48 protein-coding genes and 2 pseudogenes (2 of these 50 cut by a window edge) are annotated in these 55,516 nt (G+C 65.9%); 26 read left to right on the forward strand and 24 right to left on the reverse strand.

Translation table 11 applies throughout. The features are described 5' to 3' along the window. Positions 1–432, forward strand: the 3' portion of a protein-coding gene (locus ACFW0H_RS07105) for a 2OG-Fe(II) oxygenase (protein WP_422913192.1). Its footprint begins 186 nt before the window's first position; the window shows 432 of its 618 coding nt (coding positions 187–618); its start codon lies off the left edge, out of view; it ends in the stop codon at positions 430–432. A gap of 37 nt (positions 433–469) precedes the next feature. Further along, positions 470–961, forward strand: a complete 492-nt coding sequence (locus ACFW0H_RS07110) for a 2-thiouracil desulfurase family protein (RefSeq protein WP_422913193.1) — start codon at positions 470–472, stop codon at positions 959–961. 3 nt (positions 962–964) lie between these two features. Here the strand turns inward: ACFW0H_RS07110 and ACFW0H_RS07115 are convergent, their stop codons facing one another. Then, entirely contained in the window at positions 965–1,498 is a 534-nt protein-coding gene (locus ACFW0H_RS07115; protein ID WP_422913194.1) for a transporter substrate-binding domain-containing protein, read from the reverse strand. Between the two features lie 127 nt (positions 1,499–1,625). Between ACFW0H_RS07115 and ACFW0H_RS07120 the strand changes: the two genes are divergently transcribed. Beyond that, complete coding sequence (locus ACFW0H_RS07120; RefSeq protein ID WP_422913195.1) at positions 1,626–2,057, forward strand: DUF4399 domain-containing protein; 432 nt, start codon at positions 1,626–1,628, stop codon at positions 2,055–2,057. A gap of 206 nt (positions 2,058–2,263) precedes the next feature. On the opposite strand, the gene serA is transcribed toward ACFW0H_RS07120, so the two are convergent. Continuing rightward, complete coding sequence (serA, locus tag ACFW0H_RS07125; protein WP_422913196.1) at positions 2,264–3,493, reverse strand: phosphoglycerate dehydrogenase; 1,230 nt, start codon at positions 3,491–3,493, stop codon at positions 2,264–2,266. Between the two features lie 187 nt (positions 3,494–3,680). Here serA and ACFW0H_RS07130 point away from each other — a divergent pair, with 187 nt between their 5' ends. The 4 genes from ACFW0H_RS07130 to ACFW0H_RS07145 all read left to right on the forward strand — a co-directional run bounded on the left by ACFW0H_RS07130 (position 3,681) and on the right by ACFW0H_RS07145 (position 7,293). Then, a complete protein-coding gene (locus ACFW0H_RS07130; RefSeq protein ID WP_422913197.1) occupies positions 3,681–5,072 on the forward strand; it encodes an FAD-binding oxidoreductase in 1,392 nt (463 codons plus the stop codon). A 63-nt stretch (positions 5,073–5,135) separates the two neighbouring features. Continuing rightward, complete coding sequence (locus ACFW0H_RS07135) at positions 5,136–5,801, forward strand: fumarylacetoacetate hydrolase family protein (RefSeq protein ID WP_422913198.1); 666 nt, start codon at positions 5,136–5,138, stop codon at positions 5,799–5,801. 86 nt (positions 5,802–5,887) lie between these two features. Further along, positions 5,888–6,820, forward strand: a complete 933-nt coding sequence (locus ACFW0H_RS07140; RefSeq protein WP_422913199.1) for an SdiA-regulated domain-containing protein — start codon at positions 5,888–5,890, stop codon at positions 6,818–6,820. A 125-nt stretch (positions 6,821–6,945) separates the two neighbouring features. Next, entirely contained in the window at positions 6,946–7,293 is a 348-nt protein-coding gene (locus ACFW0H_RS07145; RefSeq protein WP_422913200.1) for a NirD/YgiW/YdeI family stress tolerance protein, read from the forward strand. 145 nt (positions 7,294–7,438) lie between these two features. Here the strand turns inward: ACFW0H_RS07145 and ACFW0H_RS07150 are convergent, their stop codons facing one another. The 7 genes from ACFW0H_RS07150 to ACFW0H_RS07180 form a co-directional block, all read right to left on the reverse strand. Continuing rightward, positions 7,439–8,470 carry a histone deacetylase family protein gene (locus tag ACFW0H_RS07150; protein ID WP_422913201.1) on the reverse strand — a complete coding sequence of 344 codons (1,032 nt, stop codon included), beginning with the start codon at positions 8,468–8,470 and terminating at the stop codon, positions 7,439–7,441. Positions 8,471–8,503: 33 nt separating this feature from the next. Continuing rightward, positions 8,504–9,895 carry an APC family permease gene (locus ACFW0H_RS07155; RefSeq protein WP_422913202.1) on the reverse strand — a complete coding sequence of 464 codons (1,392 nt, stop codon included), beginning with the start codon at positions 9,893–9,895 and terminating at the stop codon, positions 8,504–8,506. A gap of 518 nt (positions 9,896–10,413) precedes the next feature. Continuing rightward, entirely contained in the window at positions 10,414–11,457 is a 1,044-nt protein-coding gene (locus tag ACFW0H_RS07160) for an ABC transporter substrate-binding protein (protein ID WP_422913203.1), read from the reverse strand. A 28-nt stretch (positions 11,458–11,485) separates the two neighbouring features. Next, positions 11,486–12,274: an ABC transporter permease gene (locus tag ACFW0H_RS07165; RefSeq protein ID WP_422913204.1), complete on the reverse strand. Its 789-nt coding sequence runs from the start codon at positions 12,272–12,274 to the stop codon at positions 11,486–11,488. Then, entirely contained in the window at positions 12,271–13,185 is a 915-nt protein-coding gene (locus ACFW0H_RS07170; RefSeq protein ID WP_422913205.1) for an ABC transporter permease, read from the reverse strand. The genes ACFW0H_RS07165 and ACFW0H_RS07170 overlap by 4 nt, the downstream gene beginning before the upstream one ends. Continuing rightward, the gene (locus tag ACFW0H_RS07175; protein ID WP_422913206.1) at positions 13,182–14,231 is read right to left on the reverse strand and encodes an ABC transporter ATP-binding protein; all 1,050 of its coding nucleotides are present in this window, start codon (positions 14,229–14,231) and stop codon (positions 13,182–13,184) included. Before ACFW0H_RS07175 ends, ACFW0H_RS07170 begins: the two co-directional genes overlap by 4 nt. A gap of 304 nt (positions 14,232–14,535) precedes the next feature. Beyond that, entirely contained in the window at positions 14,536–15,552 is a 1,017-nt protein-coding gene (locus tag ACFW0H_RS07180; RefSeq protein WP_422913207.1) for an AraC family transcriptional regulator, read from the reverse strand. Between the two features lie 308 nt (positions 15,553–15,860). On the opposite strand from ACFW0H_RS07180, the pseudogene ACFW0H_RS07185 reads away from it, so the two are divergent. Further along, positions 15,861–16,058: pseudogene (locus tag ACFW0H_RS07185) on the forward strand (SdiA-regulated domain-containing protein); the annotation flags it as partial. Here ACFW0H_RS07185 and ACFW0H_RS07190 read toward each other — a convergent pair. Both ACFW0H_RS07190 and rpiA read right to left on the reverse strand, forming a co-directional pair. Next, entirely contained in the window at positions 16,059–16,391 is a 333-nt protein-coding gene (locus ACFW0H_RS07190; RefSeq protein WP_422913208.1) for a YegP family protein, read from the reverse strand. A 94-nt stretch (positions 16,392–16,485) separates the two neighbouring features. After that, positions 16,486–17,157 (reverse strand): ribose-5-phosphate isomerase RpiA, encoded by a 672-nt coding sequence (gene rpiA, locus ACFW0H_RS07195; protein WP_422913209.1) that lies wholly within the window; start codon positions 17,155–17,157, stop codon positions 16,486–16,488. 133 nt (positions 17,158–17,290) lie between these two features. Between rpiA and ilvA the strand changes: the two genes are divergently transcribed. From ilvA to ACFW0H_RS07210, 3 genes are all read left to right on the forward strand, one after another. Next, positions 17,291–18,805 (forward strand): threonine ammonia-lyase, biosynthetic, encoded by a 1,515-nt coding sequence (ilvA, locus tag ACFW0H_RS07200; RefSeq protein ID WP_422913210.1) that lies wholly within the window; start codon positions 17,291–17,293, stop codon positions 18,803–18,805. Between the two features lie 64 nt (positions 18,806–18,869). Then, positions 18,870–19,328, forward strand: coding sequence for a DUF2269 family protein (locus ACFW0H_RS07205; RefSeq protein ID WP_422913211.1), 459 nt, complete (start codon positions 18,870–18,872; stop codon positions 19,326–19,328). Positions 19,329–19,347: 19 nt separating this feature from the next. After that, positions 19,348–19,815: a DUF2269 family protein gene (locus ACFW0H_RS07210; RefSeq protein ID WP_422913212.1), complete on the forward strand. Its 468-nt coding sequence runs from the start codon at positions 19,348–19,350 to the stop codon at positions 19,813–19,815. 151 nt (positions 19,816–19,966) lie between these two features. Here the strand turns inward: ACFW0H_RS07210 and ACFW0H_RS07215 are convergent, their stop codons facing one another. Continuing rightward, entirely contained in the window at positions 19,967–20,620 is a 654-nt protein-coding gene (locus ACFW0H_RS07215; RefSeq protein ID WP_422913213.1) for a histidinol-phosphatase, read from the reverse strand. 145 nt (positions 20,621–20,765) lie between these two features. On the opposite strand from ACFW0H_RS07215, the gene ACFW0H_RS07220 reads away from it, so the two are divergent. From ACFW0H_RS07220 to ACFW0H_RS07230, 3 genes are all read left to right on the forward strand, one after another. Further along, positions 20,766–21,245, forward strand: coding sequence for an RNA pyrophosphohydrolase (locus tag ACFW0H_RS07220; protein ID WP_280324126.1), 480 nt, complete (start codon positions 20,766–20,768; stop codon positions 21,243–21,245). A 22-nt stretch (positions 21,246–21,267) separates the two neighbouring features. Beyond that, positions 21,268–23,547 (forward strand): phosphoenolpyruvate--protein phosphotransferase, encoded by a 2,280-nt coding sequence (ptsP, locus tag ACFW0H_RS07225; protein WP_422913214.1) that lies wholly within the window; start codon positions 21,268–21,270, stop codon positions 23,545–23,547. 83 nt (positions 23,548–23,630) lie between these two features. Next, the gene (locus ACFW0H_RS07230; protein WP_422913215.1) at positions 23,631–24,665 is read left to right on the forward strand and encodes a diguanylate cyclase; all 1,035 of its coding nucleotides are present in this window, start codon (positions 23,631–23,633) and stop codon (positions 24,663–24,665) included. Positions 24,666–24,846: 181 nt separating this feature from the next. Here ACFW0H_RS07230 and ACFW0H_RS07235 read toward each other — a convergent pair whose 3' ends face one another. The 7 genes from ACFW0H_RS07235 to gshB form a co-directional block, all read right to left on the reverse strand. Beyond that, on the reverse strand, positions 24,847–26,118 hold the full coding sequence (locus ACFW0H_RS07235) for a dihydroorotase (RefSeq protein WP_422913216.1): 1,272 nt from the start codon (positions 26,116–26,118) through the stop codon (positions 24,847–24,849). Beyond that, positions 26,118–27,125 (reverse strand): aspartate carbamoyltransferase catalytic subunit, encoded by a 1,008-nt coding sequence (locus ACFW0H_RS07240; protein WP_422913217.1) that lies wholly within the window; start codon positions 27,123–27,125, stop codon positions 26,118–26,120. The genes ACFW0H_RS07235 and ACFW0H_RS07240 overlap by 1 nt, the downstream gene beginning before the upstream one ends. Before the next feature lie 37 nt (positions 27,126–27,162). Then, a complete protein-coding gene (gene pyrR / locus ACFW0H_RS07245; protein WP_422913218.1) occupies positions 27,163–27,675 on the reverse strand; it encodes a bifunctional pyr operon transcriptional regulator/uracil phosphoribosyltransferase PyrR in 513 nt (170 codons plus the stop codon). A 21-nt stretch (positions 27,676–27,696) separates the two neighbouring features. Beyond that, positions 27,697–28,137, reverse strand: coding sequence for a Holliday junction resolvase RuvX (ruvX, locus tag ACFW0H_RS07250; RefSeq protein WP_422913219.1), 441 nt, complete (start codon positions 28,135–28,137; stop codon positions 27,697–27,699). After that, positions 28,137–28,703 carry a YqgE/AlgH family protein gene (locus ACFW0H_RS07255; RefSeq protein ID WP_422913220.1) on the reverse strand — a complete coding sequence of 189 codons (567 nt, stop codon included), beginning with the start codon at positions 28,701–28,703 and terminating at the stop codon, positions 28,137–28,139. The genes ruvX and ACFW0H_RS07255 overlap by 1 nt, the downstream gene beginning before the upstream one ends. A gap of 102 nt (positions 28,704–28,805) precedes the next feature. After that, positions 28,806–29,699: an energy transducer TonB gene (locus ACFW0H_RS07260; RefSeq protein ID WP_422913221.1), complete on the reverse strand. Its 894-nt coding sequence runs from the start codon at positions 29,697–29,699 to the stop codon at positions 28,806–28,808. 87 nt (positions 29,700–29,786) lie between these two features. Next, positions 29,787–30,758, reverse strand: coding sequence for a glutathione synthase (gene gshB, locus ACFW0H_RS07265; RefSeq protein WP_422913222.1), 972 nt, complete (start codon positions 30,756–30,758; stop codon positions 29,787–29,789). Between the two features lie 267 nt (positions 30,759–31,025). Here gshB and pilG point away from each other — a divergent pair, with 267 nt between their 5' ends. From pilG to ACFW0H_RS07305, 8 genes are all read left to right on the forward strand, one after another. Beyond that, positions 31,026–31,433, forward strand: coding sequence for a twitching motility response regulator PilG (gene pilG, locus ACFW0H_RS07270; RefSeq protein WP_003455569.1), 408 nt, complete (start codon positions 31,026–31,028; stop codon positions 31,431–31,433). Positions 31,434–31,478: 45 nt separating this feature from the next. Beyond that, positions 31,479–31,844 carry a twitching motility response regulator PilH gene (pilH, locus tag ACFW0H_RS07275; RefSeq protein WP_422913223.1) on the forward strand — a complete coding sequence of 122 codons (366 nt, stop codon included), beginning with the start codon at positions 31,479–31,481 and terminating at the stop codon, positions 31,842–31,844. A gap of 55 nt (positions 31,845–31,899) precedes the next feature. Then, positions 31,900–32,436: a chemotaxis protein CheW gene (locus ACFW0H_RS07280; protein ID WP_422913224.1), complete on the forward strand. Its 537-nt coding sequence runs from the start codon at positions 31,900–31,902 to the stop codon at positions 32,434–32,436. A 139-nt stretch (positions 32,437–32,575) separates the two neighbouring features. Further along, positions 32,576–34,624: a methyl-accepting chemotaxis protein gene (locus ACFW0H_RS07285; protein WP_422913225.1), complete on the forward strand. Its 2,049-nt coding sequence runs from the start codon at positions 32,576–32,578 to the stop codon at positions 34,622–34,624. Positions 34,625–34,686: 62 nt separating this feature from the next. Further along, positions 34,687–35,547, forward strand: coding sequence for a protein-glutamate O-methyltransferase (locus ACFW0H_RS07290; RefSeq protein ID WP_422913303.1), 861 nt, complete (start codon positions 34,687–34,689; stop codon positions 35,545–35,547). 9 nt (positions 35,548–35,556) lie between these two features. Then, positions 35,557–43,506, forward strand: coding sequence for an Hpt domain-containing protein (locus ACFW0H_RS07295; RefSeq protein ID WP_422913226.1), 7,950 nt, complete (start codon positions 35,557–35,559; stop codon positions 43,504–43,506). Further along, positions 43,503–44,531, forward strand: coding sequence for a chemotaxis protein CheB (locus ACFW0H_RS07300; protein WP_422913227.1), 1,029 nt, complete (start codon positions 43,503–43,505; stop codon positions 44,529–44,531). The genes ACFW0H_RS07295 and ACFW0H_RS07300 overlap by 4 nt, the downstream gene beginning before the upstream one ends. Further along, on the forward strand, positions 44,528–44,998 hold the full coding sequence (locus tag ACFW0H_RS07305) for a chemotaxis protein CheW (RefSeq protein WP_422913228.1): 471 nt from the start codon (positions 44,528–44,530) through the stop codon (positions 44,996–44,998). The genes ACFW0H_RS07300 and ACFW0H_RS07305 overlap by 4 nt, the downstream gene beginning before the upstream one ends. Before the next feature lie 209 nt (positions 44,999–45,207). Here the strand turns inward: ACFW0H_RS07305 and ACFW0H_RS07310 are convergent, their stop codons facing one another. Next, positions 45,208–45,927 (reverse strand): 16S rRNA (uracil(1498)-N(3))-methyltransferase, encoded by a 720-nt coding sequence (locus ACFW0H_RS07310; protein WP_422913229.1) that lies wholly within the window; start codon positions 45,925–45,927, stop codon positions 45,208–45,210. Positions 45,928–46,010: 83 nt separating this feature from the next. After that, positions 46,011–47,417 carry an adenosylmethionine--8-amino-7-oxononanoate transaminase gene (locus tag ACFW0H_RS07315; RefSeq protein WP_422913230.1) on the reverse strand — a complete coding sequence of 469 codons (1,407 nt, stop codon included), beginning with the start codon at positions 47,415–47,417 and terminating at the stop codon, positions 46,011–46,013. A gap of 161 nt (positions 47,418–47,578) precedes the next feature. On the opposite strand from ACFW0H_RS07315, the pseudogene ACFW0H_RS07320 reads away from it, so the two are divergent. The 4 genes and pseudogenes from ACFW0H_RS07320 to ACFW0H_RS07335 form a co-directional block, all read left to right on the forward strand. Next, positions 47,579–49,048, forward strand: a pseudogene (locus ACFW0H_RS07320) (flavin monoamine oxidase family protein); the annotation flags it as partial. Between the two features lie 239 nt (positions 49,049–49,287). After that, complete coding sequence (locus ACFW0H_RS07325) at positions 49,288–49,842, forward strand: cytochrome b (protein WP_422913231.1); 555 nt, start codon at positions 49,288–49,290, stop codon at positions 49,840–49,842. A 31-nt stretch (positions 49,843–49,873) separates the two neighbouring features. Further along, positions 49,874–50,449: a YceI family protein gene (locus ACFW0H_RS07330; protein ID WP_422913232.1), complete on the forward strand. Its 576-nt coding sequence runs from the start codon at positions 49,874–49,876 to the stop codon at positions 50,447–50,449. 376 nt (positions 50,450–50,825) lie between these two features. Beyond that, positions 50,826–51,398, forward strand: a complete 573-nt coding sequence (locus ACFW0H_RS07335; protein ID WP_422913233.1) for a YceI family protein — start codon at positions 50,826–50,828, stop codon at positions 51,396–51,398. Positions 51,399–51,570: 172 nt separating this feature from the next. Here ACFW0H_RS07335 and ACFW0H_RS07340 read toward each other — a convergent pair whose 3' ends face one another. The 3 genes from ACFW0H_RS07340 to ahcY all read right to left on the reverse strand — a co-directional run. Then, positions 51,571–53,520 (reverse strand): DEAD/DEAH box helicase, encoded by a 1,950-nt coding sequence (locus ACFW0H_RS07340; protein ID WP_422913234.1) that lies wholly within the window; start codon positions 53,518–53,520, stop codon positions 51,571–51,573. Positions 53,521–53,774: 254 nt separating this feature from the next. Further along, positions 53,775–54,620, reverse strand: coding sequence for a methylenetetrahydrofolate reductase [NAD(P)H] (gene metF, locus ACFW0H_RS07345; RefSeq protein ID WP_422913235.1), 846 nt, complete (start codon positions 54,618–54,620; stop codon positions 53,775–53,777). Between the two features lie 96 nt (positions 54,621–54,716). Further along, on the reverse strand, positions 54,717–55,516 hold the 3' portion of the coding sequence (gene ahcY / locus ACFW0H_RS07350) for an adenosylhomocysteinase (RefSeq protein WP_422913236.1). It continues 610 nt past the right edge of the window; 800 of the gene's 1,410 nt are visible here — the last part of the coding sequence; its start codon lies off the right edge, out of view — the gene reads right to left on this strand; it ends in the stop codon at positions 54,717–54,719.

Raw genomic sequence — 55,516 nt, forward strand, 5'->3', positions numbered from 1 at the left:
ATTCTCGAAGGGGTGCGCGGAGACCGCATCCACTGGCTGGAGCGTGGCCAGTCGGCCGCCAGCGATGCTTACCTGGATCTGATGGACGAACTGCGCCAGCGGCTCAACCGCGAACTCTTTCTGGGGCTGGAGGACTTCGAGTGCCACTTCGCCCTGTATCCCCCGGGTGCCTTCTACCAGAAGCACCTGGACCGCTTCCGCGACGACGATCGTCGCGCGGTGTCGGTGGTGGCCTACCTGAATACCGACTGGCAGCCGGAGCAGGGCGGCGCGCTGCGCCTGCACCTGGAGCGGGGCGAACACGATGTGCTGCCCGAGGGCGGTAGCCTGGTGGTGTTCCTGTCCGCCAATCTGCCCCACGAGGTACTGCCGGCGAACCGTGAGCGCCTGTCCCTGACGGGCTGGTTTCGCCGGCGCGGCGGCCCCCTCTAGAGTTTTGCCACGATCCGGCGCCCCTTTGGAGATGACGATGCAGAAGATCCTGGTCAGCCGTTGCCTGCTCGGGCAGCCAGTGCGTTATGACGGCGGCGCCCACGGTCCGTTCGACCTGCTGGCCCGCTGGCAGGCGGAGGGGCGCGTCGTGCCGCTCTGCCCCGAAGTGGCTGGCGGCCTGCCGACGCCGCGGGCGCCGGCGGAGATTCCCGGCGGCCGGGGCGCTGGCGTGCTGGACGGCGAGCTGCCGGTGCTCACCGACGACGGCCAGGACGTAACCGCCGAGTTCGTCGCCGGGGCGCGCATCGCCCTGGAACTGGTAGCCGCCCACGGTATCCGCATTGCCCTGCTGAAGGCGCGCAGCCCCTCCTGCGGTAACCGCGAGAACTACGACGGCAGCTTCAGCGGCACCCGCGTCGCGGGCGAGGGGGTGACCGCCGCGGCCCTGCGCCGCGCCGGCGTGGAAGTGTTCAGCGAGGAAGAGCTGGCCGAGGCGGCGGCACGCCTGGCCGAGCTGGAGGCCGGCTGAGGCTCAGCGCGAGGCCGCGGCCGGCTGGCTGAGGTCCTTGCCCAGCCACTGCTGCGACAGCTCGCCCAGCCGCCCTTCGGACTTCAGCTTGTCGAGGGCGCGGTTAAGGGTGTCGCGGAAAGCCGGGTTGCCCTTCTGGAAGGGGATCGCCATGGGCTGCGTCACGCCGTTGTCGCCTTCGGCCTCGGCCAGCGGGAAAGCGTAGGGCTCGCTGAATTCCAGGGCGCCCTGGCCCTGGGGTGCGGCTCCGAGCTGGTCCAGGGCGATGTCGTAGCGGCCGGCCTGGAGGCCCTCCAGCAGCTTGCCATCTTCTGCTACCACGAAGTCCGCATCGACATTCAGCTCCGCTGCCAGGGCACGGCCCAACTCCACTTCGAAACCGGTCAGTTTGCCGTCCTCGCGGTAGCTGTAGGGCGGATTGTTCTCCTCCAGGGCGATGCGCAGGCTGCCGCGTTCCCAGATGTCGTCGAGCAGTTCGGCCTGGGCCAGGGGGCTCAGCAGGGCGAACAGGGCGGGCAGGCAGTACAGCAGGCGCATGGGGGACTTCCTCGATTTTTCATGGTTTTTCGGCAGGCGCGGGTAGAACGCCTTGCTCGGACAGCAAGTGAACCTAACTGGTTGCATAGGGTCTGGTCTTTGGCTCACAAAAACATGGAGATGTGTCATGAGGAATCTGTATTGCCTGAGCCTGGGCGCCCTGCTGCTTGGCGCCACCACCGCCACCCTGGCGGCCGTTCCGCGTACTTTGGCGCCCGAGGGCGCGCAGGTGTACGTCATCGAGCCGGCTGACGGCGCCACCGTCGGCCAGACCTTCACCGTCAAGTTCGGCCTCAAGGGCATGGGGGTCGCGCCGGCCGGCGTCGATGCGCCTGCCACCGGCCACCACCACCTGCTGATCAACCTGGATGAGCAGCCGGCGATGGACATGCCGCTGCCCATGACCGACAACATCCGTCACTTCGGCAAGGGCCAGACCGAAACCGAGGTCACCCTGCCGCCGGGCAAGCACACCCTGCAGTTGCTGGTGGGCGACAAGAACCACGTACCGCTGGACCCGCCGGTGGTTTCGGACCAGATCACCATCACGGTGAAGTGACCCGAAACCCGCCCGGCTGAGTCCGGGCCATGAAAAAGGGAGGCCAAGGCCTCCCTTTTTTCGTTTCCAACTCAGTCGTCCTCAAGGGCTCGCGAGCTAGAGCGAGACAAGGCGGAAACAGCCGAGGAGCGCGGAGTTTACGTTTGTAAATGAGCACTCCGAGGCTGTTTCCAACGCAGTATCGCCGACGCGCAGCAGCCCTTGACTTAGAACAGGACGCGGCTGCGGATGGTGCCGTGCACCTGCTGCAGCTTCTCGAGGGCGAGGTCCGAGTAGTCGGCGTCGACGTCGATCACCACGTAGCCGACCTTCTCGTCGGTCTGCAGGTACTGGCCGGAGATGTTGATGCCGTTGTCGGCGAACACCTTGTTGATCTCGCTCATCACGCCCGGCACGTTCTGGTGGATGTGCAGCAGGCGGTGCTTGCCCGGGTGCGACGGCAGGGCCACTTCGGGGAAGTTGACCGAAGACACCGAGGTACCGTTGTCGCTGTACTTGACCAGCTTCTCGGCCACTTCCAGACCGATGTTGGCCTGGGCCTCGGCGGTGGAACCACCGATGTGCGGGGTCAGGATCACGCGGTCCAGGCCACGCAGCGGGCTGGCGAACTCCTCGTCGTTGGACTTGGGCTCGACCGGGAACACGTCGATGGCGGCGCCGATCAGGTGCTCGTCCTTGATGGCTTCGGCCAGGGCGTCCAGCTTGACCACGGTGCCGCGCGCGGCGTTGATCAGGATGCCGCCCGGCTTGATGGCGCGGATTTCCTTCTCGCCGATCATCCACTGGGTGGACGGCAGTTCCGGCACGTGCAGGGAGACGATGTCGGACATGCCCAGCAGCTCGTGCAGATTGCCCACCTGGGTGGCGTTGCCCAGCGGCAGCTTGGTCACGGTGTCATAGAAGAACACCTGCATCCCCAAGGCTTCGGCCAGTACCGAGAGCTGGGTGCCGATGGAGCCGTAGCCAACGATACCCAGCTTCTTGCCGCGGATTTCGAAGGAGTTGGCTGCGGACTTGATCCAGCCGCCGCGGTGGCAGGAGGCGTTCTTCTCCGGAATGCCGCGCAGCAGCAGGATGGCTTCGGCCAGCACCAGCTCGGCGACCGAGCGGGTGTTGGAATAGGGGGCGTTGAACACGGCGATACCGCGCTCGCGAGCGGCTGCCAGATTGACCTGGTTGGTGCCGATGCAGAAGCAGCCGACGGCGATGAGCTTCTTGGCGCAGTCGAACACCTCTTCGGTGAGCTGGGTGCGCGAGCGGATGCCGATGAAATGGGCGTCGGCGATCTTTTCCTTCAGTTCGTCACCCGAGAGGGCGCCCTTGAGGTACTCGATGTTGGTGTAACCGGCGGCCTTCAGGGTGTCCACGGCGTTCTGGTGGACGCCTTCGAGGAGAAGGAACTTGATCTTGCTCTTTTCGAGAGAGGTCTTGCTCATCTGCGTACCTATGTATCCCGGTAAAAATGACAGAAGCGGGCCGTGGGGGGACTTGGCTGCTACCCGGAAAATCGGCTGCAGCGCACGATTCGCGGGGTGCGTATGCTAGCATGATCTCCTTTTCCCTTGCTCGGTTGCGACCTGAATCGTTCTCAGGGCGACCATGAATGATTTGAGAGTTCCGCTGATGACCAACGCTGCCCTGATCGAAGAGCTGAAGACCCTTGTCGAGCCCGGCAAGGTCCTGACCGACGCCGCGTCCCTGGACGCCTACGGCAAGGACTGGACCAAGCATTTCGCCCCCGCGCCGAGTGCCATCGTCTTCCCCAAGAGCATCGAGCAGGTGCAGGCCATCGTCCGCTGGGCCAACCAGCACAAGGTGGCGCTGGTGCCGTCCGGCGGCCGTACCGGCCTGTCCGCCGCGGCGGTTGCCGCCAACGGCGAGGTGGTGGTCGCCTTCGACTACATGAACCAGATCCTCGAATTCAACGAATTCGACCGCACCGTGGTCTGCCAGCCGGGCGTGGTCACCGAGCAGCTGCAGAACTTCGCCGAGGACAAGGGCCTGTACTACCCGGTGGACTTCGCTTCCGCAGGTTCCAGCCAGATTGGTGGCAATATCGGCACCAATGCCGGTGGGATCAAGGTGATCCGCTACGGCATGACCCGTAACTGGGTGGCTGGCCTCAAGGTGGTCACCGGCGCCGGGGACGTGCTGGAGCTGAACAAGGACCTGATCAAGAACGCCACCGGCTACGACCTGCGCCAGCTGTTCATCGGCGCCGAAGGCACCCTGGGCTTCGTGGTCGAGGCCACCATGCGCCTGGACCGCGCGCCGAAGAACCTCACCGCCATGGTCCTCGGCTCGCCGGACCTGGATTCCATCATGCCGGTGCTGCATGCCTTCCAGAGCAAGCTGGACCTGACCGCCTTCGAATTCTTCTCCGACAAGGCCATGGCCAAGGTCCTGGCCCGTGGCGACGTGCCGGCGCCGTTCGAGACCGACTGCCCCTTCTATGCGTTGCTGGAGTTCGAAGCCGCCAGCGAAGAGGTCGCTAACGACGCCCTCGCTACCTTCGAGCACTGCGTCGAGCAGGGCTGGGTGCTGGACGGGGTGATGAGCCAGAGCGAGCAGCAGCTGCAGAACCTGTGGAAGCTGCGCGAGTACATCTCCGAGACCATCTCCCACTGGACTCCGTACAAGAACGACATCTCGGTCACCGTCTCCAGGGTGCCGGCCTTCCTGCACGACATCGACGCCATCGTCGAAGCCAACTACCCGGACTTCGAAGTGGTCTGGTTCGGCCATATCGGCGACGGCAACCTGCACCTGAACATCCTCAAGCCGGAGAACCTGTCCAAGGACGAGTTCTTCGCCAAGTGCGCCACCGTGAACAAGTGGGTGTTCGAGACGGTACAGAAGTACAACGGCTCGATTTCCGCCGAACACGGCGTGGGCATGACCAAGCGTGATTACCTCGGCTACAGCCGGTCGGAGCCGGAGATCGCGGTGATGAAGGCGATCAAGGCGGTGTTCGATCCGAACGGGATCATGAACCCCGGCAAAATCTTCAATTGAGCGGACAGGCGGTGGAGCGATCCACCGCCTGTTTTGCATGGATAGCGTTTCAGGAGTCGGTCAATGAGCTACCAGCACCAGTACGTCGATGGCACCCCGATCCACTATGCCCTGGGCAAGGTGGTCTGCGTCGGCCGCAACTACGCCGAACACGCCAGGGAGCTGAACAACCCCGTGCCCACCGAGCCCCTGCTGTTCATCAAGCCGGGTTCCTGCGTGGTGCCCCTGGTCGGTGGCTTCAGCATTCCCCTGGACCGTGGTGCGGTGCACTACGAGGCGGAAATTGCCGTGCTGATCGGCAAGCCGCTGTCGCGCCACCCTGATGAAGAGGAAGTGCGCGACGCCATCTCCGGCTTCGCCCCGGCCCTGGACCTGACCTTGCGCGATGTGCAGGCGAAGCTGAAGGAAAAGGGCCTGCCCTGGGAGATTTCCAAATCCTTCGACGGCGCCTGCGTGCTGGCACCCTTCGTGCCGGGTGATGCCCCGGAGCAGCTGGACGACATCGGCATTCGCCTGACCATCAATGGCGAAGTCCGCCAGGACGGCAACAGCCGCGACATGCTCAATGCCATCCTGCCGCTGATCCAGCACATGGCCGGCCATTTCAGCCTGCAGCCGGGCGACGTCATCCTCACGGGCACTCCGGTGGGCGTCGGTCCGCTGAACCAGGGCGACGAGCTGGTACTGGAACTGGTGGGCCACAGCGCCTTCGAAAGCCGGGTCATCTGATCCGGCCGACCGGCGGGGGAAAGTTTTACGGAACTTTCACTGGCATTTCGCTATCTTCTTCCGACCCCATCGTCGAGTAGTATCCGATGCCGTTTCGCCTCCCTCTGTTCATCCGCCGCCGTCGGTTGCTGCTGGGCCTGGTCGCCGCCATCGCCGGTACCACTGCTCTCACTCGCTACATGCACTGGGACGACCGCGCCCTGGTCTGGCTGAGCGAGCAGCAGCTGACCCAGGAGCAGCGTGCCAACAGCATCTGGTTGCCGGGCTACAAGGCGGTGCTGCAGGGCAAACCGCTGGCGGGCCTGGAGAACGACGAAACCTCGGACCTGGCCTACAACCCGGTCACCGGGACCCTGTTCACCGTCACTGGAAAGTCGCCGACCCTGGTGGAGCTGAGCCGTGAGGGCGAGGTGCTGCGCAAGATACCGCTGAAGGGCTTTTCCAACCCCGAGGGGGTGGCGGTGCTGGAAGGCGGCCATGTCGCGGTGACCGACGAGCGCCGCCGGACCCTGTCGATCTTCGAGCTGGACCCGCAGACCCGCGAGCTCACCGCCGGCAGCACACCGGAGTTCGACCTCGGCTTCCCTGATTCCGGCAACAAGGGCTTCGAAGGCATCGCCTGGGACCCGGCCAAGGGGCGGTTGATCCTTGGCAAGGAGCGTAGCCCGGTGGCGCTGTTCAGCCTTGGCAGCGATGGCAATGACGCCCTGGATGAAGTGCTGCGTCCGTTGCCCAGCTACGGCCTGGGCATGCGCAATCTCTCGGCCCTCAGCGTCGACCCGCGTACCGGCCACCTGCTGGTGCTGTCCGCCCAGTCCAACCTGCTGCTGGAGCTGGACGAGCAGGGCGAGCCGGTCAGCTTCATCAGCCTGCTCGGCGGCATGAACGGCCTGGAGAGCCGCATCCCCCGCGCCGAAGGCGTGGCGATGGATGAGAGCGGGGATATCTACGTGATCAGCGAGCCGAACCTGTTCTACGTGTTCCGCAAGGAACTGGTGGCCAGCGCCGATAACGGCTGAGGTGCGGGCCCGGTAGGGAAAAGCGACGGCCCCCCGTTAAGTTTCGCTTAAGGCGCTTTTAAGCCTCGTTTCAGCCGGCCGTCCTAGCCTGATCCCGTCTTCCACAAGCACACGGGATCACCTCCATGAAAGCCCAATACCTCGCCCTGCTGGCCGTTCCGCTGTTCTCCACCGCCGTCATGGCCAGCAGCTACACCGGCCCTGGCGCTACCACTCAACTCAGCACCGTCGCTGCCGCCCTGGAAGCCGCTGACGATGCTCCGGTCGTGCTCCAGGGCCAGATCGTCAAGCGCATCAAGGGCGATACCTACGAATTCAAGGACGCCACCGGCACCATCAAGGTGGAAATCGATGACGAAGACTGGCCGCCGCAGTCCATCGACGACAAGGCCACCGTCAAGCTGACCGGCGAAGTGGACCGCGACCTGATGGGCCGGGAGGTGGATGTGGAGCTCGTTGAGCGGGTGAACTGAGCCCTATGGCGCAGATCATCGCTCGGGACCTGTAGGGGCGAATTTATTCGCCAAGGGCTGCAACGCAGCCCCCTGCGGGGTTCCCGGGCAGACCTGCGGCCTGCTTGGCGAATGAATTCGCCCCTACAACGATAGGGCCAAGGCCCTAGGCCACACTTTCAAACCCCTGCAGCACATTGATCGCGTTGATGCCGATCTCCTCCACCGCATAACCCCCTTCCATCACGAACAGCGTCTGCAGGCCGAGCTTGCCGATGATCTCGCCCATGCGCAGGTAGTCCGGGCTGTCCAGCTTGAACTGCGAGATGGGGTCTTCCTTGAAGGTGTCCACCCCCAGCGACACCACCAGCGCGTCCGGCGCGTACTCGGCGATCTGCCGGCAGGCATCCAGCAGGGCCAGGCTCCAGACGGACCAGTCGCTGCCCGAAGCCAGCGGGTAGTTGAAGTTGAAGCCGGCCCCGGCGCCCACCCCCTTCTCGTCGGCGAAGCCTAGGAAGTAGGGGTATTCGAAGCGCGGATCGCCGTGGATCGAGGTGAAGAGCACGTCGGCACGGTCGTAGAAGATGTCCTGGGTGCCGTTGCCATGGTGGTAGTCCACGTCGAGCACCGCGATGCGTTTTGCGCCGGCGTCCAGCATGGCCTGCACGGCGATGGCCGCGTTGTTCAGGTAGCAGTAGCCGCCCATGTAGTCGGCGGCGGCGTGGTGGCCCGGCGGGCGGCACAGGGAGAACACGCCACGGGCGCCCTTGCGCAACTCGGCCTGGCCGGTGAGGGCGACGTTGGCCGAACTGGTGATGGCCTGCCAGGTGCCGGCGGTGATAGGCGCGCCGGCGTCGAAGGAGTAGTAGCCCAGGCGGCCGTCGATATCGGTGGGCTCCACCTGGCGCAGGCGCCGGGTCGGCCAGGCGATGGGCAGCATGTCGTGGCTGCGGCCCTTGGCCTGCCAGTCGCTCCAGGCGTTCTGCAGGAAGTTGACGAACCCCTCGCTGTGCACCCGCAGGATGGGTGACAGGCCGAAATCGGTGGGCGCCTGGACGGCCCCCAGTTTCACTGCCTTGGCCCGGTCCAGCACCATGTCGGCGCGGCTCGGCTTCTCGAAGCAGGGGGTGAACTGGCCACCGATCAGCTCATGCTTGCCGTGGTGCAGGTGGTGGTCGTCGGAATAGATCGTCAGCATCGGCGTCTCCTTTCGGCTAGCGGATCATCGGGTTCATTCGTGCTCGGAAAACTGCACCTGGGGCGCTGGGCGGCGGAAGCCGCCGGTCTGCGCCGCCAGGTAGGCCAGGCCGATGGCGAACCAGCCGAGGCCGATGGCCAGGGTCAGGGCCGAGAGGCTGGTCCAGAGCCAGGCGATCAGGGCGAAGCCGACCAGCGGCACCAGGCCGTAGCGCAGCAGGTCGCCGCTCTGGCGCGGGCGGCCATCGAACAGGTAGGTGCGGATCACCGCCAGGTTCACCGCGGAGAAGGCCACCAGGGCGCCGAAGCTGATCATCGACGCCAGGGTGGCGAGGTCGATGACCACCGCCAGCAGCGACACCACGGAGACGATCAGGATGGCCACGGTCGGGGTCTGGAATCGTCCCGACAGGGTGCCGAACAGGCGCCGTGGCAGGATGCCGTCGCGGCCCATGCTGTAGAGGATGCGCGACACCGAGGCCTGGGAGGCCAGGGCCGAACCCGCCGCGCCAGCCACGTAGGTGGCGGTGAAGAAGGCAGCGAGGAATTGGCCGCCGGCCTTCAGCATCACTTCGTTGGCGGCGGCGTCCACGTCCTGGAAGGTGGTGCCGGGGAATACCAGCTGGGCGACCAGCGCCAGGACGAAGAACAGCACACCGGCACCCACGGTGGTGATGACAATGGCGCGCGGGATGTCGCGTTTCGGGTCGCGGGCCTCCTCGGCCAGGGTGGAGACCGCGTCGAAGCCGAGGAAGGACAGGCAGAGCACGGCGGCACCGGCCATCAGGGGTGCCAGGCCCGGCTGGCTGCCGTCGCCGATGAAGGGCGCGGTGAAGTCGATGGGGGCGCCGAACAGGTTCTTGCCGGCCAAGGCAATGAACACCAGGACGAAGATCACCTGGGCGGTGACGATCAGGTTGCTCATGCCCGACACCGAGCTGATGCCGAGGATGTTCAGCACCGTCACCAGGGCGATGGAGCCGACCACGAAGACCCAGGCCGGCACCTCGGGAAAGGCGATGTTGAGGAACAGGCCGATCACCAGGTAGTTGATCATCGGCAGGAACAGGTAATCGAGCAGCAGCGACCAGCCGGCGAGAAAGCCCACGCCGGGGCCGAAGCTCAGGCTGGTGTAGGAGTACGCCGAGCCTGCGATCGGGTAGCGGCGGACCATGTAGCTGTAGGACAGGGCGGTGAAGATCATCGCCAGCAGGGTCACCACGTAGGCCAGGGCGGTGCGCCCGCCGGTCATCTCGGTGACCACGCCGTAGGTGGTGAAGATGGTCAGCGGCACCATGTAGACCAGGCCGAAGAACACCAGGGCGGGCAGCCCGAGTATCCGGCGCAGTGCCGTGCCCTGGGCGCTGTGGGTGTATTCGTTCGGCAGGCTGCCGCGAGTGCTGAAGTTGGCGGAAGGGGTGGCCATTGTTCTTCTCTCCGGTTTACTGCGCGCCGCTGGGCGGCGCCTGGGTCGCGTTGCGAGCCATCCGTACGCGTGCGAGGCCGGGTCCGTTGCGCATCCGGCTGTGCGCGGGCAGTCAGTAAGGGGGGAGGCGGGGTGTCCGCTGGAAGGACGGCGGAAGGGCGGTGTGAAGCGTAAGCGCACGGGACATCTTCATATCTCTCTAGCGATTGTTCTTGTTCGATCGGCCTCGTTCGAGCGGGCCGTGATTCGCCTGGCGCTTCGATTCTGTCAGCGCCGCCCCGGGGGCAGAACCCTGCAAAGGGTCAAAAAGGGATTGAAGTGGCCAACTTGAATGGCCGGTTGGTGGGGTGGGGTGCGCCGTGCGCACCGGAAGTTCCGCGCGAACTGACCGGTACGGGTCTGGTCGGTTCGTAGGATGTGGTGGAGCGCAGCGATACCCATCGACGATGGTGATGGGTATCGCAAGCTCCACCCATCCTACGGATTGCTTCGGCGCTCCTGGTGGGACGCGTGTCTGCTTATTTCTTCAGCTTGGTCCACACCTTGCTGCGCAGGGACAGGGCCTTGGGCGAGCAGAGCTTGAAGGTCTTCAGGCGGTCGAGCTTGTCCTGCGGGGTGTTGATCGCCGGGTCGTCGAACAGCTCCTTCTCCATGAACTTGTCCGAGCCGTCGATGGCGTTGTTGTACTTGGCGAAGTTGGAAGCGGCGGCGATGTTCTCCGGCAGCATCATCCAGTTGATGAAGGCGTGGGCTTCCTCGACGTTCACCGCGTCCTTGGGGATCACCAGGTTGTCGATGAAGACGTGGATGCCTTCCTTCGGATAGACGTAGACCAGACTGTCGCGCTGGGCGTGGGCGCGGTGGAAGGCGCCGTTCCACTGCTGGTGCATGGCCACTTCGCCGGCGGCCATGCGCTCGATGGTGCCGTCGCTGTTGTACATGGCCAGCAGCGGCTTCTGCGCCAGCAACAGGTCCTGGATCTTCTTCGCGTCCTTCGGGTCCTCGGTGCACTGGTCGATGGACAGGTAGTGGGATGCGGCGATGTAGAGGTCCTCGATGGAATTGAGCGCCACCACCTTGCCCTTCAGTTCCGGCGCCGGCTCGAAGAAGGGTTTCCAGCTCTCGTCGAGCTTGCCGCCGGGCACCTGCTTGCTGTCGTAGCTGTAGCCGGTGGTCCCCCAGAGGTAGGGCACGCTGTAGTCGTGGCCGGGGTCGAAGCCGAGCGTCTGGAAGTTGGGCTTGAGGTTCTTCAGGTTGGGCAGCTTGGACTTGTCGAACTTCTGCAGCAGGCCGTCGCCGACCATGATCTGGATGAAGCTGTCCGACGGCACCACCACGTCGTAGGCGCCGCCGCCGGCCTTGAGCTTGGCCAGCAGGGTCTCGTTGCTGTCGTAGGCGTCCAGGGTGGCTTTGATGCCGGTGTCCTTCTCGAACTTCTTCAGCAGCTCCGGCGGGTAGTAGTCCGACCAGTTGGCGAAGTGCAGGGTCCCTGCGGCCTGGGCGGAACCGGCCAGGCCGGTGGCGAGCAGGATGGCGAGCGCAAGCGGGGTACGACGGGTCATGGTCAAGCTCCTTGCTGGTCGTGACGGGTCAGCGCTTGCGCTGCCCGACGTAGTAGGACAATGCAACGAAAGCTATGGAAATCACGAGGATTATCGAGGAGATGGCGTTGATCTTCGGCGATATGCCCATCCGTATGGAGCTGAAGATGTATACCGGCAGGGTGGTGGCGCCGGCCCCGGCGACGAAGTAGGTGATGACGAAGTCGTCCATCGAGATGATGAACGCGAGCATGGCGCCGGAGAGGACGCCGGGCATCAGCAGCGGGAAGGTCACCTTCCAGAAGGCCTTCCAGGGCGAGGCGTAGAGGTCGGCGGCGGCTTCGGCCAGGCGCGGGTCCATGCCTTCGAGACGGGCGCGGATCGGCAGGTAGGCGAAGGGAATGCAGAACACCACGTGGGCGATGAGGATGGTGAAGAGCGAGAGCTTCAGGCCGATGAAGGCGAAGAACATCAAGGTGGCGACGGCGGTGACGATCTCCGGCACCAGCAGCGGCAGGCCGAGCACCCCGCTCATCAGCGTCTGGCCGCGGAAGGCACGGCCGCGCATGCCGAGCGCGGCGAGGGTGGCCAGGGCGGTGGCGATCAGGGTGGCGAAGGTGGCCACTATCAGCGAGTTCTTCGCCGCGCGGACGATCTCCGGGTCGTTGGCCACCACCGTGTACCACTTCAGGCTGAAGCTTTCCCAGATGGTCGCCGACTGGCCGCCGTTGAAGCTCAGCGCCACCAGCACCAGGATCGGCACGTAGAGGAAGGCGAAGAACAGCCAGGCCGTGGGCCGCACCCCCGTGAAGCGCCAGAGCGGGTTCTGCATCCTCATGGGTGGCCTCCGGCGGTCGGCTGCTTGAAGCGCAGGCTGTAGAGCAGCATTGCCAGGAGCACGAAGCCGAGCAGGGCGAAGGACAACGCCGCGCCCAGCGGCCAGTTGTGCGAGGCGCCGAACTGCAGCTGGATCAGGTTGCCGATCATCAGCGACTTACCGCCCCCCAGCAGCTCGGGAATGATGTAGTTGCCCAGCGACGGGATGAACACCAGGATCGCTCCGGCGACGATGCCCGGCATGGCCAGCGGCACTATGATCCGGCGCAGGGCCTGGTAGCGGTTGGCGCCGAGGTCGAAGGCCGCCTCCACCAGGCGCCAGTCGAGCTTCTCCAGGCTGGTGTAGATCGGCAGCACCATGAAGGGCAGGAAGGTGTAGAGCAGGCCGATGACCACCGCCACATCGGTGTAGAGCAGGCCGAGGGCGCCGTCGGAGAGACCGAACACGCCGAGGCCGCTGTCGATCAGGCCGCCATTGCGCAGCAGCAGGATCCAGGCGTAGACCCGCACCAGCAGGTTGGTCCAGAAGGGCACCGTGACCAGGAACAGCAGCAGATTGCGCTTGCGCTCGCTCTGCAGCGCCAGGTAGAGCGCGGTGGGGAAGCCGATCAGCAGGCAGCCGAGGGTGGTCAGCACCGAGAGCCAGAAAGAGCGCTGGAAAATCTGCAGGTAGTCGGTGTTGAACACCAGGCTGTCGTCCAGGTCGCGCTCGTAGAGGAAGTTGATGTAGGCCTCCAGCGAGTACTGGTCCCACTTCACGCCGCCGTAGTCGCCGGGTACCAGGATCGACACCAGGAACATGATTCCCAGCGGCAGCACCAGGAACACCAGCAGGGCGAGCATGGCCGGGCTGGTAAGCAGCAGGCGCCGGCGCAACTGGCGGCGTTCGGCCCGGGCGCGCAGGGTGCTCATTCGACCAGCACCCGAATGGCTTCGCTGGGCACCATCACCCGTACCGTCTCGCCACTGGAATAGGCGTTCAGCGCGCCATTGCGGTTTTGCTGGCGTACGCGGAAGTCGCTCTGCCCGGCGACGTTGAGGTGGTACACGGTGTCGGTGCCGACATAGACCACGTTCTCGATCTCGCCGGTGAGATTGCCCTGCTCGTCGAGGCTGGTGCGTTCCGGGCGGATCGCCAGGGTGACCGGGCCACGCCTGGGGCTGAAGGCGCAGAGCAGCTGGCCGTCGGGCAGCAGCACGCCGCGCTCCAGCGCTTCGCCTTCGAGGAAGTTGGTTTCGCCGATGAAGTCCGCCACCGTGCGGTTCAGCGGCGCTTCGTAGATTTCCGTCGGGGTGCCGACCTGGAGGATGCGCCCTTTGCTCATCACCGCGATGCGGTCGGACATGGTCAGGGCTTCTTCCTGGTCGTGGGTGACGAAGATGAAGGTGATGCCGGTCTCGTGCTGCAGGCGCTTGAGCTCGATCTGCATTTCCTTGCGCAGTTTCTGGTCCAGCGCCGAGAGGGATTCGTCCAGCAACAGCACCTTGGGCTTGTTGGCCAGGGCGCGGGCCAGGGCGATGCGCTGCTGCTGGCCGCCTGATAGCTGGTCGGCGCGGCGTCTGCCGACGTCCGGCAGCTTCACCAGCTCCAGCATGCGCTGCACCGTGGCCGCGATCTCGTCGCGGGCCAGGCCGCGCATCTCCAGGCCGAAGGCGATGTTCTGCGCCACCGTCATGTGGGGGAACAGGGCGTAGCTCTGGAACACGGTGTTCACCGGCCGGCGGAAGGGCGGCAGGCCCTGCATGGGTTCGCCATAGAGGCGGATGGCGCCGGAACTGGGTTGCTCGAAGCCGGCGATGAGCCGCAAGAGGGTGGTCTTGCCGCAGCCGGACGGGCCGAGGAGGGTGAAGAACTCGTTGGCGCGGATTTCCAGGGAAACATCGTCGAGGGCCTTCACGCCCTGCCCCGGATCACCGAACTCCATGCACACACGGTCGACGCTGATCGCGCTGGTCATGCTGATCACAAGCTCTAAGGATTTGTTCTTATTGGGCTTTTTTATTTCTGCTGGTGAAGCGTCGCTTGTTTGTCCCGATTCTGTCAGCAGCCTAGTAGGTGCAGAACGATAGTTCAGGTCAAAAGGGGATATTTTCGGCCAAGTTGTGCGTTGTGATCGAGATCCCGGAGAGGCACGAAATCTGTAGGGGCGAATTCATTCGCCAAGCAGGCCGCAGGTCTGCCCTGCAGGGCCTGAAGGGGCAGCTGCGCTGCCCTTGGCGAATGAATTCGCCCCTACAAGGAAGGCTCAGCCCTGGAGTGGGTCACCGCCGATACAGGCTCGGTGATTGCCCGCTCCAGCGCAGGAAGGCGTGGCGAAAGCTGGCGGTCTCGCTGTAGCCCAGTTGTTCGGCGATCAGGTAGATGGGCAGGTCGGTCTGCACCAGCAGCTGGCGCGCCTTGTCGTAGCGCACTTCGTCCAGCAGGCGCTGGAAGCTGGTGTTCAGCTGCTGCAGGTGGCGGCGCAGGGTGCGCTCGGAACGGTGCAGCTGGCGCGCCACGCTGTCCAGGTCGCGGCCTTCACGCAGGTTGCTGGCCAGGTGCTGGCGGATCTGGTCGAGCACGTCGTGGCGGCTGTCGAGCCGGGCGTCCAGCTTCAGGCATTGTTGCAGGCCGTAGTGACAGGTCACCGGATCGGCCAGCGGCAGGCTGTGCCCGAGCAGCGCGGCGTCGAAACACAGGGCGTTGCGGGAGGCGCCGAACTCCACCGGGCAGCCGAGCATCTGTTCATAACTGGCGGCATGCAGGGGCGGTCGATAGGCCAGGCAGACCCGGGTCGGATGGATGCCGGTACCGAGCAGGTCCTGCACCACGGTGAGCAGCGAGGTCAGGCAGAGCTCGCTGTTGAATACCATCAGCTCGGGCGCGTAGCGGTAGCCCCCGGCCACCAGGCGCGCCTCGTTGCCGTCCTCCTCCAGGCCCAGCTTGAAGTAGGTGCCCAGCAGCGCCGCATGGCCGAGGGCGAGATTCAGCGCGTCGCGCAGGGTGCGGCTGGCGAGCATGGTGTAGCCGAGGATGCCGTAGGCCGAGACGTGCATGCGCAGGCCAAGGGAGAGACCCAGGGCAGGGTCCTGGGTGCAGGCCAGGGCATTGGCGAAGACACGCAGCTCCTGGGCGTGGGTGATCAGTTTGTCGGGGGTGTCGAGGTCGGCGCAGGCGACATTGCTGCCCTCCAGCAGGCGCGCGCGGGCAATGTCGCTGCTGGCCAGGGCTGCCACCGCCAGGGCGATGGTGTGCAGGGTGGTGAGTGCACGCTCTTCCGGTAGCAGTGAGGTGGCCATGTCCGTCCCCTTTTGTAACGCGCGCCATGCCCGCTCCCGGGCGTTAAGCTTCGGTTCAGGCAGGAGTCAGGTGCGCTCTGTATCCTGCGTCGCGTCCCGAATCCCCAGAGTCCTTGTCGATGCGTTCTCTCTTGACCCCGTGGCGGCTGGTTCTGGTACTGCTCGGCGGCGTCGCCCAGCAGTTCCGGCTGTTCGAACGGGGCTTCTTCATCCTGCAAGAATGGCGCCACGCCTCCGAATGGCGGGGGCGCTCGATCTGGCTGCCGGACTACCAGGTGGCCATCGAGGCCAAGCCCGTCGTAGGCCGGTCGGACGAGTCGCGCCTGGTGCTGGAGTCGAATGCCGACGGCCGGCCGATCAGCACCCTGTCGCTGCTGCGCGGGATGCACGGCCTGCAGCGCGGGGTGCCGCAGGCCGAAGGGGTGGCCATGGACAACGATGGCAACCTCTACCTGGTCAGCGAGCCGAACCTGTTCTACGTGTTCCGCAAACAGGCCGCGGACTGATCAGCTTTCGTCGTTGAGGGTGGCGCCGGGGGCATTGTTCTTCACCGACTCGATGCCCGCGCTGGCGCTGGCGGCGCTGGCGTACATCTGGCTCTGGCCGATGACCTGGCCGTTGCTGGCCTTGAGCACGAAATAGAATTTGCCGTTGCTGGCGGTCTTGTTTTCGAAGGCGCCGTCGCGAACGGCGTTCTTGCGCACCGAGTCGATACCGTTCAAGGCGGAATCCTTGGCCTTGTACAGTTCGCTGGTAAGGATGGTCTCGCCGTTGCCGGCGTTGAGGTTGAAGTGGAATTGGCCGTCGTTGGCCTTCTTCAGTTGGAATTTCCCGGCCATGGGGGCGTCTCCTGATTCAGTGACAGTGGACGGCGCCCCGAAAGGCGCCGTAGCCATCAAATCTAGACGGTTTCCCGAGGGCCGGGAGGCGGCTTCAGAGGCTGATGCTCTTCACGCCGTCCTTGGTGCCGAGCAGCAGCAGGTCGGCGGGGCGCGCCGCGAACAGGCCATTGGTGACCACGCCGACGATGGCGTTGATCTGCTCTTCCAGTTGCACCGGGCTGTCGATCTGCATGTTGTAAACGTCGAGGATGATGTTGCCGTTGTCGGTCACCACGCCCTCGCGGTACACCGGATCGCCGCCCAGCTTCACCAGCTGGCGGGCCACATGGCTGCGGGCCATGGGGATCACTTCCACCGGCAGCGGGAAGTTGCCGAGCAGCGGCACCAGCTTGCTCTCGTCGGCGATGCAGATGAATGTCTTGGCCACGGCGGCGACGATCTTTTCACGGGTCAGCGCCGCGCCGCCGCCCTTGATCAGTTCGAGGCGCTCGTTGCTCTCGTCGGCGCCGTCGACATAGAACTCGAGTTCGCTGACGCTGTTCAGGTCATACACCGGGATGCCGTGGCCCTTCAGGCGCTGGGCGGTGGCTTCGGAGCTGGCCACGGCGCCGTCGAAGGCCATCTTGTGCCTGGCCAGCAGGTCGATGAAGAAGTTGGCGGTGGATCCAGTGCCGACGCCGATGATGCTCTTCTCATCGAGCTTGGGGAGAATGAAGTCGATGGCGGCCTGGGCGACGGCCTGCTTGAGCTGGTCCTGGGTCATGCTGTGGAGGTCCGAGTGAAGGAGTGTCGAGGGCGCGGATTATAGCCGCTAAACCCCTAGAACCATGTGGTCGGCCGACGAATCCGTGCGGTAGACTCGGTCCTCCCGTGAAATGCCCGCCAGTGAAGCCGCGATGCTCGAAGAATACGTGAAGAAGACCCTGACCTCGCGCGTCTACGACGTCGCCGTGGAAACCCCGCTGCAGCCCGCCCGCCAGCTCACCGAGCGGCTGGGCAACCAGATCCTCCTCAAGCGCGAGGACCTGCAACCGGTCTACTCCTTCAAGATCCGTGGCGCCTACAACAAGATCGCCCAGCTGTCCCGCGAGGAGCTGGCGCGCGGCGTGGTCACCGCCTCGGCCGGCAACCATGCCCAGGGCGTGGCCCTGGCGGCCCGCGAGCTGGGCATCAAGGCGACCATCGTGATGCCGCGCACCACGCCCGAACTGAAGGTGCAGGGTGTCCGCACCCGCGGTGGCAAGGTGGTGCTGCACGGCGACGCCTTTCCCGAGGCCCTGGCCCATTCGCTGAAACTGGTGGAAGAGAAGGGCTACGTCTACATCCATCCCTACGATGACCCGGAAGTGATCGCCGGCCAGGGCACCGTGGCCATGGAGATCCTCCGCCAGCATCCGGGACGCCTGGATGCCATCTTCGTCCCGGTGGGCGGCGGCGGCCTGGTGGCGGGCATCGCCGCCTTCGTCAAATACCTGCGCCCCGAAGTGAAAGTGATCGGTGTCGAGCCGGACGACTCCAACTGCCTGCAGGCCGCCATGGCCGCCGGTGAGCGCGTCGTGCTGGGCCAGGTCGGGCTGTTCGCCGACGGCGTCGCCGTGGCGCAGATCGGCCAGCACACCTTCGATATCTGCAAGCGTTATGTCGATGAGGTGATCACCGTCAGCACCGACGAGATCTGTGCGGCGATCAAGGACATCTACGACGACACCCGCTCCATCACCGAGCCAGCTGGCGCCCTGGCCGTGGCCGGGATCAAGAAGTACGTGGAACGCGAGGGCGTGCGCGAGCAGACCCTGGTGGCCATCGATTCCGGGGCCAACATCAACTTCGATCGCCTGCGCCATGTGGCCGAGCGCGCCGAGTTGGGCGAAAAGCGCGAGGCCATCATCGCCGTGACCATCCCGGAGCGCCCGGGCAGCTTCAAGGCCTTCTGCGAGGCCATCGGCAAGCGCCAGATCACCGAATTCAACTACCGCTACAACACCGATGCCGAAGCGCACATCTTCGTCGGCGTCCAGACCCACCCGGAAACCGACCCCCGTGCGGCGCTGGTGGAGAACCTGCGTGGCCAGGGCTTCCCGGTGCTCGACCTGACCGACGACGAACTGGCCAAGCTGCACATCCGCCACATGGTCGGTGGTCACGCGGTGCGCATCAGCGACGAGCTGGTGTTCCGGTTCGAATTCCCCGAGCGTCCGGGCGCGTTGTTCAACTTTCTCAACAAGCTCGGCGGGCGCTGGAACATCACCATGTTCCACTACCGCAACCACGGTGCCGCCGACGGCCGCGTGGTCGCCGGCCTGCAGGTGCCGGCCGAGGAGCGCGCGCTGGTGCATGCCGCCCTGGACGAGATCGGCTATCCCTACTGGGATGAGAGCGAAAACCCGGCCTATAAGCTCTTCCTGGGGTAAGGGCGCCGGGACCGGCGGCTGCTAGGCTTTTCGACAGCCGCCCAAGCTGACAAGGACCCGTTCCATGGAAAACTACCTGACTTTCCGCATCCTTCACGGCCTGGCCACCCTGCTGTTCTTCGGCGGGTTGGCAGGACTGGCCTGGTACGGCTGGCGCAATTTCCGCTCCGGCGATGCCGCGCGCATCGGCCTGAGCCTGCGGCGTATCCTGCTGATCGGCGTGCCCTTGCTGATCCTCGCCGCCGTGTCGTTGCCGGTCAGTGGCTGGTGGATGGTGAACCTGGCGGGCCTGCCCCTGGGCCGGACCTGGTTGCTGGGCGGGGCCATCCTCTACCTCTTCGGCTGCATCGCCTGGCTGCTGCTGTTCGGTCGCGTGTCGCGGCTGCGCGAGCAGGCCCTGGCGGAGGGCGGGCCGGGCGCGCCGCAAGTCCTTCGCAGCCTGAAGTTCGGCGCGGCCTACGGCCTGTCCGGCCTGCTGCTGTTCCTGTCCGTGCTGGCGCTGATGCTGGCCAAGCCGCTGTGATGCGGCTGACACGCCGGGCATGACCCTCTACTTCCTGCTCAAGACCTTCCATGGCCTGCTCGCCGCCGTGCTTATCGGAACGGCGCTGGGCGGGCTGTTCTTCGTGCGTCGCGCCTGGAAAAGCGCTGATCTCCAGCAAATAGCCGCGACTTTCTCGTCGCTGGTACGACTGGAGCTCTGGTTCGTCGCCAGCTCCGCCGTGTTGTTGCCGCTGAGCGGCCTGGCCCTGGCCAAGGTGGGCGGGTGGCCGCTGGGCCAGCTCTGGCTGCTGTGGAGTGCGGGACTTTACCTGCTGGCGGCGTTCTGCTGGCTGCCGTTGTTCTGGCTGCAGGTGCGCATCCGCAACGAGGTACGCCAGGCGCTGCGGGACAGCACACCCCTGGCCAGGCAAGTGGCCAGCCAGGTGGCGCTTCGCAGTTGGCTGGCGGTGCTCGCCCTGGCGCTGTTGGCAGCGGTGTATGCGCTGATGGTGGTCAAGCCGCTCTGACGTCGTCCCTGGGATGCGCATGGCGCACCCTGCCGTCAGGTCTTGGCGGAGCAGAGTAGGGTGGATCGCGCTTTATCGATCCACCATGGTGCTCGACCCGGGCCGTGATGGTGGACATGAAAAGCGCTGTCCACCCTACGACAAGCAGCCTCTAGCGCAGGGACATCACCGGCCAGCCGCGTTTTTCGGCTTCGGCGCGCAGTTTCGGGTCCGGGTCCACCGCCACCGGACGGGTCACCTGCTCCAGCAGGGGCAGGTCGTTCAGCGAGTCGCTGTAGAAGGTGCTGTCGTCCAGGCTGTGGCCGGTTTCTTCCAGCCAGCGGGCGAGGCGGGTCACCTTGCCCTCACGGAAGCAGGGGATGTCGGTGGTGCGGCCGGTATAGCGGCCATCGGCCAACTCGCATTCGGTGGCCAGCAGGGTCGCAACGCCCAGGCGCTGGGCAATGGGGGCGGTGACGAAACGGTTGGTGGCGGTGATGATCAGCAACTGGTCGCCGGCATCGCGGTGCTCGGCGAGCAGGGCTTCGCCCTTGGGCAGGATGATGGGCTCGATGCAGTCGCGCATGAACTCGCGGTGCCACTGGTCGAGTTGCACCATTTCGGTGCGCCCGAGAATTTCCAGGCTGAAGTTCAGGTAGTCCCGGATATTCAGGCGACCGGCCAGGTAGTCCTGGTAGAACTCATCGTTGCGCGCCTTGTAGGCGATCCCGTCGAGGATGCCGCGCTCGCACAGGTAGTCGCCCCAGGCATGGTCGCTGTCGCCGGCCAGCAGGGTGTTGTCGAGGTCGAAAAGAGCCAAACGCACGTCGTATTTCCTTGCATGGAGGCTTCCAGGGGCGGCCAGAATAGCGGCTTTCGCCGGGGCTGCCCATTGCGCTGAAGGCTCGCATTGCTGCGTTTGCGGGCTTTATGGAACAATGCCGGAACATGCGTTTGCGAGGTTGAGTGCCGTGATCGATTCCGATGGTTTTCGCCCGAATGTCGGCATCATTCTCGCCAATGATGCCGGGCAGGTACTTTGGGCCCGGCGTATCAATCAGGATGCCTGGCAGTTTCCCCAAGGCGGGATCAACCCGCGGGAAACGCCCGAAGAAGCGCTTTTCCGGGAATTGAACGAAGAAGTGGGCCTGGAGCAGCAAGATGTGAAGATTCTTGCCTGCACTCGCGGCTGGTTGCGCTATCGTCTGCCCCAACGCCTGGTGCGTACCAACAGCCAACCGTTGTGCATCGGCCAGAAACAGAAGTGGTTCCTGCTGCGTTTGCAGTCGGACGAGAACAAGGTACGGATGGACCTGACCGGCAAGCCCGAGTTCGACGGCTGGCGCTGGGTCAGTTACTGGTACCCGTTGGGTCAGGTGGTGACCTTCAAGCGTGAAGTCTATCGCCGAGCCCTCAAGGAACTAGCACCGCGCCTGCTGGCGCAAGACTGACTCGGAGAAAGGCTGCCTAGCCATGCTCAACACGCTGCGCAAGATCGTCCAGGAAGTGAACGCCGCCAAGGATCTGAAGGCGGCGTTGGCGATCATCGTGCAACGGGTCAAGGAGGCCATGGGCAGCCAGGTCTGCTCGGTCTACCTGCTGGACCCCGAGTCCAACCGGTTCGTGCTCATGGCCACCGAGGGCCTGAACAAGCGCTCCATCGGCAAGGTCAGCATGGCCCCCAACGAGGGCCTGGTGGGCCTGGTGGGCACCCGCGAGGAGCCGCTGAACCTCGAGCACGCCGCCGATCACCCCCGCTACCGCTACTTCGCCGAGACCGGTGAAGAGCGCTTCGCCTCCTTCCTCGGCGCGCCGATCATCCACCACCGCCGGGTGATGGGGGTGCTGGTGGTGCAGCAAAAGGAGCGCCGTCAGTTCGACGAGGGCGAGGAAGCCTTCCTCGTCACCATGAGCGCACAGCTCGCCGGCGTCATCGCCCATGCCGAGGCCACTGGCTCCATCCGTGGCCTGGGCCGTCAGGGCAAGGGGACCCAGGAGGCCAAGTTCGTCGGCGTCGCGGGCGCTCCGGGTGCCGCCGTCGGCACCGCCGTGGTGGTGCTGCCGCCGGCCGATCTCGACGTGGTGCCCGACCGCACCGTCGATGACATCGAAGCCGAGGTCGAACGCTTCAAGCAGGCCCTGGAAGCGGTGCGCGAGGACATGCGCCGGCTCTCCAGCAAGCTCGAAACCCAGCTCCGCCCCGAAGAGCGCGCGCTATTCGATGTCTACCTGATGATGCTCGACGACGCCTCCATCGGCATGGAGGTCAAGCGCGTCATCCGCACCGGCCAGTGGGCCCAGGGCGCCCTGCGCCAGGTGGTGATGGAGCACGTCACCCGCTTCGAGCTGATGGACGACGCCTACCTGCGCGAGCGCGCCTCCGACGTCAAGGACCTCGGTCGCCGCCTGCTCGCCTACCTGCAGGAAGAACGCAAGCAGAACCTGGTCTACCAGGAGAACACCATCCTGGTCAGCGAGGAGCTGTCCCCGGCGATGCTCGGCGAAGTGCCCGAGGGCAAGTTGGTGGGCCTGGTCTCGGTACAGGGGTCGGGCAACTCCCACGTTGCCATCCTCGCCCGCGCGATGGGCATCCCCACTGTGATGGGCGCGGTCGACCTGCCGTATTCCAAGGTCGACGGCATCGAAATGATCGTCGACGGCTACCACGGCGAAGTCTTCACCAACCCCTCGCCCGAACTGCGCAAGCAGTACAGCGAAGTGGTGGAGGAGGAGCGCCAGCTGGTCAAGGGCCTGGATGCCCTGCGCAGCCTGCCCTGCGAGACCCTCGACGGCCAGCGTATGCCGCTCTGGGTGAACACCGGCCTGCTCGCCGACGTGACCCGTGCCCAGGAGCGCGGCGCCGAGGGCGTGGGCCTGTATCGCACCGAAGTGCCGTTCATGATCAACGAGCGCTTCCCCAGCGAAAAGGAGCAGCTCGCCATCTATCGCGAGCAGCTCGCCGCCTTCCACCCGCTGCCGGTGACCATGCGTACCCTGGATATCGGCGGCGACAAGGCGCTGTCCTATTTCCCGATCAAGGAAAGCAACCCCTTCCTCGGCTGGCGCGGCATCCGCGTCACCCTCGACCACCCGGAAATCTTCCTCGTCCAGGTGCGCGCCATGCTCAAGGCCAGCGAAGGCCTGGACAACCTGAAAATCCTGCTGCCGATGATCTCCGGCACCCATGAGCTGGAAGAAGCGCTGCACCTGATCCACCGCGCCTGGGGCGAGGTGCGCGACGAGGGCGTCGACATCCCCATGCCACCGGTCGGCGTGATGGTCGAGATCCCCGCCGCTGTTTACCAGACCAAGGAGCTGGCGCGGCAGGTGGACTTCCTCTCGGTGGGTTCCAACGACCTCACCCAGTACCTGCTGGCGGTGGACCGCAACAACCCGCGTGTCGCCGATCTCTACGACTATCTGCACCCGGCGGTGCTGCAGGCGCTGAAGAAAGTGGTGGACGACGCCCACGCCGAAGGCAAGCCGGTGAGCATCTGCGGCGAGATGGCGGGCGATCCGGCCGCCGCCGTCCTGCTCCTGGCCATGGGCTTCGACAGCCTGTCGATGAACGCCACCAACCTGCCCAAGGTGAAGTGGTTGCTGCGCCAGATCACCATGAGCAAGGCCAAGGAGCTGCTGGAGCAGCTGCTGGCGATCGACAATCCGCAGGTTATCCACAGCTCGCTGCATCTCGCGCTGCGCAACCTGGGGCTCGGCCGGGTGATCAATCCGGCGGCGACCATCCAGGCCTGAGGATGGCGCGCTAGTTGTTTGCACCGCCCGGGGCCGTTTCCGGGCGTTGAGGACCCATCGGGTCGCGTACCCGCAGGAAGCTTATGGACAAGCTCGTGCCCCTCGACCACTGCTATGGCACCACCCGCGAAGAAATCGAGCGTACCCTGCGCCATGCCCTGGATATCGTCAGCGACGGCATCTGGGACTGGAACATCAGCACCAATCACGTCAAGCGCAGCCCCAGCTGGTACTCCATGCTCGGCTACCCGCCGGACAGCCTGCCGGAGGATGTCGACACCTGGAAATCGGTGATCCATCCCGGCGATTTCGAGCGGGTGATGCGCAATTTCCAGGCCTACCTGGACGGCACCAGTCAGATCTACGCCGAGGACTACCGCTGCCGTTGCCGTGACGGCAGCTACCTGTGGGTCAGCGATCATGGCCGATTCGTGGAGTTCGACGAAGCGGGCAAGCCGACGAGGATGATCGGCGCCCACCGCAATATCCACCGGCGCAAGATGGCCAGCCTGGAACTGCAACGCAAGAACGAAGAGCTCCTGACCCTCAATCAGCAGCTGGAGGCCTTGGTGCAGGCGCGCACCGAGGCCCTGCGCCAGGCCAACGAGGCATTGGCCCGACAGGTGGCGACGGCTCTGCGCCTGAGCGAGACCGACCCGCTTACGCAGATCTCCAATCGCCGTCACTTCGAGCGCAGCCTGCATGGCGAATGGCAGCGATTCCAGCGCCATGAGCATGGCGCCACGCTGCTGATGTTCGATCTGGACCATTTCAAGCGCATCAACGACCAGCATGGCCACCAGGTCGGCGATCGCGCCCTGGTGGCGGTCAGCGGTGCCGTGCGCGCGGTGTTACGGGAAGAGGACTGTTTTGCCCGCTGGGGTGGTGAGGAATTCATCGCCCTGCTGCCGGACACTGACCTGGCATCTGCCCTGCAACTGGCCGAACGCCTACGCCTGCTGGTGAGCCAGGCAGACCCCGGATTGCCGCAGGGCCTGACCGCCAGCTTCTCGGTGGCTGAGATGCGGCTGGGGGAGGGCATCGAATCCCTGCTCAAGCGCCTGGACGATGGCCTCTATCGCGCCAAGCAGCGGCGCAATTGCATCGAGGCCTGCTGAGCTGCGCAGGATCCTGTGGGGGCGAATTCATTCGCGAACCGGACCGCAGGTTCGGCCTGGAAGTCAGCTTGGGGCTGCTGCGCAGCCCTTGGCGAATAAATTCGCCCCCACAATAAAGGCCCCACCATCGATCGAATGAAAAAAGCCCGCCAGATGGCGGGCTTTTTCGTGGGGTGCTGGATCAGCCTTCGAAGATGATCCGGCCGTCCACCAGGGTGTGACGCACCTTGCCCGGCAGGCAGTGGCCGATGAAGGGGCAGTTGTCACCCTTGGACTTCCAGGTTTCGCCCGCCAGGGTCGAGGCCTGCGGGTCGAACAGCACCAGGTCCGCCGGGGCGCCCACGGCCAGGCGGCCAGCGGGCAGGCGCAGGGCGCGGGCCGGGCCGGCGGTGAGGCGGGCGAGCAGGGTGGGCAGGTCGAGCAGGCCGTCCTGCACCAGGGTCATGGCCAGCGGCAGCAACAGTTCCACGCTGCTGATGCCCGGTTCGGTGGCGCCGAAGGGTGCGAGCTTGGCGTCGGGCTCATGGGGCTGGTGGTGGCTGGCGATGGCGCCGATCACGCCGGCCTTCACCGCCTCGCGCAGGCCGTCGCGGTCGGCGCGGGTGCGCAGCGGCGGTTGCACGTGGTAGAGGCTGGAGAAGTCGATCAGCGCTTCGTCGGTGAGGATCAGCTGGTACATGGCCACATCGGCGGTAACCGGCAGGCCGCGCGCCTGGGCCTCGCCGATCATCTCGGCGCCGCGGGCGCTGGTGATCTGGCTGAAGTGGGCGCGCACGCCGCTCTGCTCGACCAGCAGCAGGTCGCGGGCGAGCGCTACGGTTTCGGCGGTTTCCGGGATACCGGCGAGGCCAAGGAAGCTGGCGGTGGGGCCTTCGTGGGCCAGACCGCCGTCAGCCAGGGACGCGTCCTGGGAATGGAAGACCACGGTCAGGTCGAAGGTGGCGGCGTATTCCAGGGCGCGGCGCTGGACGCGGTTGCTGGCGAAGGTGGCCAGGCCGTTGCCGAAGGCCACGCAGCCGACATCGCGCAGGGCCACCAGCTCGGAGAGCTGCTCGCCGGCCAGGCCCTTGGTCAGGGCGCCGATGGGGAAGACCTTGGCGTTGCCCGCTTCCTGGGCGCGGTCGAGGATCAGTTCGGCGACTGCCGGGGTGTCCAGCACCGGACGGGTCAGGGGCGGGCAGCAGAGACTGGTGACGCCGCCACTGGCGGCGGCCAGGGTTTCGCTGGCGATACTGCCCTTGCGGCTGTAGCCCGGCTCGCGCAGGGCGACGGAAAGGTCCACCAGGCCCGGGGCGGCCACCAGGCCTTTGGCGTCCAGGGTCTTGTCGGCCTGGAAGCCCGCCGGAGCCTGGCCGATGGCAGCGACCTTGCCGCCTTCGAGGAAGAGGTCGGTGACCTGGTCGTGGCCGCTGGCCGGATCGATCAGGCGGGCACCGAGGATGTGGGTACGCATCAGTTCAGCTCCTCGGCTTCCTGGTTCAGTTGACGTTGCGCGGCCTGGCCGCTCATGGCCATGGAGAGCACGGCCATGCGCACGGCGATGCCGTAGGTGACCTGGTTGAGAATCACCGAATGAGCGCCGTCGGCCACGGCGGATTCGATCTCGACGCCGCGGTTGATCGGGCCCGGGTGCATGACGATGGCGTCCGGCTTGGCCAGCGCCAGGCGCTGGGTGCTGAGGCCGTAGAGCTTGTAGAACTCGCCTTCGCTGGGCAGCAGGCCGCCCTGCATGCGTTCGCGCTGCAGGCGCAGCATGATCACTACGTCGACGTCCTTGAGGCCCTCGGCGAGGTCGGTGTAGACCTTCACGCCGTACTGCTCGACACCTACCGGGATCAGGGTCTTGGGTCCGATCACGCGGATATCGGGGCAGCCCAGGGTGCGCAGGGCCAGCATGTTGGAGCGGGCCACGCGCGAATGCAGGATATCGCCGACGATGGCCACCGAGAGGTTCTCGAACCCGCCCTTGTGGCGGCGGATGGTGAGCATGTCGAGCATGCCCTGGGTCGGGTGCGCGTGGCGGCCGTCACCGCCGTTGATGATGGCCACGTCCGGGCACACGTGCTCGGCGATGAAATGGGCGGCGCCGGAGTCGGCGTGGCGCACCACGAACATGTCGGCAGCCATCGCCTCCAGGTTGCGCAGGGTGTCGAACAGGGTCTCGCCCTTGCTGGTGGAGGAGGTGGAGACGTTCAGGGTGATCACGTCGGCGGACAGGCGCTGGGCCGCCAGCTCGAAGGTGGTACGGGTGCGGGTGGAGTTCTCGAAGAACACATTGCACACGGTGCGGCCGCGTAGCAGCGGGACCTTCTTCACCGCGCGGGCGCCGACTTCGAGGAAGGAGTCGGCGGTGTCGAGGATTTCCGTCAGCAGCTCGCGGGGCAGACCGTCGAGCGAGAGGAAGTGGCGCAGCTGGCCCTGGTCGTTGAGCTGCAGCGGGCGCTTGGCGTCTGTCGGCATGGGGCAGGCCCTGAAAGGTTACGAAGATTCGGGAGGATCAGGCGGGTGAAGCGAGGTCCTGGCGCTCGAGGGTGAGCGGCGCGGGGCCGAGCAATTTTACCCGTTCCGTGGCCCGCAGGGACAGCGTTGCGCCGACCACGTCCGGGCGGATCGGCAGCTCGCGGGCGTTGAGGTCGAGCAGGCAGACCAGGGTCACGCTGGCGGGGCGGCCGTAGTCGAAGAGTTCGTTGAGGGCCGCGCGCACGGTGCGCCCGCTCATCAGCACGTCATCGATCAGCACCAGGTGCTGGCCCTCGATCTCGAAGGGCAGCTCGGATGGGCGCACTTGCGGGTGCAGCCCGCTCTGGGTGAAGTCGTCGCGGTAGAAGGAGACGTCCAGGGTGCCCATGGGGCCCGCCGCTCCCAGTTGCTCCAGCAGGGCCTGGGCGACCCACACGCCGCCGGTGCGGATGCCGATGTAGCGCGGATCCTGGATATCGCGGGCCTTGAGGTGGACTTGCAGGTCGCTGGCCATCCGCGGCAGCAGTTCGGCGGGATTGGGCAGGGTCATCGGCGGTCCTCGCTTAATGAGTCAGGAAGTTGCGCAGTTCTCGGCCAGCCAGCCTTCCAGGAGCAAGGCGGCGGCCAGGGCGTCCACCGGGCGGTCGCGGTAGCCGTCGCGCTGGCCCTGGGCCATGCGCTGGCCCTTGGCTTCGAAGGTGGTCAGGCGCTCGTCGTGGGTGAATACCGGGAGGTTGAAGCGGCCGTTCAGGCGCCGGGCGAACTTCTCCGCGCGGGCGCTCATCTCGCTGGGGGTGCCGTCCATGTTCAGCGGCAGACCGACGACAATGGCGTCGGGCTGCCATTCGCGGATCAGGGCTTCCACGTGCTGCCAGTCCGGCACGCCGTTCTGGGCCTTCAGCACTTTCAGCTCGCGGGCCTGGCCGGTGACCGCCTGGCCCACGGCGACGCCGATCTGTCTGGTGCCGTAGTCGAAGCCGAGCAGCAGGCGCAGGGGTTTGGGTTCGGCCATCAGGCGTGCCCGGCCTGGGCGGTGAGCAGGCTGAGGTTGACCCCCAGGCGCGCGGCGGCGGCGGACAGGCGCTGCTCGGTCGGGGTGTCGAAGAGGATGGCCAGGTCCGCCGGGCAGGTCAGCCAGGAGTTTTCGGCGAGTTCGGCTTCCAGCTGTCCGGCGTCCCAGCCCGCGTAGCCGAGGGCCACCAGGCTTTTCTGCGGGCCGCCGCCGTCGGCGATGGCGAAGAGCACGTCCTGGGAGGTGGACAGGGCCAGTTCCCCCAGCTCCAGGGTGGCCTGGAAATTGTGGCCCGTGGGGTGCAGGACGAAGCCGCGGTCGGTCTGTACCGGGCCGCCGGCGTAGATGGGCACGCCCTGGCAGCGCGCCGGCGGCGTGATTTCCGGGCGCAGCTGCTCGAGTACGTCGCTCAGGCTCAGGCCGTTGGGCCGGTTGATCACCAACCCCATCGCGCCCTGCTCGTTATGCTCCACCAGATAGGTGACGGTCTGGGCGAAGTTGGGATCGGCCATGTGCGGCATGGCGATCAGGAAGTGGTGCTTGAGGTAGCTCGGTGCGCTTTTCATGTCAGCTAGTTTCAGGCTTAAGGCTGCAGGCTTCAAGCGGCAAGGCGCCGCTTCAGTCGCTGCCACTGGTTGAAGCCTAGAGCCTATCCGGTCCTGCTGCTCTCAATTGCTCGACAGGCGGTCGCCGCGTTCGAAACGCCAGGTGCGGATGATCTCCAGGCGGTCGATATCCGCCAGGTCGCCGGTGAAGGGGGCGAAGGGCGCGGCGAGACGCACGATGCGCATGGCGCCCTGGTCCAGTACCGGCTGGCCGGAGGACTCCAGCACCTGCACCTCGTACAGGGTGCCGTCGCGGTTGATCGACACCAGCAGCCGCAGGTTGCCGTAGATGCGCTGGCGGCGGGCCTCTTCCGGGTAGTTGAGGTTGCCGATGCGTTCGATCTTCTTGCGCCACTCTTCCTTGTACCAGGCGCCCTTGTCGCGCATGGTCGAGGCGGCGCTGAGGCGGTGGATGCGCGGGCGTTTGGCGTAGAGCTGGCGCTCCTTGTCCAGTTCGGCCTCGAGGCTGGCGATTTCGCTGGAGAGCTGCGAGCTGTCGAATGTGGGCGCCGGCGCGGCCTGGGGCTGCGGCTTGGTCTGCTCGCGCTTGACCGTGGTCTTCTGCGGCTGCGGGCTCTTGGTGGCCACGGCGGCCTTGGGCGCTTCCTTCTTCGGTGCCTGGGGCGGTGCCGCGGGCGGGGTGGCCTTGCGGATTTCCTTGTCCTGGAAGGGCGCCTTCTCGGTGGTCTTGGGCTTGGCCTTGTGCTCCAGGGTGCCACTGCCCTGCTGGTTGGCCTGGGCGAGGAAGTCGGCCTTCTTCGGGGCCTCTTCGCTCTTGAAGGTGGCCAGGGTGATTTCCAGGGTCTTGCTGATCTGCTGCGGGTCGCCAAAGGTGAAGCCGACGCCGAGGATCAGGGCGACGTGCAGCACGGCGGCGAGAAACAGGGTAAAGCCCAGCCGGTCCGCCGGGCGGACGCCGGCGGACTGTTGGGCGGAGGTAATAACGGCTGCGTTCATCGCCAGTCAGCTTGATTCAGATAGCCGCGCAGTCTGCCCAAGTCGAGCTGAGCGCTGCAAGCGACAAGCGCCAAGCTGTTAGCTGCGTCAAGCTTGGCGCTTGCGACCCGAGGCTTGCAGCTTCCCGTCGATGGCATCCATCAGCCGCTCGCCGATGCGGGTGTCGTACGCCTTGTCGATCTCGCGGATGCAGGTGGGGCTGGTGACGTTGATCTCGGTGAGGTGGTCGCCGATCACGTCCAGGCCGACGAACAGCAGGCCTTTTTCCCGCAGGGTCGGACCGACGGTGGCGGCGATCTCGCGGTCGCGGTCGGAGAGCGGCTGGGCCACGCCGCGGCCGCCGGCGGCCAGGTTGCCGCGGGTCTCGCCCTCGGCGGGGATGCGTGCCAGGCAGTAAGGCACCGGCTCGCCGTCGATCATCAGGATGCGCTTGTCGCCGTCCTTGATCGCCGGCAGATAGCGCTGCGCCATGATCTGGTGGCGGCCATGGCCGGTGAGGGTCTCGAGGATCACCGAGAGGTTGGGGTCGCCCACGCGATGGCGGAAGATCGACGAACCGCCCATGCCATCAAGGGGTTTGAGAATGATGTCACGCTGCTCTTCGGCAAACTCGCGCAGAATGTCGGCGCGGCGACTGACAATGGTCGGCGGCGCCAGTTGGGGAAACAGGGTGGCGAAGAACTTCTCGTTGCAGTCGCGCAGGCTCTGCGGGCGGTTGACCACCAGCACGCCGGCCCGTTCGGCCTGTTCCAGCAGGTAGGTGGAGTAGACGTACTCGTTGTCGAAGGGCGGGTCCTTGCGCATCAGGATCACGTCCAGTTCGGCCAGCGGGGTGTCCGCCTCGGCTTCCAGCTCGAACCAGTGCTCCGGGTCGAGGAACACCTTCAGGGGGCGCATGCGCGCGAAAGCTTCACCGTTTTTCTGGTATAGGTCCTGCTGCTCCATGTAGAACAACGACCAGCCGCGCTCCTGGGCGGCCAGCAGCATGGCCAGGGAGCTGTCCTTCTTGAAGGAGATTTGCGCAATGGGGTCCATGACGATCCCGAGGCGAACGCTCATGGGGGGTCTCCGCAACAGGTTGCAAGGGGCGCGCCGAAGCCGGCGGGCCGGTTGGATGAGGCGCTCAGGGTGGCGCCGGCATTGACCGCGGTCAAGGAAAAAACCTTCCCCTGGATGGGAAGGATCGCAGATGCGGGGGCCGTGTAGCTTGCGTCTGGAGACTGTGCTAAAAAGGCCCGACGATTGGGTCGCAGCCCGTCGGTTGCAGGGCCTCAGGCATGTATATAAAGCAGAATAACGACTCACCGAGGCGATGGTAGGGCGAACATGGAACAGCATTCCGAGGGTTTGAAGGTCATGGTGATCGACGATTCGAAAACGATTCGTCGTACCGCCGAGACTCTGCTCAAGAAGGTGGGGTGCGAGGTCATCACCGCAGTCGATGGTTTCGATGCCCTGGCCAAGATCGCCGATTCCCACCCGAACATCATTTTCGTCGACATCATGATGCCGCGCCTGGACGGTTATCAGACCTGCGCCCTGATCAAGAACAACAGCGCTTTCAAGTCCACCCCGGTGATCATGCTGTCCTCCAAGGACGGCCTGTTCGACAAGGCCAAGGGTCGCATCGTCGGTTCCGACCAGTACCTCACCAAGCCCTTCAGCAAGGAAGAGCTGCTCGGCGCGATCAAGACTCACGTCCCCGATTTCACCCCGGTGGAGCAAGCCTCCTGAAGTCCGGCCTGAAGGCCGGTGAAGCCTTTCCGTATGGGGAACACCATGGCTCGTATTCTGATTGTTGATGACTCGCCGACCGAGATGTACAAGCTGACCGCGATGCTCGAGAAGCACGGTCACCAGGTACTCAAGGCGGAGAATGGCGCCGATGGCGTGGCACTGGCCCGACAGGAGAAGCCGGACGCCGTGCTGATGGATATCGTGATGCCGGGCCTGAACGGCTTCCAGGCGACCCGTCAGCTGACCAAGGACGCCGATACCAGCCATATCCCGGTGATCATCGTCACCACCAAGGATCAGGAAACCGACAAGGTCTGGGGCAAGCGCCAGGGCGCCAAGGACTACCTGACCAAGCCGATCGAAGAAGACACCCTGATCAAGACCCTGAACACGGTACTGGCCGGCTGATGCCAGGCCGGTCCCCGACCCGATAATTATTAGAAACAGGCCAAGGCCGGTCGTCATGTCGGATTCGCAGACCCCCTTCCAGCTCCTCCAGGCGATCGACCAGCGCTGTCGCGCGTTGGCCGCGGGCCTGCCTGCGCAACAAGAGGTGGTGCAGAGCTGGAGCGGCATCGGTTTCCGCATGGGCGAACGCCTGTTCGTGGCGCCCATGGGCGAGGTCAGCGAAGTGCTGCACGAGCCGCGCTACACCTTGCTGCCGGGGGTGAAAACCTGGGTCAAGGGCGTCGCCAACGTGCGCGGCCGCCTGTTGCCGATCATGGACCTGTGCGGTTTCTTCGGTAGCGAACTCTCGCCCCTGCGCAAGCAGCGCCGGGTACTGGTGGTGGACCACCAGGAGATCTTCGCCGGGCTCATCGTCGACGAAGTCTTCGGCATGCAGCATTTCCTGGTCGATGCCTTCAGCGAGGAACTGCCCCCGCTGGAGGCCAGTATCCAGCCCTTCATCCACGGCGTGTTCAATCGCGAACAGCCCTGGCTGGTGTTCAGCCCGCATGCGCTGGCGCAGCACCAGGCGTTCATCGAGGTGGCGGTCTAGATTCGACGCGGGGCGCCTGGCGCTCCGCGGTGGTTGCCGGGACGCAGTTTCCGGCGCCGCAGCTTCAAGGTTGGGCCGGCTTTGCCGGCCCTTTGGCGTTACATGGGAACAAGTGGTTGGTCCAGGCGGGGGCCCGATAATGAAAAGACTGAACTCAGGCAATCTGTTTTCCGGGGTGCGCAGCACGTCGCTGATCGCCGGACTCTTCGTGGTCCTGATCGTCGCCATCGTGCTGCTGTTCGCGAACTTCGCGTACCTCAACACCCAGGCGAACTACGACAAGGAATACATCAGCCACGCCGGCGAGCTGCGCGTGCTCTCCCAGCGTATCGCCAAGAACTCCAGCGAGGCCGCGGCGGGCAAGGCAGAGGCCTTCGCCCTGCTGAAGGACGCGCGTAACGACTTCGAGCAACGCTGGAACTTCCTCGTCAAGGGCGACGCTTCCACCGGCCTGCCTGCCGCACCCGCTGCCGTGAAAGCCGAGATGGACCCCGTGCAGAAGGACTGGGACAGCCTGCGCAAGAACGCCGACGCCATCCTTGCCAGCGAGCAGACCGTGCTCTCCCTGCACCAGGTGGCCGCCACCCTGGCCGAAACCATTCCGCAGCTGCAGGTCGAGTACGAGGAAGTGGTGGACATCCTCCTCGAAAGCGGCGCGCCCGCCAGCCAGGTTTCCGTGGCCCAGCGCCAGTCGCTGCTGGCCGAACGTATCCTCGGTTCGGTGAACAAGGTGCTGGCCGGTGACGAAGACTCGGTCCAGGCCGCCGACATGTTCGGCCGCGACGCCAGCCTGTTCGGTCGCGTACTGGGCGCCATGCGCGAAGGCAACGCGGCGATGGAGATCACCAAGGTCACCAATACCGAGGCCCTGGAGCGCCTGCAGGAGATCGCCGAGCTCTTCGAATTCGTTTCCGGCTCGGTGGACGAGATCCTCGAGACCTCGCCCGAACTCTTCCAGGTCCGTGAGTCCGCCAACACCATCTTCACCGGTTCCCAGACCCTGCTGGACAAGGCTTCCGCGCTGACCAGCGGCTTCGAGAACCTGGCTTCCAGCCGTGACCTGAACAGCTTCGCCGGCTACGTGCTGGGCGTGCTGGCCCTGGGCTCGATCATCCTCATCGGCCTGGTCATGGTGCAGAGCACCCGCAGCCGGCTGGCCGAGACCGCCGCGAAGAACGAACGCAACCAGGCGGCGATCCTGCGTCTGCTCGACGAGATCGCCGACCTCGCCGACGGTGACCTGACCGTGGCCGCGACCGTGACCGAGGACTTCACCGGCGCCATCGCGGACTCCATCAACTACTCCATCGACCAGCTCCGCGAACTGGTGGAAACCATCAACCTGACCGCCGTGCAGGTGGCCGCCGCCGCCCAGGAAACCCAGGCCACCGCCATGCACCTGGCCGAGGCTTCCGAGCACCAGGCCCAGGAAATCGCCGGCGCCTCCGCCGCGATCAACGAAATGGCCGTGTCCATTGACCAGGTATCGGCGAACGCCTCCGAATCCTCGGCGGTAGCGGAACGTTCCGTAGCCATCGCCAACAAGGGCAACGAAGTGGTGCACAACACCATCACCGGCATGGATAACATCCGCGAGCAGATCCAGGACACCTCGAAGCGGATCAAGCGCCTCGGTGAATCGTCCCAGGAGATCGGTGACATCGTGAGCCTGATCAACGACATCGCCGACCAGACCAACATCCTCGCCCTGAACGCCGCGATCCAGGCCTCCATGGCCGGTGACGCGGGCCGCGGCTTCGCCGTGGTAGCGGACGAGGTACAGCGCCTCGCGGAACGTTCCTCCGCCGCGACCAAGCAGATCGAGGCGCTGGTGAAGACCATTCAGACCGACACCAACGAAGCGGTGATCTCCATGGAGCAGACCACCTCCGAAGTGGTCCGCGGTGCGCGCCTGGCCCAGGACGCCGGTGTGGCCCTGGAGGAGATCGAGAAGGTATCCAAGACCCTGGCGGCGCTGATCCAGAACATCTCCAACGCCGCTCGTCAGCAAGCCTCCTCGGCTGGCCACATCTCCAACACCATGAACGTGATCCAGGAGATCACCTCGCAGACGTCCGCCGGTACCACCGCTACCGCGAAGAGCATCGGCAACCTGGCGAAGATGGCCAGCGAGATGCGCAAGTCGGTTTCCGGCTTCAAGCTGCCGGAAGCCCAGGACATAGCCTGACCACGGGAGGCGCCGCGGTCTGAGGCCGCGGCACGACGGCCATGAATCAAGGGCACGACAGCATGCAGCCAGGCGGCGTCTGGGCCTTGAAACCCCTGGCCGACATGACGACAGCGGAGTTCCACGACTGGCAGAAGCTGCTCGAGGAGCGCACCGGCGTGGTGGTCACTGACCAGCGCCGCTCCTTTCTCCAGACCAACCTGAGCGCGCGCATGCGCGAGCTGGGGGTGGCGGACTATGCCAGCTATTACCGCCAGGTGACCGACGGGCCGCGCGGTGCGGTGGAGTGGTCCACCCTGCTGGACCGCCTGACCGTGCAGGAGACCCGCTTCTTCCGGCACCCGGCATCCTTCGAGCTGCTCGCCGGCTATCTGCGCGGGCGCGTCGAAGCCGGCCTGGAGCGTCCGCTGGAAGTCTGGAGCGTGGGGTGCTCCAGCGGCGAGGAACCCTATTCACTGGCCATGTTGGCGGCCGAGGCACTTCGCGGGACTGAACGACCGGACTACTTCGGCGTGACCGGCACCGACATCAGCCTCAGCGCCCTGGCCAAGGCCCGCGAGGGGCGCTATGCGCCCCGGCGCCTGGAACAGCTGGAAACGAAGCTCGCCGAGCGCTATTTCCAGGCCCAGGACGATGGCCGTTACAAGGTAGTGCCGAGCCTGGCCGCACGGGTGTGCTGTGCAAGGCTCAATGTGCTGGAACTGGCCAAGGCGCCAATGTCCGGCATGGACGTAATTTTCTGTCAGAACCTGTTGATCTACTTCCGCCGCTGGCGCCGCCGGGAAATCCTCAATCGCCTGGCCGAGCGCCTGGCGCCGGGGGGCCTGATGGTGCTGGGCGTGGGCGAAGTGATGGGTTGGCAGCACCCGGACCTCGAGCCGGTGCCCAATGAACTGGTTCTGGCATTCACCCGGAAGGGATAGCAGACGGCTATGACTGATCGGCACGACTACGTCGCCCTCGAGTGGGTCAAGGGCGAGATCGCGGAAACCCTGAAGCAGGCGCGGCAGGCCCTGGAGGCCTTCGTCGAGAACCCGCAGGACCCTACGCGCATGCGTTTCTGCCTGACCTATATCCATCAGGTCCAGGGCACGTTGCAGATGGTCGAGTTCTACGGCGCTGCCCTGCTCGCCGAGGAAATGGAGCGTCTGGCCCAGGCCCTGATGGAGGGGCGCGCGACCAATCGCGGCGAGGCCCTGGAAGTGCTGATGCAGGCCATCCTGCAGCTGCCGCCTTACCTCGACCGCATCCAGAGCGCCCGCCGCGACCTGCCGATGGTGCTGCTGCCGCTGCTCAACGACCTGCGCGCCGCTCGTGGCGACAACCTGCTGTCGGAAACCAGCCTGTTCGCGCCGGACCTTTCCGTCGTGATGCCGGCGCTGTCCAGGGACACCCTGGCGCGCATGCGCACCGCCGAACTGCCGGTGTTGCTGCGCAAGCTGCGGCAGATGCTGCAGGCCGCCCTGGTGGGAGTGATCCGCAACCAGGACCTGGCCACCAACCTCGGTTACATGGCGCGGGTTTTCGCCCGCCTCGAATCCCTCTGTCAGGACGCGCCGCTCGGACCGCTCTGGCAGATTGCCTCGGGCCTGGTGGAAGGCCTGGCCAACGGCAGCGTGGTCAACGGTTCCACCGTGCGCAACCTGCTGCGCGAGGTGGACCACGAACTCAAGCGCCTGCTGGAGCAGGGCGCCGACGGCTTCAACCAGGCGGCCCCGGAAGAGCTGGTGAAGAACCTGCTGTTCTACATCGCCAAGGCACCGGCCCAGTCGCCGCGCATTCGCGCGCTCAAGGAGCGCTATCGCCTCGACGATGCCCTGCCGGACACCTCGGTGGTGGACGAGGAGCGGGCCCGCCTCGCCGGCCCCGACCGCGACGCCATGCGCTCGGTGGTCACCGCCCTCTGCGAAGAGCTGGTGCGGGTCAAGGACAGCCTTGACCTCTTCGTGCGCAGCGACCGCAGCGGCGTCACCGAACTGGATTCCCTGCTGCCGCCGCTCAAACAGATCGCCGACACCCTGGCGGTGCTCGGTTTCGGCCAGCCGCGCAAGGTCATCCTCGACCAGATCGACGTGATCCACGGCCTGTCCCTCGGCCAGCGCGAGCCCAGCGACGCGGTGTTGATGGATGTGGCTGGCGCGTTGCTCTATGTGGAGGCGACCCTGGCCGGCATGGTCGGCCCGGCGGAAGAGGGCGCAGCGGAAGAGAGCCACCTGCCCACCACCGACGTGGCGCAGATCCACCAACTGGTGATCAAGGAAGCGCGCAACGGCCTGGAACAGGCCAAGGACGCGATCATCGAGTTCATCGCCTCGCAGTGGAACCACGAGCACCTGGCCCGCGTGCCGGAGCTGCTGACCCAGGCCCGTGGCGGCCTGGCGATGATTCCGCTGGCGCGTGCCGCCGCCCTGCTGGAAGCCTGCAACCGCTATATCCAGGAACAGCTCCTGGCGCGCAAGGCGGTGCCCAACTGGCAGAGCCTGGACACCCTGGCCGACGCCATCACCAGTGTCGAGTACTACCTCGAACGCCTGTCCGAGGACCACGCGGCTTCCGGTGACCTGATCCTCGATGTGGCCGAGGAAAGCCTGGAATCCCTGGGTTACGCGCTCAAGGAAAAGCCTTCCATCCTCGATGCGCCGGAGGAGGAGGAGCCCCTGGCGCCCCTGGCCGATCCGTTGCAGGAAATCGAAGTGCTGGCTGCGGAGGAGTCGGAGCTGAGCCAGCACCTGGAACCGGAAGACGAGCCCGAAGCGGCCATGCCCCCGGCCGAGGTGCTGCCATTTTCGTTCGCGCCGCAAGCGCCGGCCGAAGGCGCGCTGGCCACCGAGAGCATCGACTTCGACCTGGACGCGCCGCTGCAGCCGGTCGAGGCCGCGCCACTGCCGGCCGCCGAAAACGAGTTGCTGGTGTCCGACGACAACTGGAGCCTGGGCGATCCGGTCGCCGAGCCGGCTGCCGAAAGCATCGACCTGAGCCTGGATGCGCCGCTGGAACTGATCGAAGCGGCGCCACAGCGGATCGCCGATAGCGAGTTGCTGGTTGCCGACGACAACTGGCGCCTGGGTGAGCCGGACGCCGCGCCGGCTGCCGAAAGCATCGACCTGAGCCTGGACGCGCCGCTGGAACTGGTCGAGGCGGCGCCACAGCTGCTTGCCGATAGCGATTTGCTGGTTGCCGACGACAACTGGCGCCTGGGTGAGCCGAACGTCGAGTCGGCAGCCGAAAGCATCGATTTCAGCCTGGACGCGCCGCTGGAATCAGTCGAAGCCGCGCCCCGGCCGGCCGTTGACAACGAACTGCTGGTTTCCGACGACAACTGGAGCCTGTCTGAACTGGAGGTCGAGCCGCTGGCCGAAGGTGTCGATTTCAGCCTGGATGCCCCCCTGGAACTGGCAACCGCCACCAAGCCGCAACTGGAGCCTGCCCTGGCGTTGGGCGCACAGGACGCGCTGCCGAGCCTGGACCTGACCGAGCTGGACAGCCTGCCCGGCGAAACCGAAGTGCTGCTCCCGGAGGAGGACGAGCTGCTCGACCTCAGCCTGGACGCACCCCTGGCATTCGACGAATCCCAGCCGTTGCCCAGCTTCGACCTGGCCGACCTGGAAGAACTGCCAGCGGCCCTGCCGGGCGATCCCCCCGGCCTGGACCTGCCGGCATCCGCCGAGGCGTTGCCGAGCCTGGAGTTCGACGAGCTGGACGCCCTGCCGGACGGGGAACCGGTGGCCGAACTGGATCCCCTGAGCCTGGAAGACCTGCCGGCGCCTCTGGAGTGGGATGAGGCCGCGCTCGCCGAACTCGGCCTGCCCGAGGTGGAGCTGTCCGCTGCGCCGGAAGAAGCGCCGGCGGCCGAACCTGTCGCCGAGCGTCCGCTGTCCCTGGCCGAGGTCATGGCCGTACCGGTCCCGGCCTTCAACCCGCCGGCCCGCGAAGTGCCGCCGAGCCTCCTGCCGCCGGCCGCCGACGAGGAGCCGGTGGACGACGAACTGCAGGAGGTCTTCATCGAGGAAGCCGGCGAAGTGCTGGAGACCCTCACCGAACACCTGCCGCGCTGGCGTGCCGACAGCAATGACCGCGAGCCACTCGGCGAAGTGCGACGTGCCTTCCACACGCTCAAGGGCAGCGGCCGCATGGTCCGTGCCCTGATCATCGGCGAGCTGTCCTGGTCGGTGGAGAACCTGCTGAACCGTGTGCTGGACCGCAGCATCGAGGCCGGGGAACCGGTGCAGCAGGTGGTTCAGGACGTGGTCGACCTGCTGCCGGAGCTGGTCGAGGAATACGCCGCCAAGGCACAGCGTCAGCGCGACGATGTCGACCTGCTGGCCGCCACCGCCCATGCCCTGGCCAAGGGGCAGAGCCTCCCAAAATCTGATGCCCCGGGTTCAGAGCCGGCCGTCGAGCCCGTGGGCGAGTTGCACGCTCCAGTCATCACCGAGTCCGGCGAGATGCTGGACCCGCAGCTGCTGGAAATCTTCCGCAACGAGGCGGAGCTCCACCTGGAAACCCTTGCCGGCTTCGTCAAGGCCTGCGACCACGAGTTGCCCCAGGCGGTGAACGACGACCTCCAGCGCGCGCTGCACACCCTCAAGGGCAGCGCGCACATGGCCGGCATCCTGCCGATCGCCGAGATCGCCACGCCGTTGGAGAAACTGGCCAAGGAGTTCAAGACCAACCTGCTCAGCATCGACCTGTCCGAGGCCGAATTGCTGCGCGAGGCCCTGGCCTTGCTGCGCAAGGGCGTGGAGCAACTGGACAGTACACCGCTGTCGCCCGTCCCCGGCACCGAAGCGCTGCTGGAACGCATCCGCCAGCTGCATCAGCAGCGGCTGGACGCTGCCAGCGCCGCGCGCCGCGATGACAAGGGCGAAGCCCGCGACCCGCAGATGATCTCCCTGTTCCTCGCCGAAGGCATGGACATCCTGCTGGATGCCGAGGACCTGCTGCGCCGCTGGCGCGAGCACCCGGCCGAGCGCCAGGAACTGGATGCACTGCTGGACGAACTGAGTACCCTCGGCCGAGGCGCCGAGATGGCCGAGCTGCCGCAGATCGAAGAACTCTGCGAAGCCCTGCTGGACGTCTATGGCGCCGTCGACGAGGGCAGCCTGCCGGTCAGCGAGCGCTTTTTCGGCGAGGTCGAGGCCGCCCATGAAGCCCTGATCGGCATGATGGACCAGGTCGCCGCCGCCATGGAGGTCAGCGCCCGGCCGGAACGTGCCGAGGCCCTGCGCAGTCTGCTGCAGGACCAGGTAGACCCGGCCACCCTGGCGCTGCTGGAGCCGGACGCCGCCCCTGAATTGCAGGCCGAAGCGCTGGATGCGGATGGCCCCGACTGGGCCTCCGCCGATTCCCGTGCATCATTACCGGAGGGCGCAATAGAGCCGCTGGTGACACAGGACGTCGCTTCGGCGGAACTGGCCGCCTTCGACCCCGAGGAGGAGCCCGCCGCACCCCAGGCCGAGGTCCCGGCTGCGCTGGACGAGGAGATGGTGGCGATCTTCCTCGAAGAGGCGGTGGACATCCTCGATAGCGCTGGCAAGGCGCTGGAGCGCTGGCTCGGCGAGCCGGGCAACAACCCGGCGCTGCTGGCCCTCCAGCGTGACCTGCACACCCTCAAGGGTGGCGCGCGCATGGCCGAGATCCGCCCCATCGGCGACCTCGCCCACGAGTTGGAGTCCCTATATGAAGGCCTGGTGGATCGCCGCTACAGCCACTCGCCGCGCCTCGCCGGCCTGCTGCAGAAGAGCCACGACTGCCTCGCTGCGCTCCTGGAGCAATTGCAGGCCCACCGTGCCCTGAGCGATCCGCTGCAACTGATCCAGGATATCCGTGGTTTCCGTCAGGGTGGTGCGCAGAGCCTGTCCGCGGCCGTGGTGCAACCGCTGCCCGAGCTTGAAGCCTTCGACGATGAAGAGCGCGGGCGGGAAGATCCCATCGACCTGTGCGAGCCCTTCGACGCCGCCAATGAGGAGATTGCGGACCAGGGCGCCTTGCTGGAGCAGCCCGACGCCGACCTGGCCCTGGAAGAACCCCAGCCGCTGCAGGCTGCCGAGGAGCCGGCTGCCTACGATGTGCCCCCCCAGCCCTTCGTCGGCGAACAGGACCCGGAGCTGGTGGAGATCTTCCTCGAGGAAGGCTTCGACATCCTCGACAGTGCCGGCGCCGCCCTGCAGCGCTGGATCGAGTCCCCGGAAAACAGCCTTGAAGTGGAGGCCCTGCAACGGGACCTGCACACTCTCAAGGGCGGTGCGCGGATGGCCGAAATCGGCCCGATCGGCGATCTCGCCCATGAACTTGAATTCCTCTACGAAGGGCTCTGCAACGGCCGCCTGCGGGCCGTCCCGGCGCTGTTCGGCCTGCTCCAGGCCTGCCAGGACCGCTTGAGCGAAATGCTCGACGCGGTGCGCGCTCGCCGTCCGCTGCCGGATGGCAAGGCGCTGGTCGAGGCCATCCAGACCTGGCGCAGCAATCCTGACGAACAATTGAGCATGCCGAGCAGCGTGCGCCTGTCGCCAGCGGTCGAGGACGACCTGGAGGCCGTGGCCGAGGCGGACATCCTCGACATTTTCCTGGAGGAGGCCGACGACCTCCTGGAGACCATGGAGACCACCATCGGTCGCTGGGAAGAGGCGCGCGAGGAAGGCGCCCACATCGATGAGCTGCTGCGCGTGCTGCACACCCTCAAGGGCGGTGCGCGGCTGGCCGGGCAGAAGCGCCTGGGCGACCTCTCCCACGACCTCGAACAGCACCTGATCGAAGCCCAGCAGCAGGGTGCGCCCTGGCCGGAAAGCCTGTTCCTCGACGTGCAGTCCGGCTACGAAGGCCTGCAGGCCGAGTTGGACGAATTGCGCCAGCGACTGGATCGCAGCCTGGCCGAGGACCAGCTCGCTGCGCCTCCGGCGCCGAGCCAGCCGGACGTGCCGCACCTGGCCAGCCCCATCGTCGCCGCCAGCGTGCAACCGCTCACCGCCACTGAAGAGCGCACATTGCCCTTCGTTCGGCGCGCCCAGGAAGCCGCCCAGGAAGCCGCGGCGCGCCGCGCGCCCCAGGAGCTGGTGAAGGTGCCGGCAGAGCTGTTGGAGGGCCTGGTCAACCTGGCCGGCGAGACCTCCATCTTCCGTGGCCGGGTGGAGCAGCAGGTCAGTGACTTCAGCTTCACCCTCAACGAGATGGAAGCCACCATCGAGCGGGTGCGCGACCAGCTGCGTCGTCTCGACACCGAGACCCAGGCGCAGATCCTCAGCCGCTACCAGGCCGAGGCCGAGCGCGCCGGCTACGAGGACTTCGATCCGCTGGAAATGGACCGCCATTCGCAGCTGCAGCAGCTCTCGAGGGCGCTGTTCGAGTCCGCCTCCGACTTGCTCGACCTCAAGGAAACCCTGGCGGCGAAGAACCGCGACGCGGAAACCCTGCTGCTGCAACAGGCGCGGGTGAACACCGAGCTGCAGGAAGGCCTGATGCGCACCCGCATGGTGCCCTTCGACCGCCTGGTGCCACGCCTGCGCCGGATCGTCCGGCAGGTGGCCAGCGAACTGGATAAACAGGTGGAATTCGTCGTCGGCAACGCCGAGGGCGAGATGGACCGTACCGTGCTCGAACGCATGGTGGCGCCCCTGGAACACATGCTGCGCAACGCCGTCGACCACGGCATCGAAAGCGCCGTGGTGCGCCGCGCCACCGGCAAGCCGGAGGCGGGCACCATCCGCCTGAACCTCAACCGCGAGGGGGGCGATATCGTCCTGACCCTGGCCGACGACGGCGCCGGCATCAAGCTCGAAGCGGTGCGCCGCAAGGCCATCGAGCGTGGCATGCTGGATGCCGATTCCGACCTCTCGGACCACGAGGTGCTGCAGTTCATCCTCGAACCGGGCTTCTCCACCGCCGACAAGGTCACCCAGATTTCCGGCCGGGGCGTCGGCATGGACGTGGTGCATTCCGAGGTGAAGCAGCTCGGCGGCACCATGAGCATCGACTCCACGCCGGGCGCGGGCAGCCGCTTCCTCATCCGCCTGCCGTTCACCGTGTCGGTGAACCGCGCGCTGATGGTGCTTTCCGGCGAAGACCTCTACGCCATCCCGCTGAACACCATCGAAGGTATCGTGCGGGTCTCCCCGTACGAGCTGGAGACCTATTACCAGCCGGATGCGCCGCGCTTCGAATACGCCGGGCAGAACTACGAGCTGAAGTACCTGGGCGACCTGCTGGACAACGGCCAGCACCCCAAGCTGGTGGGTCAGAGCCTGCCGCTGCCAGTGATCCTGGTGCGCTCCAGCGAGCACGCCGTGGCCGTGCAGGTGGACGCCCTGGTGGGTTCCCGCGAGATCGTGGTGAAGAGCCTCGGCCCGCAGTTCGCCGGGGTCCATGGCATCTCCGGCGCGACCATCCTCGGCGACGGCCGCGTGGTGGTGATCCTCGACCTGCTGGCGACCATCCGATCGCGCCATGCCCACCTGGTGCAGCCGCAGCTGCGCTCGGCCAGCGCCAACCTGCTGCCGGCGGAGGTGGACCTGGAGCGTCCGCCACTGGTGATGGTGGTGGACGACTCGGTGACCGTACGCAAGGTCACCAGCCGCCTGCTGGAGCGCAACGGCATGAACGTGCTCACCGCCAAGGACGGGGTGGACGCCATCGCCCTGCTGCAGGAGCAGCGGCCCGACATCATGCTGCTGGACATCGAGATGCCGCGCATGGACGGCTTCGAGGTGGCCACCCTGGTGCGGCACGATGAGCGCCTGAAGGACCTGCCGATCATCATGATCACCTCGCGTACCGGCGAGAAACACCGCGAGCGCGCCATGGCCATCGGCGTCAACGACTACCTGGGCAAGCCCTACCAGGAATCCCTGTTGCTCGAAACCATCCAGCACCTGGTCAAACGGACATGACAGAGAAGACTTCCGCACGCATCGCCGTGCTCGCCGATACCTCGCTGCAGCGTCATGTGCTGCAGCAGGCGCTGACCGGCAACGGCTACCAGGTGGTGCTCAACAACGACCCCGCCCGCCTCGACGAAGAGGCCCTGGCCGGCTGCGAAGCGGACCTCTGGCTGGTGGACCTGGCGCTGTCCGAGGACTCGCCGCTGGTGGACAACCTGCTGGAGCACGCCAGCGCGCCGGTGCTGTTCGGCGAGGGACATGCCCCGGAACGGCATTCCGAGCATTACCCGCGCTGGGAGCGGCGGTTGTTCGGCAAGTTGAAGAAACTGGTGGGCGACCCGGCGGTGGCCGTGGGGCCAAGCCTGGAAGGCCTGCTGGCCGAGGCCCAGCGCCCCGCGCGCCTGGAGCTGCCCAGGGCCCTGGCCGATACCCCGCTGGTGGCGGGCGAGCCAGCGCGCCAGGTCTGGCTGCTGGCCGCTTCCCTCGGTGGTCCGGCGGCGGTCAAGGCGTTCCTTGACGCCCTGCCCGGCGGCCTGCCGATCGGCTTCCTCTATGCCCAGCACATCGATCCCGGTTTCGAGGGCGCGCTGCCCCAGGCGGTGGGCCGCCACAGCCAGTGGCACGTCAACCAGGCACGCCCCGGAGAAGCCGTGCGCTGTGGTGAGGTGGTGGTGGTGCCCATCAGCCGCGAGCTGGGTTTCACCGACGATGGCCGCATGCAGGTGGGCGATCGCCCCTGGCCGGAACCCTACAGCCCGTCCATCGACCAGGCCATGCTCAATCTGGCCCAGCAGTACGGCGCCCAGTGCGGCGTCATCGCCTTCAGCGGCATGGGCAGCGATGGCAGTGCCGCTGCCGCCTATCTGCGTCGCCAGGGCGGTCTGATCTGGACCCAGAGCGCCGAATCCTGCGCCTGCTCGAGCATGCCCGACAGCCTGCGCGAAGGCGGCTACAGCGCGTTCAGCGGCGATCCGCGCGAACTCGCCGCCAAGCTGGTCGAACATCTGGCCGCACAGTGCAAGGAACTCCCATGAGCCAAGCCGTTACCACCCAGAACAGCGCCGCCAGCCTCACCGGGCTGCTGCTGCCCCTGGCCGACCGAACCCTGCTGGTGCCCAACGTGGCGCTCGCCGAACTCATTCCCTACCGCGCGCCCCAGGCGACAGCGGGCCTGCCTGGCTGGCTGCTGGGTCAGGTGGCCTGGCGCGACCTGCGCCTGCCCCTGCTGTCCTTCGAGGCTGCCGCCGGGGGGGAAGCCAAGGTTGGTGCTGGCGCCCGTGTCGCTGTGCTCAACGCCCTGGGCGGCCGGCCCCATGTGAAGTTCATCGCCCTGTTGCTGCAAGGCATCCCCCGCTCCCTGAAGCTGGAAGAGGACCTCCCCCGCGCCAATGCGCCGCTGTCGAGACTGGAGCTGGATGCGGTGCAACTGGGCACCGACGTGGCGAGAATCCCCGACCTGGTGGGTCTGGAACAGATGCTGGCGGATGCCGGGCTGATCTAGGCCCCTGCGGGGACGACTCGCTTCCGTAGGGTGGACCACGCTTCACCGGTCCACCAATCGTGGTTCGGCATGGCCGCGCTGGTAGATAGAAAGGCGCTATCCACCCTACGAACCATCTGTGGGGGTGAATTCATTCGCCAAGCAGGCCGAAGGCCTGCCGTAGGTTGGTGCCGAGCGAAGCGAGGCCCAACGTTTCCCCAAGCCTGCCCTCAGAAATCTCCCCACAACTGCTGCGCCACGCTCAGCGCCACCACCGGCGCGGTTTCGGTGCGCAGCACCCGTGGGCCAAGGCGCGCGGCATGGAATCCGGCCGTCTTTGCCGCCTCCACTTCGGTCTCGGTCAGCCCACCCTCGGGGCCGATGAGGAAGGCCAGGGTGCCGGGCCTGGCATGGCTTGCCAGGGGCTCGGCCACCGGGTGCAGGACCAGCTTGAGATCGGCCTCTACCTGACGCTGCCAGTCGGCCAGGGTCAGCGGAGCGTGGATCACCGGCAGCACCGAGCGGCCGCACTGCTCGCAGGCGCTGATGGCGACCTGGCGCCAGTGGGCCAGGCGCTTGTCGGCGCGTTCGTCCTTCAGGCGCACTTCACAACGTTCGCTGACGATGGGGCTGATCTGCGCCACGCCCAGCTCGGTGGCTTTCTGGATCGCCCAGTCCATGCGTTCCCCGCGCGACAGGCCCTGGCCCAGATGCACCCGCAGAGGCGATTCGGCGAGGCCGGCGAAGGCTTCGCGCAGTTCCACGCGCACCGCCTTCTTGCCCACCTCCACCAGTTCTCCCAGGTACTCCTGACCGGAACCGTCGAACAGCTGCACGGCGTCGCCAGCCGCGAGGCGCAGCACGCGGCCGATGTAGTGGGCCTGGGCTTCGGGCAGTTCGTGCTGGCCGAGGGAGAGCGGGGCGTCGATGAAGAAGCGGGATAGGCGCATAGGGCAGCTGCAAGCGGCAAGTTGAAAGCTGCAAGCTTAACCGCTTCGACTTGCGGCTTATAGCTTGCAGCTTGTAGCTGTTTCTACCCCGGATCGCGATGGTTGGGATGCAGGTCGGCCGCCACCGCCACGCTGACCGCATCGCGGGTGGCGATGTCGATGCCTTCGCTGGCGACCGTGGCGAGGAAGTCGATCTGTTCCTCGGTGATCACATAGGGCGGCAGGAAGTACACCACGTTGCCCAGCGGGCGCAGCAGGGCGCCACGCTCCAGGGCGTGCTGGAAGACCTTCAGGCCACGGCGCTCCTGCCAGGGGTAGGGCGTCTTGCTGGCCTTGTCCTGGACCATCTCGATGGCCAGCACCATGCCGGTCTGGCGAATTTCGGCGACGTTCGGGTGCGCTGCCAGGTGCGCGGTGGCGGTGGCCATGCGCGTGGCCAGCTTGCGGTTGGCCTCGATCACCCGGTCCTCTTCGAAGATGTCCAGGGTCGCCAGGGCGGCGGCGCAGGCCAGCGGGTTGCCGGTGTAGGTATGGGAGTGGAGGAAGGCGCGCAGGGTCTGATAATCGTCGTAGAAACCCTGGTAGACGGCGTCGGAAGTGAGCACCGCGGCCATCGGCAGGTAGCCGCCGGTCAGGGCCTTGGACAGCACCAGGAAGTCCGGGGCGATGCCGGCCTGCTCGCAGGCGAACATCGTCCCGGTACGGCCGAAGCCGACGGCGATCTCATCGTGGATCAGGTGCACGCCGTAGCGGTCGCAGGCCTCGCGCAGCAGTTGCAGGTACACCGGGTGGTACATGCGCATGCCGCCGGCACCCTGGATCAGCGGCTCGACTATGACCGCCGCCACTTCCCCATGGTGTTCGGCCAGGGTGCGCTCCATGTGGGCGAACATGGCGCGGGAGTGCTCTTCCCAGCCCATGCCATCCGGGCGCAGGAAGCAGTCCGGGCTCGGCACCTTGAGGGTGTCCAGCAGCAGCGACTTGTAGGTTTCGGTGAACAGGGCGACATCGCCCACCGACATCGCGGCCACGGTTTCGCCGTGGTAGCTGTTGGTCAGGGTGACGAAGCGTTTCTTGCGTTCCCGGCCCTGGTTGCGCCAGAAGTGGTAGCTCATCTTCAGCGCTACTTCGATGCCGGAGGAGCCGTTGTCGGCGTAGAAGACCCGGTCCAGGCCCTTCGGCGTGATCTTCACCAGGCGCTCGGACAGCTCGATCACCGGTTGGTGGCTGAAGCCGGCCAGTATCACGTGCTCCAGCTGGTCCACCTGGTCCTTGATGCGCTGGTTGATGCGCGGGTTGGCGTGGCCGAAGACATTGACCCACCAGGAACTGACGGCGTCCAGGTAGCGTTTGCCCTCGAAGTCTTCCAGCCAGACGCCCTCGCCACGGCGGATCGGCACCACCGGCAGGCGTTCGTGATCCTTCATCTGGGTGCAGGGGTGCCAGAGCACGGAAAGGTCGCGTTGCATCCAGTCGGCGTTGAGGCCCATGAGTCGTTCTCCTGTAGCGATCGGCGAAGCCTATGCAAAGGCTCGGCCCTGGACAAGCAGGACGCCCGCTTCGGCCCGGACGGCACGTCTGGCCCGGCTGTCGGGGCTCGCGTATCCTGCGCGCCAATTTCGAACGACGCTGCTTCACCGGGGGAATCTTCATGCCTGCAGCCTGGCGCGCCTTGGCGCTGATCATAGTGGGGGGGCTCAGCGCGACGGCGCTGGCCAAGGACAAGCAGCCGACGGCCATCGTCATCGGCGGCGGCATGGCCGGCCTGACCTCGGCCTACGAGCTGCAGCAGAAGGGTTGGCAGGTCACCCTGCTGGAGGCCAAGCCGAGCATCGGCGGGCGCTCGGGCCTGGCCACCAGCGAGTGGGTCGGCAGCGCCAAGCTGCAGCCGGCGCTCTATCGCTATCTCGACCAGTTCAAGCTCAAGGCCGTGCCGGCGCCGGACTACGTGCGCACCCCGGGTTACCTGGTGGGCGGCCGCTACTTCTCCGCGGCCGACCTGCTCAAGGAAGCGCCCAGCACGGTCGAGGGCCTGAAGCGTTTCGACAAGAGCCTGGACGACCTGGCTGCCTCCATCGACGACCCGCTCAAGCCGCTGGCCAACAACACCCTGCAGACGCTCGATTCCATCAGCGTCGCCCGCTGGCTGGAAAAACTGAACCTGTCGCCCACCGCCAAGGCTCTGGTGGACCAGCGTATCCGCTCGCGCTATGACGAACCCTCGCGCCTGTCGCTGCTCTACCTGGCCCAGCAGGCCCGCGTCTATCGCGGCCTGCCGGATACCGAGATGCGCGCCGCACGGCTGCCCGGCGGCAGCCAGGGCCTGACCCAGGCCATGGCCAAGCAACTGAAGACCATCAAGACCAACGCCCGCGTCTCGGCCATCGTCCAGGAGAAGGACGGTGTCACCGTGAAGGTCGGCGGCACCGGCTACAGCGCCGACTACGTGGTGCTCGCCGTGCCGCTGCCGGCACTCGGCAAGATCAGCCTGACGCCGTCCCTCACCGCCCTGCAATTGCGCGCCCTGAAGGACATCAACTATGGCTGGCGCGACCAGATGCTGCTGCAGTTCAAGAAGCCGGTCTGGGGCAAGAGCCGTCTTTCGGGCGAGGTCTACAGTGACCAGGGCCTGGGCATGCTCTGGGTCGAGCCGGCGCTCAAGGGGGGCGCCAACCTGCTGATCAACATTTCCGGCGATAACGCGCGCCTGCTGCAGGCCTTCGGTGACCGGCAGATGGTCGACCAGGTGCTGATCCGCTTCGACAAGCTGTATCCGGGCGCCCGCGAGCAGTTCAAGGGCTTCGAAGTGCGCCGCTACGGCAAGGATGCCCTGGCCGGTGGCGCCTACCTGGCCTACGGGCCGGGCGAGATCAGCCTCTACTGGCGCCTCTGGGAGCAGCCCCTGGGCCGCGTGGTGTTCGCCGGCGAGCACACCGATGCGCTCTATCCGGGCACCCTGGAAGGCGCCCTGCGCAGCGGCCAGCGCGCCGCCAGCCAGGTCATCGACCTCAAGGCCGGCAAGGCCGTCGGCCCGCTGGAAGCCGTCGCCGAAGCCAAGCCCGAGGCGGCGCCCAAGGTGTCCACCAAGGAAGAGAAGAAAGGTTTCTTCTCCCGCCTGTTCAACTGAGTCACCCTCCGGCGGCGAACCACTTCGCCGTCGGCCCCTCCGCTGCGCCATTCGGCCACATCTTACGGATTTTCAGGGCTTTTCATCGCCAAATTCCTGCAAAGTCCCGATTGTTATAAAGATCGTATTACTCGATATTTCAAAGCGAAAAATTCCGCTTTAATTCGATAGATTTGTCGATAACCTCTAGCGGCCCTGTATACAAAGCCTGCGTTCCCTCAAGGATGTTCTTCATGCAATGGCGTAACTCCCCGTCCCGTTTCGGTCTGGTCAGCATTTTCCTGCACTGGGGGGTGGCCCTGGTCTTCTTCTGCCTGTTCGCCCTGGGCCTGTGGATGGTCGGGCTGGACTACTACAGCAGCTGGTACAAGGCAGCCCCGGATATCCATAAAGGCGTCGGCATCCTGCTCTTCCTGGTGATGCTGGCGCGCTTGGCGTGGCGTTTCATCAGCCCGCCGCCGCCGGCCCTGCCCAACCACGGCCCGATGACCCGCCTGGGTTCCAAGCTGGGCCACCTGGTGCTCTATGTCGGGCTGTTCGCCCTGATGATCTCCGGTTACCTGATCTCCACCGCGGAAGGCCGTGGCATCGAGGTGTTCGGCCTGTTCGAGGTCCCGGCCACCCTGACCGCCATTCCCGACCAGGAAGATGTTGCCGGCGTCATCCATGAATACCTCGCCTGGGGCCTGCTGATCTTCGCCGGCATCCACGCCCTGGCCGCCCTCAAGCACCATTTCATCGATCGCGACGCGACCCTGACCCGCATGCTCGGCCGCGCCGCCAAATAAAGCTGCAACCTCTCAACAAGGAGATTCACCGATGCTGAAGAAAACCTTCGCTGCGCTGACCCTCGGTACCGCGCTCTTCGCCGGCCAGGCCATGGCCGCCGACTACGTGATCGACAAGCAAGGCCAGCATGCCTTCGTCAATTTCGAGATCGGCCACATGGGCTACAGCTACATCTACGGCACCTTCAAGGAGTTCGACGGCGCCTTCAGCTTCGACGAGAAGAACCCCGAGGCCAGCAAGATCAAAGTGACCCTGAAGACCGCCAGCGTGGACACCAACCACGCCGAGCGTGACAAGCACATCAGGAGCGCCGACTTCCTCAACGCCAGCAAGAACCCGATCGCCACCTTCGAGTCCACCTCGGTGAAGTCCACCGGCCAGGACACTGCCGACGTGACCGGCAACCTGACCCTGAACGGCGTCACCAAGCCGGTGGTGATCCAGGCCAAGTTCGTGGGTGAAGGCAACGACCCCTGGGGCGGCTACCGCGCCGGCTTCAAAGGCGCCACCACCATCAAGCTGAAGGACTTCGACATCCAGAAGGACCTCGGCCCGGCTTCCCAGGAAGCCCAGCTGATCATCTCCTTCGAGGGTGTGCGTTCCTGAGGACGCTTTCCCGCTCCAGCAAAACGCCGGCTTCCAGCCGGCGTTTTGCTGTCCGGCCCGGGCGTTCGATAGCCTTCAGCCGCTCGCCTCCATCCGGCGCCACCAGAGAGATGGCTGCGCCTGCGGTCGATCCGTCGCAGGGCAATCCCGGCCCACTGGGCAAGGCTCCGGGGTCGCGACGCCATGCGTTGCGAGCCCTGGAATATCTCGGCATCGGCAGTGTCAAATCAGGAGAAATTGCTGGGCGGGCCAGCTGCGCGCTCAATCCAGGGTGAATGGGCACGCAGTAGATCTTCTCTGGAAATCTGAAAGAGCTATTCAGACGATCAACCAGGTCTACGCAGGATCTCTCACAGATCTACAAGGGGATTGACCAATGCTGAAGAAAACCTTCACTGCGCTGGCCCTCGGCGCCGCGCTGTTCGCCGGCCAGGTCATGGCTGCCGATTACGTGATCGACAGGGAAGGTCAGCACGCATTCGTCAACTTCAAGGTCGGGCACCTGGGCTACAGCTACATCTACGGCACGTTCAAGGACTTCGACGGATCATTCAGCTTTGACGACAAACACCCCGAGGCGAGCAGGATCAAGGTCACCCTGAAGACTGCCAGCGTCGACACCAACCACGCCGAGCGCGACAAGCACATCAAGGGCGTACTCCTCCACGCAAGCAAGTACCCCACCGCCACCTTCGAGTCCACCTCGGTCAAGTCCACCGGCCAGGGCACTGCCGACGTGACCGGCAATCTGACCCTGAACGGCGTCACCAAACCGTTGGTGATCCAGGCCAGGTTCGTTGGCGAGGGTGATGACCCGTGGGGTGGCTACCGCGCCGGCTTCGAAGGCACCGCCACCATCAAGCTGAAGGACTTCGACATCCAGAAGGATCTCGGCCCGGCTTCACAGGAAGTCCAGTTGATCATCTCCTTCGAGGGCGTACGTTCCTGAGTGCGCATTCCCGCCTTGGCAGAGCGGCGCGGGGGAGGGCTTCAACCGCGGGTCGCAAGCCGGTGGGCTGAAGCCCACCCTACGGTGTCAGGACGCGAATCCATTCGCGAAATCCGCTGGCCAGCAACGAAAACGCCGGCACGAGGCCGGCGTTTCCATGGGCGGATGAGACTCAGCGATTGCGGGTCAGCAATGCCGGTTTCTCGCCGCGCGGACGGGCCTGCTGTTGCAGTTCGTCCAGTTGCTCGGGTGTCGGGAAACGGTCGGCGCGGGACTCTTTCATGATGATCTTCGGCGCCGGCTTGCTGGCGCGCGGGTCCTGCACGGCCGGCTCGTCGCGGCCACGGGACACCAGTTGATCGTCACGGCGCGGACCATTGCCACGGCCCTTGGCGGCCTTGCCCTGGCGTTGCTGGCCCTGCTTCTGGCCGCCGCCTTGTTTCTGGCTACCTTGTTTCTTGCCCTGGCTGCCGCCTTGACCACGTTCCTGACCGCCACGGCCTTGACCCTGGCCTTGACCCTGTTGGCGCTGGCCTTGCCCCTGACCCTGGCCGCCACGGCGCTGGTTGCGGCCCTGAGGCTGCCCCTTGGGCGGGTACGGGCTCACGTAGTCGGCACGATTACCGAAGTTATCGACATCGTCATCGAGGAACTCTTCCGGATCGCGCTCCGGAGCCGGCTGCGGCGGACGTGCCTGTTTCGGTTGCTTCGGCTGCCTGGGCTGCTGTGGCTGGCGCTGATCGGCGGCCTCCTGGCCCGGCTCCTGGCCTTGGCCCTTGCCCTTGCCGCGGCGGCGGTTGCGGCTCTTGCGTGGCTTGGCTTCGGCGCCTTCCGCAGCTTCCTGCGCTTCCTTGGCTTCGCTCGACGGCCGGGCCTGGGGCGCGGCGGCCTTGGCCTCGCGCTTGGGCTTGTCGGCGCGCGGCTGGCGCTCGGGGCGCGGCGGGCGGGCTTCGGGGCGCTCGGCCTCGACGGTGGCCGGGTCGAAGCCTTGGGTATCGCCGGTCGGGATCTGCTGCTTGGTCAGGCGTTCGATGGCCTTGAGCAGCTTCTCCTCATCCGGCGCCACCAGGGAGATGGCTTCGCCGCTGCGGCCGGCCCGGCCGGTACGGCCGATGCGGTGCACATAGTCTTCCTCGACATTGGGCAGCTCGAAGTTGACCACGTGGGGCAACTGGTCGATGTCCAGGCCACGGGCGGCGATGTCGGTGGCGACCAGGATACGCACGTCGTTGGCCTTGAAGTCCGCCAGTGCCTTGGTGCGCGCATTCTGGCTCTTGTTGCCGTGGATCGCGGCGGCGGCCAGGCCGTGCTTGGTCAGGTACTCGGCCAGGCGGTTGGCGCCATGCTTGGTACGGGTGAAGACCAGCACCTGCTCCCAGGCGCCGACCGTGACCAGGTGCGCCAGCAGGGCGCGCTTGTGGCTGGCGGGGAGACGGAACACGCGCTGCTCGATGCGCTCCACCGTGGTGTTCGGCGGGGTCACTTCGATGCGTTCGGGATCGTGCAGCAGCTTGTTGGCGAGGTCGACGATGTCTTTCGAGAAGGTCGCCGAGAACAGCAGGTTCTGGCGCTTGGACGGCAGCCTGGCGAGGACCTTCTTCACGTCGTGGATGAAGCCCATGTCGAGCATCCGGTCGGCTTCGTCGAGCACGAGGATTTCCACATGGGAAAGGTCGACGGCGCCCTGGCCGGCCAGGTCGAGCAGGCGGCCGGGGCAGGCCACCAGCAGGTCCAGTCCCTTGGACAGGGCCTGTACCTGGGGATTCATGCCGACACCGCCGAAGATGCAGGCGCTGACCAGGTTCAGGTCGCGGGCATAGAGCCTGAAGCTGTCATGCACCTGGGCTGCCAGCTCGCGGGTCGGGGTCAGCACCAGCACGCGGGCCTGGCGTGGGCCGTGGCGGTGCGGTTTGTCGGGGTGTCCGTTGGGGAACAGGCGTTCCAGAACGGGCAGCGCGAAACCGGCGGTCTTGCCGGTGCCAGTCTGTGCCGCAACCATCAGGTCGCGACCTTGCAACACGGCGGGGATGGCCCGCTGTTGCACGGGAGTGGGCTGGGCGTAGCCGGCAGCTTCGACGGCGCCGACCAATGCCTCGGAGAGACCGAGGGAAGCAAAGGACATGGGAGATCCTGTGTAGTTCTAAGGGGCTGGCCCGATAGGGTGATCCGTCTGGCTCGAATCGCGGCGATGGCACGCGAGCCCGACCGGTCCTGCTGGCCAAAGAGGTGGGCCAACATCCGGGCGTATGCCTGACGGGAGCGCGGAGTATAACAGTTCCGCGGCAATGTACAGCCCTTGCAGCGCTCAACGGTTGCGACGCAACAAGGAAAAAGAAAAGGCCGGGGGATACCCGGCCTTTCGCCTTGTACCGAATCTCAACGCGGGAGGTTGAGGTTTTTCCAGATCGCCAGGCTGGGTTCGGCCTGGTTCAGGGTGTAGAAGTGCAGGCCCGGGGCACCGCCCTGGAGCAGGCGTTCGCACATCTCGGTGACCATCTGCTCGCCGAAGGCCTGGATGCTCTGCACGTCATCGGCGTAGGCCTCCAGCTGCTTGCGGACCCAGCGCGGGATTTCCGCGCCGCAGGCGTCGGAGAAACGTGCCAGCTTGCTGTAGTTGGTGATCGGCATGATGCCCGGTACCACGGGAATGTCCACGCCCAGCTTGCGTACGCGCTCGACGAAGTAGAAGTAGCTGTCGGCGTTGAAGAAGTACTGGGTGATGGCGCTGCTGGCGCCGGCCTTTACCTTGCGTATGAAGTTGGCGAGGTCGGCTTCGTAGCTGCGCGCCTGAGGGTGCACTTCCGGGTAGGCGGCGACTTCGATGTGGAAGTGGTCGCCGGTTTCCGCGCGGATGAACTCCACCAGTTCGTTGGCGAAGCGCAGTTCGCCACTGGCCATGCCCATGCCCGACGGCAGGTCGCCGCGCAGGGCGACGATGCGCTGGATGCCGGCGTCCTTGTAATGGGCCAGCAGGGCACGCAGTTCGGCCTTGCTGTCGCCGACGCAGGACAGGTGCGGTGCGGTGGGGACCTTCACCTCGCCGTCCAGTTGCAGCACGGTCTGCAGGGTACGGTCACGGGTGGAGCCGCCGGCACCGTAGGTGCAGGAAAAGAAATCTGGCTGGTAGTTGGCCAGGTTGCGGGCGGTGGCCAGGAGTTTTTCGTGGCCGGCTTCGGTCTTGGCGGGGAAGAACTCGAAGCTGTAACGGCGTTCTTGCGACATGGAGAAGATTTCCTTCTCAGCGGCAAGCGGCAAGCTTCAAGCTGCAAGTGAGACTGGCTCGACTTGCAGCTTGCGGCTTGAAGCTTGGGGCTGCAGTTAGTAGCGGTAGGTGTCCGGCTTGAAGGGGCCTTCCACGGTCACGCCGATGTAGTCGGCCTGCGGCTTGGTCAGCTGGGTGACCACGCCGCCGAAGCCCTTGACCATCTCCAGCGCCACTTCTTCGTCCAGTTTCTTCGGCAGTACTTCCACGCTCAGGCGCTGGGCCTTCTCGGTGGCCGGCAGATCGGCGAACTTCCGCTCGAAGAGGTGGATCTGCGCCAGCACCTGGTTGGCGAAGGAACCGTCCATGATCCGGCTCGGGTGGCCGGTGGCGTTGCCCAGGTTCACCAGGCGGCCTTCGGCCAGCAGGATCAGGTAGTCGTCATTGAGCGGGTCGAAACCGTCGTTGCCGGTGCGGTGGATCTTGTGCACCTGCGGCTTCACCTCTTCCCAGGCCCAGGTCTTGCGCATGAAGGCGGTGTCGATCTCGTTGTCGAAGTGGCCGATGTTGCAGACAACGGCGCGCTTCTTCAGTGCCTTGAGCATGTTGGCGTCGCAGACGTTGACGTTGCCGGTGGTGGTGACGATCAGGTCGATCTTGCCCAGCAGTGCGGCGTCAACGCTGGCTTCGGTGCCGTCGTTCAGGCCGTTCTTGTACGGGGAAACGACTTCGAAGCCGTCCATGCAGGCCTGCATGGCGCAGATCGGGTCGACTTCGGAGACCTTCACGATCATGCCTTCCTGGCGCAGGGACTGGGCCGAGCCCTTGCCCACGTCGCCGTAGCCGATCACCAGGGCCTGCTTGCCGGACAGCAGGTGGTCGGTGCCGCGCTTGATGGCGTCGTTCAGGCTGTGGC

It is taken from the genome of Metapseudomonas cellulosilytica, from assembly GCF_049334135.1.
Taxonomy (GTDB): domain Bacteria; phylum Pseudomonadota; class Gammaproteobacteria; order Pseudomonadales; family Pseudomonadaceae; genus Metapseudomonas.

What these genes read in the sequence shown, in the direction of transcription:
- ACFW0H_RS07110 (WP_422913193.1), top strand. Translation starts at nt 470, where the DNA reads ATGCAGAAGATCCTGGTCAGCCGTTGCCTGCTCGGGCAGCCAGTGCGT.
- ACFW0H_RS07115 (WP_422913194.1), bottom strand. Translation starts at nt 1,498, where the DNA reads ATGCGCCTGCTGTACTGCCTGCCCGCCCTGTTCGCCCTGCTGAGCCCC.
- ACFW0H_RS07120 (WP_422913195.1), top strand. Translation starts at nt 1,626, where the DNA reads ATGAGGAATCTGTATTGCCTGAGCCTGGGCGCCCTGCTGCTTGGCGCC.
- serA (WP_422913196.1), bottom strand. Translation starts at nt 3,493, where the DNA reads ATGAGCAAGACCTCTCTCGAAAAGAGCAAGATCAAGTTCCTTCTCCTC.
- ACFW0H_RS07130 (WP_422913197.1), top strand. Translation starts at nt 3,681, where the DNA reads ATGACCAACGCTGCCCTGATCGAAGAGCTGAAGACCCTTGTCGAGCCC.
- ACFW0H_RS07135 (WP_422913198.1), top strand. Translation starts at nt 5,136, where the DNA reads ATGAGCTACCAGCACCAGTACGTCGATGGCACCCCGATCCACTATGCC.
- ACFW0H_RS07140 (WP_422913199.1), top strand. Translation starts at nt 5,888, where the DNA reads ATGCCGTTTCGCCTCCCTCTGTTCATCCGCCGCCGTCGGTTGCTGCTG.
- ACFW0H_RS07145 (WP_422913200.1), top strand. Translation starts at nt 6,946, where the DNA reads ATGAAAGCCCAATACCTCGCCCTGCTGGCCGTTCCGCTGTTCTCCACC.
- ACFW0H_RS07150 (WP_422913201.1), bottom strand. Translation starts at nt 8,470, where the DNA reads ATGCTGACGATCTATTCCGACGACCACCACCTGCACCACGGCAAGCAT.
- ACFW0H_RS07155 (WP_422913202.1), bottom strand. Translation starts at nt 9,895, where the DNA reads ATGGCCACCCCTTCCGCCAACTTCAGCACTCGCGGCAGCCTGCCGAAC.
- ACFW0H_RS07160 (WP_422913203.1), bottom strand. Translation starts at nt 11,457, where the DNA reads ATGACCCGTCGTACCCCGCTTGCGCTCGCCATCCTGCTCGCCACCGGC.
- ACFW0H_RS07165 (WP_422913204.1), bottom strand. Translation starts at nt 12,274, where the DNA reads ATGAGGATGCAGAACCCGCTCTGGCGCTTCACGGGGGTGCGGCCCACG.
- ACFW0H_RS07170 (WP_422913205.1), bottom strand. Translation starts at nt 13,185, where the DNA reads ATGAGCACCCTGCGCGCCCGGGCCGAACGCCGCCAGTTGCGCCGGCGC.
- ACFW0H_RS07175 (WP_422913206.1), bottom strand. Translation starts at nt 14,231, where the DNA reads ATGACCAGCGCGATCAGCGTCGACCGTGTGTGCATGGAGTTCGGTGAT.
- ACFW0H_RS07180 (WP_422913207.1), bottom strand. Translation starts at nt 15,552, where the DNA reads ATGGCCACCTCACTGCTACCGGAAGAGCGTGCACTCACCACCCTGCAC.
- ACFW0H_RS07190 (WP_422913208.1), bottom strand. Translation starts at nt 16,391, where the DNA reads ATGGCCGGGAAATTCCAACTGAAGAAGGCCAACGACGGCCAATTCCAC.
- rpiA (WP_422913209.1), bottom strand. Translation starts at nt 17,157, where the DNA reads ATGACCCAGGACCAGCTCAAGCAGGCCGTCGCCCAGGCCGCCATCGAC.
- ilvA (WP_422913210.1), top strand. Translation starts at nt 17,291, where the DNA reads ATGCTCGAAGAATACGTGAAGAAGACCCTGACCTCGCGCGTCTACGAC.
- ACFW0H_RS07205 (WP_422913211.1), top strand. Translation starts at nt 18,870, where the DNA reads ATGGAAAACTACCTGACTTTCCGCATCCTTCACGGCCTGGCCACCCTG.
- ACFW0H_RS07210 (WP_422913212.1), top strand. Translation starts at nt 19,348, where the DNA reads ATGACCCTCTACTTCCTGCTCAAGACCTTCCATGGCCTGCTCGCCGCC.
- ptsP (WP_422913214.1), top strand. Translation starts at nt 21,268, where the DNA reads ATGCTCAACACGCTGCGCAAGATCGTCCAGGAAGTGAACGCCGCCAAG.
- ACFW0H_RS07230 (WP_422913215.1), top strand. Translation starts at nt 23,631, where the DNA reads ATGGACAAGCTCGTGCCCCTCGACCACTGCTATGGCACCACCCGCGAA.
- ACFW0H_RS07235 (WP_422913216.1), bottom strand. Translation starts at nt 26,118, where the DNA reads ATGCGTACCCACATCCTCGGTGCCCGCCTGATCGATCCGGCCAGCGGC.
- ACFW0H_RS07240 (WP_422913217.1), bottom strand. Translation starts at nt 27,125, where the DNA reads ATGCCGACAGACGCCAAGCGCCCGCTGCAGCTCAACGACCAGGGCCAG.
- pyrR (WP_422913218.1), bottom strand. Translation starts at nt 27,675, where the DNA reads ATGACCCTGCCCAATCCCGCCGAACTGCTGCCGCGGATGGCCAGCGAC.
- ruvX (WP_422913219.1), bottom strand. Translation starts at nt 28,137, where the DNA reads ATGGCCGAACCCAAACCCCTGCGCCTGCTGCTCGGCTTCGACTACGGC.
- ACFW0H_RS07255 (WP_422913220.1), bottom strand. Translation starts at nt 28,703, where the DNA reads ATGAAAAGCGCACCGAGCTACCTCAAGCACCACTTCCTGATCGCCATG.
- ACFW0H_RS07260 (WP_422913221.1), bottom strand. Translation starts at nt 29,699, where the DNA reads ATGAACGCAGCCGTTATTACCTCCGCCCAACAGTCCGCCGGCGTCCGC.
- gshB (WP_422913222.1), bottom strand. Translation starts at nt 30,758, where the DNA reads ATGAGCGTTCGCCTCGGGATCGTCATGGACCCCATTGCGCAAATCTCC.
- pilG (WP_003455569.1), top strand. Translation starts at nt 31,026, where the DNA reads ATGGAACAGCATTCCGAGGGTTTGAAGGTCATGGTGATCGACGATTCG.
- pilH (WP_422913223.1), top strand. Translation starts at nt 31,479, where the DNA reads ATGGCTCGTATTCTGATTGTTGATGACTCGCCGACCGAGATGTACAAG.
- ACFW0H_RS07280 (WP_422913224.1), top strand. Translation starts at nt 31,900, where the DNA reads ATGTCGGATTCGCAGACCCCCTTCCAGCTCCTCCAGGCGATCGACCAG.
- ACFW0H_RS07285 (WP_422913225.1), top strand. Translation starts at nt 32,576, where the DNA reads ATGAAAAGACTGAACTCAGGCAATCTGTTTTCCGGGGTGCGCAGCACG.
- ACFW0H_RS07290 (WP_422913303.1), top strand. Translation starts at nt 34,687, where the DNA reads ATGCAGCCAGGCGGCGTCTGGGCCTTGAAACCCCTGGCCGACATGACG.
- ACFW0H_RS07295 (WP_422913226.1), top strand. Translation starts at nt 35,557, where the DNA reads ATGACTGATCGGCACGACTACGTCGCCCTCGAGTGGGTCAAGGGCGAG.
- ACFW0H_RS07300 (WP_422913227.1), top strand. Translation starts at nt 43,503, where the DNA reads ATGACAGAGAAGACTTCCGCACGCATCGCCGTGCTCGCCGATACCTCG.
- ACFW0H_RS07305 (WP_422913228.1), top strand. Translation starts at nt 44,528, where the DNA reads ATGAGCCAAGCCGTTACCACCCAGAACAGCGCCGCCAGCCTCACCGGG.
- ACFW0H_RS07310 (WP_422913229.1), bottom strand. Translation starts at nt 45,927, where the DNA reads ATGCGCCTATCCCGCTTCTTCATCGACGCCCCGCTCTCCCTCGGCCAG.
- ACFW0H_RS07315 (WP_422913230.1), bottom strand. Translation starts at nt 47,417, where the DNA reads ATGGGCCTCAACGCCGACTGGATGCAACGCGACCTTTCCGTGCTCTGG.
- ACFW0H_RS07325 (WP_422913231.1), top strand. Translation starts at nt 49,288, where the DNA reads ATGCAATGGCGTAACTCCCCGTCCCGTTTCGGTCTGGTCAGCATTTTC.
- ACFW0H_RS07330 (WP_422913232.1), top strand. Translation starts at nt 49,874, where the DNA reads ATGCTGAAGAAAACCTTCGCTGCGCTGACCCTCGGTACCGCGCTCTTC.
- ACFW0H_RS07335 (WP_422913233.1), top strand. Translation starts at nt 50,826, where the DNA reads ATGCTGAAGAAAACCTTCACTGCGCTGGCCCTCGGCGCCGCGCTGTTC.
- ACFW0H_RS07340 (WP_422913234.1), bottom strand. Translation starts at nt 53,520, where the DNA reads ATGTCCTTTGCTTCCCTCGGTCTCTCCGAGGCATTGGTCGGCGCCGTC.
- metF (WP_422913235.1), bottom strand. Translation starts at nt 54,620, where the DNA reads ATGTCGCAAGAACGCCGTTACAGCTTCGAGTTCTTCCCCGCCAAGACC.